The sequence below is a fragment of the Algoriphagus iocasae genome (genome assembly GCF_014206875.1).
Lineage (GTDB): Bacteria > Bacteroidota > Bacteroidia > Cytophagales > Cyclobacteriaceae > Algoriphagus > Algoriphagus iocasae.
In genome coordinates, this window is record NZ_JACIJO010000002.1 from 922,743 (window position 1) to 980,413 (window position 57,671).

Here is a 57,671-nt window from a genome sequence, read left to right on the forward strand (position 1 = left end):
AATCCTCCGTTTTGGCCTTGTTCCAATTTAATATTTTGGCCAAAAGTCAAATTTGATAAGAGTACTAAAAGTAAGATTAACCCTTTGTCGATAGGTAGGAACTTTTGCATATAGGCATTTTAAGTTTAAAGAATTAAATTTTAATTAGGTATGATGTAGTTTTCTATAGAGTCTAAAATCAAACATTAAGTATTGAAAACTACTTTATTCTGCGTTTGGAGGTAGAATACTTCTAATAAAATGTATTTCAAATTATGAAAAATATGTTTTCCAAAATATTTAAAATCAAATCTTTATAATTGATTTTAAATTAAAAAAATGCAATTGTTAAAAAGAAAAATATAATTGTTAATTAAGAATTTTAATTTTTCAATCCAATTTTAAACGGTATATGATTATTGTATTAAAAAAAAGTAAAAATTCATGTTCAAACTATAATATAAATATTTTACTATTTTTTTTCGATTTTTGATTAATAAAGCTTTAATGTCCTAGATAATTATCCCTCAGTCTATTTTTTGGAGATATTCAGACTCTCTAATCCCTTTAGTTTTCATGGAATTCTTTCATCAAAAGAATTGGGGAAGTAGGTTTAACATGATAAATTATATGATCAAAATCCAGAACCAGATATGATTTTTGGATTTTTTCTCATTTTTAAATTCTGAACTCACTAAAAAGGTAAGTGCATTATAATTGTAGATCCATCTCCCTCAGATGATTCCACTTTCAGTTCTCCCCCGTGAGCTTTCACTATATCATAAGATAGTGATAATCCAAGTCCCGTTCCTTGCCCTGTTGGCTTAGTGGTAAACAAGGGCTGGAAGATCTTTTCTCTGATGTGTTCGGGGATGCCGTTGCCGTTATCTTTAACAGAAAGCTCTACCGCTAAACCCCCTGAAAAGAGCCTTGCTACCGTTGTTTTTACCTTTACTAGAGGCCTGTAAACTTCTCCCCCCTCAGCGCCTGTCCCGATGTTTCGGGAGGGTAGGGAGGAAGATTTCGCTTTTTCATCGACTGCATAAAAAGCATTGTTGACCAAGTTCAAAATTACTCGACCTATATCTGAAGCAACGACATTGACTTTTGGTAGATCAGGATCCAGTTCTAACTTGAAGTCTGAATTGAACGACTTATCCTTTGCTCTAAGCCCATGAAAGGAAAGTCGCACAAACTCATCCACTAAGGCATTCTAATCAGTAGGAGCTTTTTCACCTTTGTTTGCCCGGCTATGCTCTAACATTCCTTTCACATTAGCATCCGCCCGCTTGCCATGAAGGTTGATTTTAGCTAGGTTGTCTTTCAGATCCGAAGCGATGAACTTGACTTCTTCCATGTCTCCTTTTTCGATCTCCTCATACATCTCATCTACCAATTCATCGCTCACTTCTGAGAAGTTATTTACAAAATTCAATGGGTTCTGAATCTCATGGGCAATGCCAGCCGTGAGCTCACCAAGCGAAGCCATTTTCTCGGATTGGATGAGTTGGGCTTGGGTGGATTTGAGTTCGGTGAGGGTGTGTTCGATCTGCGATTTAGCATCTTCAAGCTGTTTGAAGTCCTCATATCTGGCATAGGCTACGGAGAAAGCATCTGCTAAATTCTGAACCAGATCGATTTGAGCAGGGGATAAGTCCTCAGCACTTCCTACATACAACATTCCTTGGGGAAAAGGAATAAACTGAAGCGTCAGTAACTCCGGCGGCTCTTCTCCTCCTTGATAAGTTGTGGCATTTTGGATTTGCTGCTGAGCTACCATGGTTTTTGTGAAAGCAAGAAATTCCTCTCTATTCCAATGGGCTATGTAAGGCTGTTGTTTTCTCCAGTGTTTTACCCCGTTGGAACTGATGTCATTGCTTTCAAAATCCAGATGAAGAGCAGCTAGAGGACTGCCATCTGGGGTTGATAGATAAAATCGGACCTTTTGTTCTTTATCATCCACAATCATCAATCCACAGCGAAAAAAAGGAACACCTAAAGTCAGCAGTTCTCTCCAAATCAGGGGAGTAATTCTTTGGAGGTCTTCCGTATTTCTCATCGAGGCGATTTCTGCCCTGACACGATCCAGAGCGGATTGTCTGATAGCTTCTTTTTCTCGAATTTCAGCTTGTTTGATATCTTTGAAGCGGGTGTAAGATTGATCGAACACCTTTCCAAAGCGTTCTAGGATCGTAAATTTTTCATCTGATAAGGGTTCCAAGCAGGAAATAAACAGAACTCCAAAATCATTAAATGTATTGTACAAATAGACTCTTTCGGGCTCCCGCATTGCGGCCTGGACTTCTTTGGGTAATCTTCCTAATTCCATTTCATAGAATAATACATCACACCAACTCACCATATTATCGCCCTCAAGAATATAGAGGTACTTCGTTCTTCTTTCTTCCCATAATTTCCAATATTCAAGATATACAGGATGATTCTGGTTGGTAATCAGGAAACTGTCCGTTCCGCTTTCAGCTTCGGGATTGGCAGCCCACCAACGGACAGATCTATTTTCAGGATAATAAATCCAGATCACCGCACGCTCCATCTGAAGTTCCAGATTTTTTAATTCCTCAAAAACTTTAGCCAGTATGATATTCAATTCGCTGGAATACTGCATTGCCATAGATCGGCTTCGCACCCTTTCTAAGGCTGCTTCGATCTGCGCCTCTCTTGCCTGTTTTTCGGCTTTTTGAAGATCGAGAAATCGGGTGTATGCCTGCTCGAATACCGTGGCGAAACGAAACAGAATCTTCTGGTGATCAATTTGTATTTGGCTATTTCCAATAACATAGAGACAACCTTTTGAAAAATTAGCAAGGCAGAAATAGGCAGGATCTGGAAAATTGAAATCAGATCCTTTTCATTCTTTACGTTTTCAGGTGCCCCAAGTCTTAGATGCTTATTAAGTGCAATGCCTTGCAGTTCCTGCAAGAATATTGCTTTTCTACTTTTCCATGCCTCATAGCGCTCTTTAAGAGTATTATCCCCTTTTAGTGGCATTTGAAAATGCGACAACTGCCCTTGGTTGAAATCATGGTTCCAGACATTTAGCACCTGCTCCTCTTCAAGAATAATTTCAAAACCGCATGAAATAAACTGAAAGCCTAGTTTTATCAGTTCCTCATAAAGAACCATCGAGACTTCATTTAATTCACTCGTCTGATGCATGGCCATAGCCCGAGCACGCACTCGCTCAAGCGCAGCTTCAATCTGTGCCTCTCTTGCTTGTGCCTCTGCTTTTAAGAGGTCTAGAAATCTGGTATAGGTTTGCTCAAAGACATTAGAAAAACGTTGGAGTAGGACCTTAGAGTCTTCAGGCAAAGGTTTGGGAGTGGACACTAATAACATCCCGTGGCTATAGCAGCAAGCAAAATGAACGCGCCTATCTCTTTGAAATTTTTTGTCAAAGGGTAAGCCGAGTTCTTTCTGCAAATAAGAAATCCATTCTTTTAATTCCTGACCACTTAGGTCTATTTCTATAGATTTCTTTCCAGCTTTCCATCCGGAAAAAACTTTTGAAATGGTAGTGGGCTCATCTATAGTTCCTTTAAAAAGATGGTCTATTTGTTTACCTCCTTGTTCGGTGGACCACCACTCAATAATCCTTTCCGCTTCCCGCACTATCCCAATGTTCAGCCGCTCGGGTGTAGCTCCTAATGCTTCAAATTGGTCAAAAAGAACTGCCGCAACTTCTCCTAGTTCCTCACTTTTATGCATCGCCATAGTCCGGGCTCTTACTCTTTCTAAAGCCGCTTCAATCTGGGCTTCTCTTGCCTGAGCTTCTGCTTTTTGCAGATCGAGGTAGCGGGTATAGGTTTGATTAAATAGCGCCGAGAACCTTTGAAAAATTTGCAATTGCTCTTCTGGCAAAGGAGCATCTGTAAAAGAAAAGAGAATGCCGTGATTGAACACAAAATCATAATGATACACCCTTTCTGTCAAGTGTTGCTTATTGACTTGAGCGTGATAATTAGGAGAAGAATTGATGGCTGTAAAATATCTTTTGACATCATCTCCCTCCAGAATGTATTGATGGAATGGGGTTTTAGATTTCCACGATTTTCTGGCTTCCACCAACAAGGGATGTAAGGTCATATCCAGTATTCCAATGTCTATTTTGAACTCATCCTTCTGGTTTCTGGAAGCGGTCCAAACCTCCATGTTTTCGTTTTCCTGGTTGAAAATGCCAATCCCGGTTCTGGCATTTTTGCTCAAGCCAAGAGCAGTGAGTTCATCAAACATCCTAACAATGCATTTTCCAACATCTTCACTGGTATGCATGGCCATCGTGAGTGATCTGACTCTTTCCAAAGCCGATTCTATCTGTGCCTCTCTGGCTTGTACTTCTGCTTTCTGAAGGTCGAGGAAGCGAGTGTAAGCCTGATCAAAAACTTTGGCGAATCGCTGAAGTATCGCAAATGATTCTTTTGAGAGTGAACTTTTTGAATCATAAAATGAAATCAAACCACATTTCATAGGAGTAAATGAGGCAAACGAATTAGGCTTGGATCTGATGAATTGAATAACTTGCTCAGGAATTTGACTTAGTTCAGTTTTCGAAAAGACATAGTCATCATAATCCTTCTTTTTGGGGCCAATCAAATCAATAAATTGGTTACTCTTCTTTTTAGTCCAGATATCCCAAAGTTTTATAATTAGATCATGGTCTTGCCCAAAAATTTTATATCTCCGAGGTTGAATCTTTTCGGGATGCACTGATATCCAAAGCTCTAAGTAATTTTCTTCTTTATTGAATATGGAGATTCCACAGCCCCATCCAGCAAACTCCAAAAGACTTGTTTGTTCATAAAGCACGGCAATTACCTCGCTGAGCTCCTCACTCTTATGCATAGCCATTGCCCTTTCTCTGACCTTTTCAAGCGCCGCCTCAATCTCCAGTTCTCGATTCTTGGATTCCAATTCCGCCGCTTGCTTTTCCAAGGTGCGGTGTAATTGTTCAATTTCAGCTTTTGATTGGGCCTCGCTTTTCATCGCTTATTTTGGGTCAAAGGGTAATACAATCGTCATTTTACTTCCTTCATTTACTTTACTAGTAACCAATAAGCTTCCGCCATGTGCTTTGATGATGTCATGGGTAATGGAGAGCCCTAGTCCAGTGCCTTCTGTTCCTTTTTTGGTGGTGAAAAATGGCTGTAGGATCTTTCCAAGAATCTCTTCGGGAATTCCGGGTCCGTTGTCTATAAATTCGAGCATCACTTTGCCATTGGAGAGATAAGTATTCACGGTCAATTTTGCTTCGTAATTCCCGCTTCCCAGCACATTCATTTTATCCCGCATGGCATCGAAGGCATTGTTGCAGAGGTTTAAAATCACTCTGGAAAAATCTTCCGAGATAATTTTCAGCTCACCAACTTCCTCTTTCAGCTGCAGGTCAATGGTTACATTGATTGGGTTTTTGGCAGCTCTCATACCATGAAAAGCCAGATTGACAAATTCTTTGATGATGGGATTGATGGCTTTGGATTCCATCTTGTTATTGGAAGCCCGGCTGTGTTGCAGCATGGACTTTACAATTCCGTCGGCTCGGGTACCATGTTCATGGACTTTCGCCAGATTACTTTTTACATCCTCGAGAATGGCGATAATCTCCTCCTTGGTTTCAGATGATTCCAGATTTTCCAATTCTTCGAAAACCTCTTCGATCAATTCACGACTTAGATCGGAGAAATTATTTACAAAATTCAGCGGGTTTTTGATCTCATGGGCAATGCCTGCAGTAAGTTGGCCAAGACTGGCAAGTTTTTCCTGCTGTACCAATTGTTCCTGAGCAGCTTTAAGTTCTTGAAGGGCTTTTTCAGCCCTGGCTTTCGCTTTCTTGAGCTTCTTTAAATCTTCTCTGGCTTGGGAGAGATCCTTGAATCGCGAATAAGCCAAAGAGAACACCAATGAAGCTCGAGCCAGCAGATCCCAGCTTTCGGCGGAAATCTCTCCTGGGGTTGCAGCTCCGATAGCACCATTAGAAAATTTGGTCAAATGATAGGTGCGTTCCGGAATTTCGATGCCGTAATAGCCATTGAGTTTGGGAGATTGCTTTGCACAGTAATTAATCCATTCTTTTCGATTCTCTCCTTTCATCACGATGGAGGTTTTCGTCTCTTCGCTCTGATAGAAGTCCAACATTTCTCTACCAACCCAGGTATCTTGATAATTTAGATCAAAATGGTCTGCTACATAGGTTTTGGTCCCATCTCGGATGTCTTTGATGGAATACCAGCATTCCGCCAACCCTTCATTAGTTTTATTGATATAGATCGAGCTAGTTTCGAGCTCTTCCACTCCCACTAGACCCATCTCCTCACGCATGACTTGCGCTACTTCTATCAGTTCTTCCGGTTCTTGCATTGCCAAAGCCCGAGCTCTTACCCGCTCCAATGCAAGCTCAATTTTCGCTTTTCTGTTTTGCTTTTCAGCAGTGAGCAAGTCTTCAAATCGTCGATAAGCCAAGTCAAAAACCCCAGCAAAGCGAATCAATGTGTCGGTGGACTCTTGAGGAGGATTTGGCACTTGTCCGGCCAAACTAAAACCGATCTCACCATGAGTGGTACGCGCGATGACGAAGGTTAGACCTCCAATGGCCAAGATGTCCTCTTCAGATGGGGCATGAGGGTCAGCTTGTTCATACTTACTATAGGTATTCATTTTGTCAAGGTAGTTCCAGGCTTCAGGTCCGTTTAAATCCAAGGCAATGATGGGAGAATCACTCTTTTCCCATTTGGCCAGTCTTGGAATCTCATCGTGTACAAACTTGGGAACTGAGATGATCATGCCCACCCGTTCACCATCTTCGGAAGTCATGGACATTTCATAGTTTGAAGGCGTCCACTTCATATGCCAGAAGTAGTCTGCCTCATTTCCAAGGGATATAAATTCCTTTCGCATAGAAACCACAATGTCGAAGAGTTCATCGGAATGAGTCATAGACGTAACTTGAGCTCTAATTCGTTGGAGAGAAAGTTCCAGCTTGGCCTCTTTGGCTTGTGCCTCAGCCTTAGTAAGATCAAGAAAACGGGTGTAGGTCAGATCAAAAACCTGAGCAAAACGCTTAAAGATGTCTTCCTCTGCACAGGGTACTTCCGTAATAATGACCAAGTAACCTGTCTTGAAGTAGGCGGCATGAAGTCGCTGCCATTTAGGACGAGGAATTCCTGAATCTTCCATTTCTTCAAAAATTTGCTTGGCAACAGGAAGATTCATTAGCCATTCATAGTGCTCTTGAAGTTGTTTGTTTTCTAATGTGACGGTTCGATAGGATTCGCCTTTTTCCCATCCTTCATACAAGGTTTTGTGTGCAAAATCGCCTTCATTTGGAAGAGAAAACGGCTGAATCAATCCATTGTCCAGACTGAGCCACCATTCATCTTCTTTACTGTCTTTTTCGCAAAGCACAAATCCGCAAGTCCAAAGATTCTCCACCAGTGTGTTTAACTCACCGAACAAAACTGTGGCGACGTCGCCCAATTCCTCTGCTTTTTGCATTCCCAGCGTACGGGATCTCACACGCTCCAAAGCTGCTTCAATCTGTGCTTCCCTTGCCTGTGCTTCAGCCTTTTGAAGATCTAAAAAGCGGGTATAGGTTTGTTGGAAAACCTTCCCAAATCGCATCACTATTTTGTTCTCTGCTTCTGTATAGGGAATCCCCGAAAAGTTCTCGATATACAAACTAACATCTGCTGATAATGCTGTGGTAATAGCCAAGCCGGGACAGCTAAAATAAAATGCTTTGACTTCCTCAGGTAATCCAGGGACGTGGCTTAAAAGCTCTTTGTAAAATTTATTCTTTTCTTCAAAATCTAGATTGGTAACAAAGAAATCAGTCCTATTCTCTTTGGCTTCATTGAACTGAGTTGCCCATATAGATTCGAAATAGGGATGTGTTATTTTCGATGGAATATTCTGCTCATCTGCGATCCAAAAATGCCAATCTCCTTTAGGAGAATAGTCCACCACAAATCCAGCGTGGTCAAGATTGATTTTTAACTGAATGAGTTGCTGGTAAACCAGTTTGATGACTTCCTGAAGTTCGTCACTTTTTTGCATCCCCATACTTCTGCTTCGGACACGCTCAAGCGCAAGTTCAATTTCAGTTTCTTTGGTACGATATTCTGCATTTTTCAGATCCTCAAATCGCTTATAGGCCAAGTCAAAGACTTTCGCAAAGCGGGCTAAGGTATCCATTGCATCTTGAGGTGGATTTGGTACAGATCCTGGAAGACTATAACCTATTTCACCGTGCGTAGTGCGAGCCATGACAAATGTTAAGCCTCCAATATGTCGGATGTCATCGAGCGTTGGAGCATGCGGATCCACTTGCTCAAAATCGCCCCAAGTGATCATTTTATGAACATAGTCAACCGCTACTTCTGCATCCATTGCAAGTACAAAAAGAGGATCTGTTCCTTTTTCCCAATCAGCAACCGCTTTTATATCGCCATGAATTCGTCTTGGCAAACTCATCACCATACCAATCTGAGTACCATCACCTGAGGTCATGGCTTTTTCATAGCTGTCAGGATGCCAACGCATATGCCAGAAATAATGGGCCTCATTTCCCAAGTCGACAAATTCCTTTCGCATGGATACCATAATCTCAAGTAGTTCTGTAGATTCCCTCATGGAAGCTACCTGACCTCTGATGCGCTCCAGCGCTGATTCAATTCTTGCTTCCTTAGCCTGTGCCTCCGCTTTTTGGAGATCAAGGAATCTAGTGTAAGCTTGATTGAAGACTTTGGCAAAGCGAATGAAAATATCATGAGCTTCTGGAATTGGCTTATAGGTAATGAACAATAAATGTCCATGGTTAAAAAATGCCACGTGGTCAATTTGACTTTCGGGAAGCGGAACTCCAGAATTGTGTAATTCGGTTAGGGCCTCACCTAAAACCGGCAAAGTTTTGAGGTAATCGTAATGTTGTTTGATGACTTCTGGACCAAACTCTTGGATATAAAGCGGCTTACCTTTTTTACTCTCTTCATAATATTTAAGGAAAATATTTTCTCTGGGAGTTTTATAAAATGGAAGAAAACCAGCTGAGGAAGTGAACCACTCTAAATCCCAAGCTTTGCCACTTGTAGTTTCTTCATCGTAAATGTGAAAAGCACATCCCCAATTCTCAATACCCAGTTTTCTAACTTCTTCTTCTAAAAGGATAGATGCTTCTGCTAACTCCTCACTTTTTTGCATAACAAGAGACCTTGATCTTAGCCGTTCCAATGCTGCCTCGATCTGAGCTTCCCTTGCCTGATTTTCTGCTTTTTGAATATCCCGAAATCGCTGATAGGAAAGAGAAAAAACCTGATGAAATCGCTTGAAAATAGTAAGGCTTTGTTCATCCAGAGATTTGTATAGGGTTAATCCTAAACCTCCTTCACCAATAGAAAGAAAACAGTATCCCAAATTATCTGATTCCTCCAAAAGAGGATCTTTGAAGTGATTTTCCTGCTTGCGATGACTTATGAATTCTTGAAGTTCCTTTCCAGTCAATTCCCCCAAAAAATGACTGTCTTTTGCGGCAAGCATTTGATTGACCATTTGCTGCTCCACAGGATTTTTCTTGTATTCCGTGCGCTCGATAATGTCTCGATCGTAGCTAGGGAAATATTGATAGCATAGATAAATCTCTGCTTGAGATTCAATAATTGCAGTTTGAACATTGCGGATTTGATCTAAGCCTATGACTTCTAATTGCTGAGCGATCACTCGGCAAACCTGGAGCATATCATTCGGGGTATTCATCCCCATGGCCGCGGTTCGCACTTTTTCGAGAGCTGCCTCGATTTCCAACTCCCGGTTTTTCAAAAGAAGTTCGGAAGTTCGCTGATCGACTGCTTCTTGAAGACGTTTGTTTTCGGCTTTGAGTGCATCCGCAGCAAAGGCCTCTCCTTCACTGGCTTTCATGTCTGGGTAGGATCCGTGTTGATGCAATGCGATCCAGCCAGTATCCGTTTTTGACAAAAGGGAGGACATTCTAAAAGGCGCGTAGAAAGTCCATTCTCCTTCTATTTTCACATAGAGATCGGTGAATTCATTGACCATCACATAGTCTCCATAAGGGAGTACTTCTATTTCTCGGTTTCGGAATTCAGCCTGACCGACCATCTGATCTTGTAAGGCATAGCTGTACTCCAAAATTTCCTGTTTACTATGCCAGATCTCTTCTTTAGTCCCACCGATATTATAGTAATCATCCGTAACAAATGTGGCCCAAAGCTCATAGTCACCTTTGATGTAGGTTGTCCAATAGGTTTCGAGCCAATTTGCCAACTCGGTTTTAAGTGCTTTGGTAATTTTCATTTGTTTTCTATTTGATAGGTAAAAAAATGATCATTTCTGTACCTTCTCCTTCTATACTTTTTACTCTCAGGTCACCGCCATGCGCTTTGATTATATCGTAGCTCAAGGATAGTCCAAGCCCGGTTCCGCTACCAGTCGGTTTCGTGGTAAAGAATGGTTGGAAAATCTTATCTTTGATTGCTTTTGGAATTCCTCCTCCGTTGTCTTTGATACAAATTTCTGCACCTCCTGTATTTCCCGGTAGATCAATCAATCGAGTCATGACGGAAACTTTTGGTTGGTAGCTTGAGGTATCTCCCTCTGTTGATTTTTCGTCTTTGGCTTTTTGTGCGACAGCGTAAAAGGCATTATTTATCAAATTCAAAATCACTCTGCCTATGTCTTGGGCGACTACTTCGGCAAGAGGTAAATTTGGATCCAGATCGGTATCAAAATCAGAACTAAAACTCTTGTCTTTTGCCCGCAATCCATGATAGCTCAGTCTTAGGAATTCATCAGCCAAGGCATTGATATTGGTAGGGATTTTATCAGTGGCATTTTTTCGACTATGCTCAAGCATACCTTTGACGATAGAGTCAGCTCGATTTCCATGATGACTAATCTTAGTCAGGTTTTCTTTTAGATCATCAGAAATCTCTATGGCTACCTGAATATTACCTTGGGCCAATTCCTCCCGCATCTCCTCGATCAATTCGACGCTGACTTCGGAGAAATTATTGACAAAATTCAAAGGATTCTGAATCTCATGGGCGATACCGGCGGTAAGCTCTCCCAGTGAGGCCATTTTTTCTGATTGAATCAGTTGTGCTTGGGTGGCTTTGAGTTCTTTGTAAGCTTTTTCCATTTCTTTGGCTTGGGCAAGTTCTCGTTCCTGATTTTTGATTTTTTCACTAGCCAGGATACGATTTGTTTGAAATTTAACCAATCCATACACTAGCACTGCAAAGCCAAGAAAGTAGAGTATAAAGGCCCACCAAGTGGCATACCAGGGAGGAATTACTATGAAATTGAAGGCGATTTCTTCTGAAAGTGTATTGAATGTGTTTTTGGCCCTGACCTTGAATGTGTAGCTGCCGAAAGGAAGATTGGTGAATTCACGACTGACTTTTTCCTCCCAATTCCCCCATTCTTCGTCATAACCCTCTAAAAAAGTCTGGTACTGAATTTTGTTTTCCCGAACAAAAAAAGGAGAGATATATTCAAATGAAAATTCGTTCCCTTTAAAAGGAATTTCTGGTACTAAACCAGCTAGGTACTTGGGTAAGGCTAATCGTTTTTCTCCTGCCGAAATAGCGCTAAAATGTAGAGGAACCGGATGGTCTACTTTATACTCTTTATTTGGGTCAAGTCTCATTAAGCCCTCATCAGTTCCAATCCAAATTACTCCATCTTGCTGGGTATAGCCTGAAGTCACACCACTTGCAGTAATTAGATTGACTGGGTAGCTCTTCAAAAGGTAACTACTGTCTGGCTGTTTTATGGCATATCTTTTCTCACCTTTAAAATCCAAATAAACATTCCCTGTTTCCCCGACTCCTAAACCGTAAGTATCGAGATTAATATCTGCCACTTCATCAGAAAAACTAAATACTGGATCTTTCTCAAATTCATTCGTGCTTGTATTGAAAAAATAAAAACCTTCGATTCCTGAGGTGTACACTTTGCCATCAATTGGACCCTCTGCTAAACCTGAAAGACCCCGGATTCCTTCATTTTCACCGTATTCTTCTACTCTGGCATTAGGCACATCCAGATTTCCTGAGGCAGTTTGGGGGAAAATAATTCGGTATAATATTCCCGCTTGCGTTCCTCCCCAAAGTTCTCCTTCTTGATTTTCTGCTAAAGAATAAACCGAGCGGGCTACCCCAGAGATAGGACCAATATCCTCATACTGATATCCGCCATTACTTTTAAGTTCTCTTTTGAAAACCTCTATGCCATAATTTCCACTAAGAAACACATACCCCTCATGTCTTTTCGATATCAAAACCCTCAAACTCTGAAAACTTTCAGTTTCCGGAATGATTTTCGATTGGCCTCCCTTGATTTCATAAAGTCCAACGCCCGTACTTAAAACGCTATTGGTGTCTTCTACTAAATCAAATACTTGTGTATTGGGGATTCCTTCTACTTTCTTAATTACCCCGTCATTTTTGTCCAGATAAAGCACATTCGTGGATGTTCCGATATAAAGTGTATTATCAAAAGCTGACAATGAAAGTGCATTACCGATTTCGTAAGTATCAGAATAATATCGAGTGAGAGGGGAGAATATTTCGATTTTTGAAAGCCCGCTATTTGTTCCAACCCATAAATTTTGCGTGTTGTCCAAGTGAAAAGCATAGACACTTTGATCGGGAATAGAATTTTTAGTATTGAAATGTGAGACCACCTTACCTTCTTGATCAATAATAAAGAATCCGCTTCCAAGAACACTTAGGGCATAAGTATTGTCAGGCAATGCCAATGCTTTATACAAACTTCTTCCCTGAAGTAAATCATCTATTTCGGTAGGGAAGGGATTGAAATTTTCTCCATCATAATGAAATAGGCCACCAGAGAATGCACCAACTAAAAACTCTCCTTCCGTTTTATATGGTAGCAGTACTTGAACTCGATCCCGACCCAGAAATTCACTTCCTGGGATAAGCTCAAGCGTGCCTTCCTCCTCCTTAAATAAACCCAAATTCATTTGGTGGGTATAATAATCATCATACAAGCTGAAACCGTACATAAACTCTGTGTCGGGTTTCCAAATTTTAAGATTGCTTGCTTGATTATTTTCTGCGGGGGTATAGACAAAAATGGCTTCTCTTGCCTGGAAATAAATTTTGCCTTGCCTTTCACGAATGGACCAGACATCGTTGAAAATAAAATCAGCTGGATACCCTTCTAATAGTGATTTTTCAAGTGTTTTGCCAGTGGAGTCCTCTGTGACCAACCCGAAATCACCTAAAGATCCATAGTAAAGAGTGCCATCAGAAGCTAGCAAGGTAGACCGGACATTGGTATTGAATTCGGTACTGGGTGAAGCTAAAAGCTCCCAGTTTTTTCCATCGAATTTTTGTAATCCTGTGCTTGTGCCCACAAAAAGGTAACCGTCCAAGTTTTGGTTGACATTCCATATCTGTTGTCCTGCTGTACCCAAATCTCCAACAACATAATTGGTGAAGCTAGGTACGCCTTTGGAGGCATTGATTTGACCCAAAGAATCGAAAGTGAATAAGCTTAACACAAGAATGCTTACAACTGAGAAATGTTTCAAAAAGTGGATTTTCATTGTGTTTTGATTTTAATTAAGACTGGGATTTGGAATTCTTGATTTTGGAGGTACTCAAAAACTGGAATAGGTTATTAGGGCGACTTTTGACAATGGGCTTTAATTTGGCCTTAAGCCTGCCATGGTACAATTCAAGCAGTGCTGCTTGTTTGGGTTTTTCCAGTTGCATTGATGTAGAAATAAAATCTATGAAAACCTTCCACTTTCAAATGGTATGTTTTCAACACTCGATAAAAATCAGCTTAAGCCAAAAAACTGATGGAAAGCCGGTAATGGAATTTATCCACTAATGAAGTGGGCTAATAAAATAGTTGGCGATACTCTGTTTGGTAAAAACAAAATACAAAATCAAATCATGAACTAGACTAGAAAAGCTCTGATTTTTAATGAATTAAAAAGATAAAACCCAAAAAAGCCCTTGTAAAAAGTATTTTGAAGGTTAAAAAATGATTTTTAGGAAGACTATAATCCTATTTTTCCGTCTCCATCAATATCCTTCCCGGATTGTTCTTCTAAAATTTTCAGAGCCTTGAGAAGGATTTCCCTTGTTTGAAATAATTCCCTTTCTAAGTTTCTAACTCTGATTTCTAATGTTTCAGCTTTTGACTTTTGGTCCTGAATTTGACCTTGTTGGATGAGGTCCCAAAATAATCCCATGATTTAATTATTTGTTGTAAGATTAATGTAGTACTAAATAATAAAAAATTTGATTTGGAGAGTTTTTTGGAATGTAGGCATTGTCGGATTTTCTAAAAAATGTGATCAAAAAGATTTCTATTCATGTCAATTTTCAGTTTGAATTAATTCCTGTAATCATATAGCATCTCTCTGAAAGTTTTTTCTGCTTTGGCTTCCCATTTTCTTCTTTCCTATTGAAGGGGTAAAGTCACGAACAACTGAGACTGAATCAGCCAGACTCCAGATTTTTTAGTCCATTGAGCTGAATAATTTCCTCCCACTACTGGATTGTCAGAATCCTCAAAATACCCTTTCCAGGTTCCTGTTTCCCAAGCTAGATTTGTTTCTGGATTGACTTTGATCTCTTCTGGAGTTCGAATCCAATACATCTTTGGACCTTCAATACTTTTGATATACTTCATCAATTCATCCTTTCCTGAAAGTAGAGTCCCTCCTCCTGTGGTGATCAGAACATCATCCGTTAGGAAACTGCTGTTTAGTTCTTCATCAAAGTTTCGAAGTGCGGCATTGGAAGCCTCCCGTTGTGCTTTAATTTGGTCGATATCGGCCTCTTGCCCAAATAAATCCAAGGGTGTCCAAAATAGGAACCCTTGGAATAGTAAAAACAATAATACTTTTGAGATCTTCATCGCTGTCATTTAAAGGGCAAATAATAAAAAGCCTTTTTTCATCAGGTCTGTGGTAGCAGTAAATCTTGAAACTGCCATTTCTACTCCAGGATAGATCATGCTAGGCTCTAAGTTTTGCTTCATCATTGATTGCCCACAGACGATAATTCTTATTCCATTTTTCTTGAACTCCTCTAATATTTCAGCATTTGGGTTGGTTACACCAAATCGCTTTTTGTATTCTTCATTGCTTAGAGCAATTGGAGTTGAACCCGAAAAAACCACAAATACGAACGCTAGATTTTCCTTTGGTACACCAGCATAAATATGCAAATTGTACATCCTCGCTGCATAATCTAAATCATCAGACACCTTTTTTTTGTCTTCGATCCTATTGCCAAATTCTACTACGAATTTGTAATGCTGACTAGGATCCGGTTTGATGGTTTCAAATGGGACTTCCTCAACACCTCCATACCCTTGAATAGCCGGGTAGACCATGCCTTGTGCTTGCGTCATTGCTATGAAAGCAACTAAGCAAATCAATGTTAATAGGTACTTTTTCATAGCAAATGGATTAAAGTGATTTTATTTTTTGTCTCTGTAGTGATTAAACCAACTTAAAATCGAAGCAGATTTACTCATAAGCATGCTTGGTCTGTTGACTAAACCATGGGATGCATTAGGAATTCGAACCATTGCTGTTTCTACTTCCAGTAATTTCAGCGCGGCATAGAATTGCTCGGATTCAGCGATGGGAGTTCGGTAATCCTTTTCTCCAGTCAGTAGCATGGTCGGAGTTTTTACATTACCTACAAAAGTAATCGGAGACCGCTTTGCGTAATTCTCAGGCTCTTCCCATGGATTACCTGGAAACCAATATTTCGTAAAAAATGCAGGGTTATCCGCATACAAGACATGAGTGGACCAATTGATCACGGGCTTCGCTACAACGGCAGCTTTAAATCGATCGGTCTTCCCTACGATCCAGGCAGTTAATAAACCTCCGCCACTTCCACCGGTAACAAATAGATTCTCAGTGTCCACATAGCCTTTCTCGATCACTGCATCCACCCCTGACATCAGGTCTGCATAGTCATGATTTGGATAGTCATGATGAATGGAGTTTCCAAATTCCTGCCCATAGCCGGTACTTCCTCTTGGATTGGAATAGAGCACGACATAGCCTGCAGCAGCATATTGTTGGATTTCATAAGAGAAAGCAGGTCCATACATGGCAAATGGGCCGCCATGGATTTCAAGAATAAAAGGATACTTTTTGCTTGGATCAAAATTAGGTGGAGTCACAATCCATCCTTGGATTTTTAACCCATCAAAGGATGATTCCCACCAGATTTCTTCCACTTTCCCCAAATTCCTAAAGGAGAAAATATCATCATTTAATGCTGTGATTCTTTTGACTTCTCCATCAGACCAAACTGCCAAATCAGCTGGATGATCTGTCCCGCCTAGGGTATAAGCAAACTTGGAATTATTTGAAACTGAATAATCCCCGGCATTGTAAGGTCTTCCAAGATCCAAACCTCCCAATCCCTCGACTACAGTTCTGATTTTTCCAGTCAAAGCCACATGCCCGATTTTGGTATCACCAAATTCATCGTATTGAAAGTAAATTCCCTTTCCATTACTTTCCCATTGTGGATTTCCTGCATCCCGGTCCAAGTCAGCAGTCAAGTTTTTGATACTGGAACCATCCACATTCATGACATACAAATTTGTCACTTGGTAGCCTTGAAATGTGTCGTCAAAACCTGTGTATGCAATCTGAGTTCCGTCAGGAGAAAGCACTGGTCCTCCATCAGGACCAAATCTAGAGGTCAATGCCTTGATAGCACCAGATGCCAAATCCATTTGATAGATATCTGAATTGGCTGGCTCTAAATCATGGTTTTCATGAAGATTCGCAGAGAAAATCAGGCTTTTTCCATCCTTACTCCAAATTGGAGTTCCATAATCATTATCGTCAAAAGTCCATTGTCTTGCCGTGCCTCCAGCAAGTCCTATAGTGAAGATTTGCTGGTTTCCTGATTTGTAATATCCTGCTCCATCCCCACGATAATTCATTTCATCGATGTAGATCGGAGCATCATTCCAGGTAGCACCTTCAGGCTTAGCAGGTATATTCAAAAGTGACTTTTTTGCCTTTGGTACAAACTGGGTAAATGCCAACTGTTGATCGTCAAATGACCAGGAAACAGATCCCGGAGGATTGGCAGAATTAGTCAGAGCAACAGATTCTTTTGTATCTAGATAGAGTACAAAAAGCTTCATTTTCTCGTCCTGTTGATTGGATCGGTAAGCGATTTTGGTACCATCGTGAGACCAGACTGGGCTGACATCGTTGTGATTTCCTTGCGTCAACGGACGATTTTGGGTCCCATCTATATTCGTTATCCAAAGATTGGAATAATCCCTATCCGTCATGATGTCTTTGAAATTCCTAACATATACCACTTTGGTACCATCTGGTGAGATGGAGGGATTGGTAACATATTCCAGATTGAAAATATCTGTCAGTTCCAAATTGGTTTTTTGTTGTGCATTTAGGACTGGAAATACTCCAATCAGCAGGAAAAAAAGGATGGATAATTTTTTCATAGTTCTCAATTTGAAAGATGATACATATGGTTTTATGATTTTGATTTTTTATCCCTAATGGTTTTTACAAGGAAGTAAATGACCGTCAGAGCAACAAAGAATACTGTAAGACCAGTTTTTTCGTACCCGGTCAAGTTGGATAGGAAGAAAAGGATGATACCGGCTGATAAAATCGGAACTGTAGGCCCAAAAGGAATTTTGAAGTCACCGGGCTTGGAGGCTTGTTTTTTTCGAAGCCAAATGACAGAAAGGCAAACACCAAAATAAGCAAGTAGCATACTAGCAGATGCGATCACTGCCAACTGTCGAAAACCGCCTAAAGCAGCTAGTGTGAATCCGATTCCGGCATATAGTAAAATTGCGAGATATGGAGTTTTAAATCTTGGGTGAATGGATGCCAGTTTTTCTAATGGAATCACCCGGTCACTCGCCAATCCAAAAATCACTCTTGGAAGATTGAGTATTTCCCCACTAAGCATTCCAAACATAGAGATCCCTGCCCCGACCAATAAAACGGTGTATCCTATAGGCCCGAAAACAACATTTGCTACTGCCGCCAAAGGTGCTTCTTTGAATTCCGGCAACTGATCTCCCATGACTCCCTGCGCTACAGTTTGGATCAAAACATAGAGGATCAGAACAAAGAGAATTCCGATAAAAATTGCCTTTGGAACAGTTTTTTGAGGGTTTTTTATTTCTCCTCCAACTGTAAGTCCGGCATCACCACCTTGGAAGGCAAAGAATAAAATCAAACAAGCCTGCCCAAATTGGTTGAAAGAAGGGGCAGATTCCCAGTACAGATTTGAGAAGGATACATCTTTCCAGCTAAAGAATATCAAGAGTAGAATAGGGGTGAGTTTAGCAACCGTATTGATTTTGACTAATCCAATTCCCTGCTTCACTCCAATTACGTTGAGGAAAGCCAAACTTGAGAAAATCACAAATAGAAGGAGAAATCTGTTGACCGGATCAGTGAAAACTGGAAAGGCAAGTCCAATCAATTCTACCAAGGCATTGGAAACAGCTGCATCAGAAAAAACACTTCCCGTGACAATAAAGATGGCTGCCAAAAATCCGGCATAAGGGCCAAAAGCAGTTTCCACATAGGCATAGCCACCTCCTGATCTTGTGATTTTACTTCCCGCTTCTGCGAAGCAAAGCATGACGAGTGCAATCAGAAATCCGCAAAACAGGTATACGATGATTCCAGAGGAACCCATGATTTCCGCCACAATGGCTGGCAAAACAAAGATTCCCGCTCCAACGATGATGTTGACAATGTTTGCCGAGAGCCCCCAGACCCCAATTTCCCTTTTTAAACCCGTTTCTTTTTCCACTCCTTTGTTGATGTTTAATTACTTCTTAAATATGTAATTCCTGACCATTGCCAGCATTTTTTTGCTTTCTGCCTTCAGCTTTCATAATTCTTTTGCCATTGCCAACTTCCGTCTTCTGTCTCCCGTCTTTTTAGCTTTCTCACTTCAGCTTTCAGACTTTCCCAATGCTACTTCAATAATTTCGTTTATCCTTACAAGATTGCCACGTCGTCGTACCTCCTCCTCGCAATGACGTTTCCAAAATATAAATCTTCTCCAAGGGGGATTGGGTACGTTTCCAACTTCCGTCTTCTGTCTCCCGTCTTTTTAGCTTTCTCACTTCAGCTTTCAGCCTTTCCCACTGACCTAATATCCTCTCGCCCCTCCATCTTCACTGGATGAATCCGCCGCTCCGACCCAGATTCCTAATTCCGAATCATAGGTTATCCCCATCAAAACACCAAGGTTGTTTGTAGGCCGTAATTTATGTCCCATTTCTTCCAAAGCCTTTCTGGTATCCGGAGAAAGTAGATGTCTTTCATAAAGAATCTGATCAGGAAGCCACTGATGATGGATTTTCATCGCTTCGATCGCCCGGTCTATGCGCATTTCATAAACCAAAACATTTAATACCGTCTGAAAAACCGTGTTGATAATGGTTCTTCCACCCGGACTTCCGATCACCAAATAGGGTTTTCCATCTTTTGCCACAATCGTCGGAGTCATGCTGGAAAGCATCCGTTTTTCAGGTGCCACGAGATTTGGATCGGAGCCGATTAATCCCGTGGAAGTGGTGACTCCCGGTATCGGATTAAAATCTCCCATCTCATTGTTGAAAATGAATCCCAGCTTTTCAGAACCCATTTTTACCCCGTAAGAATTTTCTAAAGTGTAAGTCAGGGAAACTGCATTGCCATCTTTGTCAGTTACAGAAAAATGCGTGGTATGATCTCCTCCATAGAGTTGGCCAAATTTTGAAGAGTCACTTTTTGAAGCATGATTTAGATCCAGGTTTTCAAACCTTCCTTTCGCAAATTCTTTCGAAATCAATTTGTCAACAGGCATCTTAGGATTGAAATCCGGATCTCCTAAAAATTCTGCCCGATCCGCAAATGCCCTTCTCATTGCTTCCGCAACCAAGTGCACATAAGCGGTGGAGTTAAATTCTACCTCTTTGATAGAAGCGGCTTCCAATAAATTCATCATTTCTATCAAGGCAACTCCTCCTGAACTAGGTGGAGGCATTGAAAAAATCTCGTATCCATCGAATGTCGTGCTTACTGGTTTTCTTTCAACAGCCTCATATTTGGCAAGGTCTTCCTGAGTGATGATTCCTCCATTAGCTTTCATGTAAGCTTCGATTTCTGCAGCCACTTTCCCTTTATAAAAACCATCTCTGCCATGGTTTTTAATCTCCGTTAAGGTTTCTGCCAAAGCCTCCTGCTTCCAAAGTTCACCCGGTGCCACAATCTCTCCCTCGGAATTTCTAAAGTAGTTTTTCATGATGTCCCATGATTCGTCGGCATCAGAAATTCTAGTAGCTACCCGATACAATCCCCAAGACATCGGAAATCCCTTTTTCGCCAATTGGATTGCTGGTTCCACCAAGTCTTTCCAAGGAAGTTTCCCATATTTCTGATGTGCCTGATAAAGCCCTGCCACTGTTCCAGGAACACCAACTGATAGCAAACCACGGTGATTGGAATTGTCTTTGATTTCACCGTTTTCATCTAAAAACATGGTCGGGCTGGCTTCCAAAGGAGCTTTTTCCCGGAAGTCAAAAGTGGTCACATCGCCATCGGACTTCATGAAGACGATAAATCCACCACCTCCGATATTTCCAGCTTCCGGATGAGTTACTGCCAAAGCAAAAGCTGTGGCAACGGCAGCATCAATGGCATTTCCACCTTTTTTCAGGATTTCAACTCCCACCTCAGAGGCTAAATAATGATCGGAAACTACCATTCCGTTTTTGCCAAAAGTTTGACTCTTGACTGGATTTGTAAAGGCTAAAAAACCTAAGAGGAAAATGAGGAAGTAATGGGTACGCTTCATAAAATTTTATTGGAAAATTAATTTGATTTTGGTGTGGGAATGATCACTCCCACATTTTCAGAATATTGATCCCAGTCAGTGAGGAGTTCTTCATATTTTACAGGAAACTCATTTTTTAGATTATGCTGCTCAGCAAGGTCATTTGAGAGATTGTATAATTCAAAATTCCCTCTTTCAAAGGGTTGTATGTGATTCACCAGTTTCCAATCCCCTTTTCTGATCATCGCATATCCTCGATGTTCCAAACCAAAGACATAGTTGGGTTCATGAATTAAATCTGTTTTTCCAGAAAGGAATGGAATGAGTGAATTTCCTAATTGTGGTTTTACTGGATTTTCATTCCATTTTTCCGGGTAAGATATTCCCGCAACTTCAAGGAAAGTTGGGGCTAAATCCATTACTGTTAGAAATGAGGCGTTAATTTCTGGTGATTTTTCCACTCCTTTTCCAGCAATAATCAGTGGAGTAGTAATTCCTCCTTCTGTAGTAAATCCTTTGAAATATCGAAATGGAGCTGATCCTGCTTCCGCCCATTGAGGACCATATGAAATGAAGCTTTTTTCGGTTCCCATTTCCTCATAGGCATCTGTGTAATGCTCTTGAATGTAAGGACCATAAAATGAGCTGTAATAAAAATCATTTCCAGCGGCACCATTGTCTGACATAAAAATGATCAGCGTGTTTTCGTACAACCCTTTGCTTTTCAAGTAATCAAGAATTTTCCCAATATTCTCATCTAAGTTATCTACCATTCCCGCATAGATCTCCATCTTTCGCGACTCTTTGGCTTTTTCCTCAGAGCTTAAACTTTCCCAAGGTTTGATGGAAGGATGGATGGCTGGCAAACTTGCATTTTGAGGGATCAAGCCAGATTTTTTCAGACTTTCGAGTCGCTTTTCCTGAAGGATTTCATAACCTTCATCGTACCTACCTTGATATTTTTTCCAATACTTTCCTGGAACCTGTAGTGGCCAATGAGGAGAGGTGTATGCAGCATAGCCAAAAAATGGTTTTCCTGTTTCGAGGTTGGATTCAATATAGGATATCAATTTTTCAGTGTAGAAATCTGTGGAATAAGCGCCTTCAGGCCAATCGGATTTTTCTCCATTTTCTGTATATAAAGATTTGTCACCATAAGTTAATTCGGGACTATCAGGAAAAAGAAGTCTATTACTGAAGTGATTGGCTCCACCTTCCAGCGTCACAAAAGATTTTTCAAATCCTTTTCTCGCTGGATTATCTTCGGGTCTTAAACCTAAATGCCATTTCCCAGCCATAAAAGTGGTATATCCTGATTGTTGAAGGAGTTCGGGAAAAGGGATTATTCTATCTGTCAGGTGGCCTTCATATCCTTTAACATCAGTTACCAGATCTTGTGAGCCCATACCGGCTACATGATTGTTATTTCCTGAAAGCATCATGGCTCGGGTCACGGCGCAAACCGGGGCAGTATGGAATCTGCTAAATCGAATTCCGCTAGCTGCCAAAGCATCCAGGTTTGGGGTGGCAATATCTCCGCCAAATGCGCCAATATCTGCATATCCAAGATCATCAGCTACGATAAGAAGGATGTTTGGTCTATTTTCAAAGGTTTCCTCCACTTTTGGACTGCAGAATGAGAAAATGAAGATCATTCCAAAAATCGGGAGAAAAGGAAATTTCATATAAAAAACGAAAGTTTGGTATTCAAAATTTACTATTAATATCTCGAGGATGACCTATCTAACAAGAAACTATTTTAATTGTGGTCATGATCCATTCGATGCTTTCGCAGAATGTCTTCACCAAAATCTCCATCTTTCTTTCTTAGGATGGAATGAATATGGTTGGCATTATCCAAGAAGCCAACGTTGTCATATTCAATAAGGAAATCAGGACTATGGATCAGGTAATAATGGGCTTTCATCGGTTCTAAGCTTCCGATCCAGGAAAAGTAAACTTGGTCTAATCCTCTTTCATGAAGGATAGCCATATATTCTTCAGCTTTTTGGGTTTCTAAATTTCCAATGTATTCCTCAATGAGGTAGTGTAATATTTTTTGCTGCTCAGGATTCAGTTCAGAGCCTTTGATTCCACGATATTCAGAAATCCACTGAGGTCGATCGGGGCTGGTTATGATGTCTCCTGGTACTTTGTCTTCGAAAACAGCTTTGGCTTTTTGTTCCTCATTTAAGAGGTTTACAAACCAAAAGCCGTAATCCTCTTCTTTACTCAATGGTCGAATTCCGGCATATTGTGTGGTCTCAACTACTGCTGGATCGGAACCGAAAAACAGAGGTGTTAAGGAATATTCTGAATTCACCATGGTCAAGTTGATAGAAACATGGTGTCCTTCAAATTTCAACCCCCAAGTGCCTTCTTCTTTGGGTTCACCCCAAACGGCGGCAAAATAATTTCCATAATCCCAGTTCAATCCACGGATCATATTGATCGTTCCCTCATTTATTTCCCCATTCTGAAATTTGATTTCAAAAATCTCATGAAGAATGTCATCCACCTGCATGATGCTGAAGGTCTTGAGATAGCCTTGAGAACTGAAAATTGCACTCAGGATTTTATGAAACTGAATTTTAGATTCTTCTGAAAAGTCTCCATACCTCAGGCCCGCTCTTGGAGCTAAACCCAGAGGTAAATTGGTCCATTTACTTCTCATGCTGTCTTCCATCGAAAGCATCACTTTGGATTTTTGTTCCGAATTCAGTGTGTTGAGAAAATCCTGGGTAGTATGAATCAGTTTGTCAGCTGTTTGTGCTTGTAAATTGATTCCAGTTGTTAGTAGAAACGCTAAGAGGAAAATTAATTTTTTCATAAAATGGTAAGGTCGATTTAAGATACTTTGATATATGATTGGGATTGAATTTCTGAACCTGGTTGGAACATTTCTAATTTGAATTTGCCGCCGGGTTGGAATCTCATCCTTCGATAAGATCCATCGTGTAATCCTGGATACTCGAAAGTATTGTCTCCCAAATAATCGAAGGCGACTCCAAAGACTTCATTTTTTATCCAGAGTCTTCCTTCTTTTTGGAAGAGTTCTATTTTTCCTTCCTCTTCACCTTCAGACTTATAGATTCCGACTAATTTTTCAAGAGAAGCCTTTTCCATTCCTAATTTTTTGGAAAGTCCTACATTATAAGAAACAATATTCCCATTATTACCATCGGGAGTGACTTGCAATACTCTGTTTTTTGCGGCGTCATTGGAGGCCCAAGGGTCTTTTTTTATGTTCTCGTCTCCTGAGAAATAAAGTTGTGTTACCAAAGTCTGATATCCCTCAGCGGTGATCATCAAATGATAATGGGCAGGCCGGATCATTCCTCCTCCGGCATCATAAGGCACAGGTAAGATGGTGTCGAATGAATATTGCCCTTTAGAATCTGTCATAACAGTTCCGCGGTAATTATAAGCAGGAGTAGAATTTTCATAGACACCTTCCTCATCGCAATGCCATAATTCAACTTTAGCATTGGCATAAGGAGTGGCACAATCATCATTCATAATAATACCAGTTAGATGAATAGGCTTACCCTTTTTGCCGGCAACATTTAAGTTGCTTCTCATGGGACTATCAGGTCTGTAAAATGGGCCTAAAATATCCGTGGTGGTTTCACAGTCTCCGATGTATTTTTTCCCGTCAAACTGGATAAATCCGAATGCACTCACGGAAATCACACTGAGTGCAGAGCTTTGAATAAATTTTCTTCTTTTCATGGTTACTAGAGTTTAGTCTAAAAGGAAATTGACAAGTTTTGAAAAGGCACCTGACTGTGGCACAATTACATATAAAATCTGAAATAGGATGTAAAGAGAAAGGGAGAAGATGATTGGGTATAAATTTCTTCCCTTTTTTAAATCATAAATTAATAAGAAAATCAAGATCAGATCTATCAATAAAAAGGATACATATTCAGGACCAAAGCCGGGAAAAACGTACTTCACATCAAACCAAAAATAGAGAATGCGATCAAGTGTTGGTCCCATAAAAGTCAACACTGCAGCCACCATAAATCTTGCATGAATGGCAGGTGTTTTCTTAAAATAAATAGCAAGGGTATAAAAACTACCTAGCCAGATTAAATAAACAAAACCTATCGCCTGGTAAGAACCTAGAAGGATTAAACCTTCGTCTATGGACATGCTCTCTTGTCCATTGGAAATGTTTTCAGTTAATAATGCCAATTGACCTTGGTAACTATGACGCATCATCAAAAATGAGGTCAGGAGTACCAGGGGAATCAAGAAATAGGAGAGTTTTCCAACTTTCCTATGGAGAGAAAGTTTTCTGTATTTTATTAAAAGAGGTTGGGTGATTGCCATGCAAACCCAAACACTCATCAATGAAAAATGTAAGTGGACAATTCCTGGAAATGGGCTAGTTAATATTGAGAAATATGTAAAATAAAACCCTCCAAAAATTCCCGCAATAAATAGCATCAGCCAATAACCCATATTTGGATAAATAGCACTGATCGGTTCTTTGACCCTCATCTGAAACAAAATATTAATTGGCGATCCGTTTTTTTCGGATCAAATAAGCTAGTGGTCTAGTTTGGTCAACTAAAAATCTTTTCCGAAATCCACTTTAAAAATGATTGCGTGACTTCGAGTATTTTGTTGAATATACTAAAAAATGCAATTCACATACAAAAAATACAAATTGAAATCAGATTTGAACCGAATAATTCAAATCTGATCCCAATTATTTGAATGATTCTCATTTATAGGCGATCGCTGCGCTGGCCGGACCAGCCAATGGCATCAGGTGAAATGATTTGAAACCTACTTTCTCTCCCCATCTACAAAAATCCTTGAATGTATAATCAAAGCCTCCTTCTGTTTCGATAAGCATGTTTAAACTCATCAACAAGCCGAAAATATTATGCTTTCGCTCCTCATCGATGATGTTTTCAATCGCTACAAAAATTCCCGATTCAGGTAGTGAATCGTAAGCATTTTGCATCAACTTGATTTTTTCTTCCTCATTCCAATCATGTAAAATGTTACCCATTACTATTAAATCAGCACTTGGAATAGGCTCGGTAAAAAAGTTTCCACTTTTACTTTTAACACGATCTTCTAAATGAAATTTTTTGATGGTCGCAGTGGCTATTGGATCTATTGGAGGCAAATCAAAACTGACACAGTTCATATGAGGGTTTTCCTTTGCCACCATCAAGGATAAATATCCCGCTGATCCACCCGCATCCGTTAGGGTATTGATGCTTGAAAAATCAAATTGCTTTGCAAAGGCCATGAAATTTCCGATTTGTACGCCAGTCATGCCGTTGACGAAGGTCTCCAGAATTTCAGGATCCTTATAAATTTCCTCAAAGATATTTACCCCGTTTTTAGCTTCATTTTGTGGAGTTCCAGTTTTTAAGCCTTCTTCTAAATTATCCCAGAAACCATAAAGTCTGCTATCCATCATTTCCAAAATTCCACCGATGTAGGGTGGTTTTTTCTTATCCAGAAAAACCTCTGTATCCAGAGAGTTGGAATATTGAGCAGTTTCCATAATTCCCGTTCGGGTCAGAAATCCCAATCCGTGTAAGGCATCCATAAAATCATAAAAATGTCTGTCGGTGCAATTCAGATCAAGTTGCTTTTTCAATGCCATTGCCGTTTGATCGGGATGAGCAGAAAGTTTGGTGAACAGGTCAAATTTAACAGCCGTCAAGAGTGCTTTACAGGCCATAAATCCAGAACCAATTTTAAGAATGTTTTCTGGTGTTGGGTGTGGGGATGTCGTGTCCAATTGAATGATATTAGAATGTTGAGAAAAGTATTTTTCAGCCTACAGAACTGAATTCATCAACCAATATTTATGCAGCGAAAAAAAACAGAGCTAAACAAAATTCTAGTTAAATGCTTTAAAAGTTACCTAATATTATTAGAAAAGTTAAATATTATGCTAAATATATTTCAATTGAAAGGTTGGAATAGAATTTTGGTAAGGAATAAAATTTTATCGATCCTTAACCCTAAACATAAATTTCAACCCGCTCCATTGCTCATCAATTGCGGCGACTTTTACATCGACCAAACCTTTTTCTAGTCCATAGGATCGGATAGGAAATTTATCTACCTCAGTAGGGATTCCTGAGGTTTTCTTAGGCCAGCTGATCCAGAGAGAACCAGACTTTCTAAGGTGCTTTGATGCATGTTTAAAACCAATTTCCAGTTCTTCTTCACTTTGCACAAATAGGTGTATCAAATCGGCTTGCTTAGAATATTCCGGTTTGATTTCCAAATGAACATCGGACGGGAAATCACTGAAAAAGGATAAATAGGCTTTAGGACAAAACAATACTTGGACCACCATTCCGGATTTGATTCCTAGTTTTTTTGCCAAAGGTGTTCCTGAATATCCCGCCGGATCATCCATAGCTAGTTCTTATTTTTTATCCACTCAAGTACTTGGTCGGTTGGTAATTTTTCTACCACTCTTCCCTCTTTTCCTTCCATCGTTTCTGCTGCGAAAAGTGAATTGATAATAGCTTCTTCGGTGGCTTCAATTACTGCCAAAAACAAGGACGTCATGTCATCATTTTGAAGAAATTCGGCCTTCTCTAGCTCAAGGTTAGGCTTCACATAGGGAATTCTCAAATTTTCTGCAGTGCTAAAAGCAATGACATAATCCCCTGAGCCGTTAGAAGCAATTCCCCCGGTTTTAGCTAATCCCATCATAGCTCGTTTAGCCATTCTTTCCAGGTTTCTGTCCAATACCGGAGCATCAGTAGCTATGACAATCATGCAGCTTCCATCAGATTTCTCTAAGGCATCTTTGAAAGGATTTTTACCCAGTTTCTCCCCGACAGGAACTCCTCCAATTTGGAGATTTCCTCCAAAATTAGTCTGTACCAATACACCGACAGTATATCCCCCTAGGCTTTCAGGAAGCTTTCTGGAGGAAGTACCAATCCCACCTTTCCAACCAAAACAAACTGTACCAGTTCCAGCTCCGACATTCCCCTCGTCCACTGGCCCAGTTGCCGCCGATTGGATAGCTTTTATGACTTCATCCGAACTGATGTGCATCCCTCGGATATCATTGAGATAACCATCATTTGTTTCTCCTACTACTGCATTCACAGATTGTATGGTTTCGTTGCCGGTCTGTGCTAAGCTGTATTTTACTACTCCTTCAATACCTGCAGCAACACTGAGCGTATTGGTCAAAATGATGGGAGTTTCGATGTTTCCAAGTTCCATGACTTGAGTAGTCCCTGCTAATTTTCCAAATCCATTTCCAACATAAACAGCGCCTGGGACTTTCTGCTGAAAAATATTACCCCCATGAGGTAGTATAGCAGTCACTCCTGTACGGATGTTGCTTCCTTGGATTTTTGTAAAGTGCCCCGCTTTCACTCCCGGTACATCAGTGATGGCATTCAAAGACCCTGTGGGCAATATTCCAAAGTGGACTCCAGCCTCTCTTGGTCTGATTTGAGCCATGGATACAGTCATTGCAAATAGTATTAGGAGAAAAGTGATAGTTGCGTTTTTCATAATAGGAATTGTAATTTATGGATTGGATCCTTTCCATTTAAACGAAACTTAAGTTTTCCAACCAAAAAAAGAAAGGCCCTGCATCCGAAGGCCTTTCTGAATTAAACGAAACTAATCTCTGATTTGCTGTAAAATCACTCTTTTGTCATATCAACAAAGTTGGATATTCCGCTATCTATTAAATCCTTCATCGCTCCTGATGCAGCATTGACATAGGCATCATGATCGCATTCTGCATAATGGGAAGCAACAGTTTTTTGATCTCCGGAAGTCATCACTAATTGTGAATAACCGGTTTTTGAAAACATATCTGACTGGGCTTGGGTAGTTTCTGTGATCTTTTTGTCTTTGAAAACACCTTCAAAAGAAAAGGCTTTTTTCGGTTCAACTTTGGCATCAAAAAGAGGGTTGTTTCCAATATCTAGTCCAGAAACAAATCGTACCTGCGAAAGTAAATTTGGACCACTGCCTGCAAGAGACTTTTTGTTTTCACTTGGATCAACCATCGGATCAATTCTGTAATCGATTTTTGCTTTTACAGAAGTAGAATTGGTCCAAGTGGAAGCATCCGCATCCAAAGTGACAAAGGGAAATACGAAATTTACTTCGGCAATGAAAACTTCATCCAGTGATTTGGATAATTTAGGTAATGGATCTAAAAAGCTTCCACCGGATTTTTGTTTCCCGCTGTTAGTTACTGTTTTTACCAAATAATCAAACCCTGTTGGAGTAACCATTACATAACCCGGAGCTTGGGCATCTGATGAAGCTCCACCTTTGATCTTGGTCCATCCTTCGAAATATTCATACTTGCTTGCTTCATCAGCAGACATGATTTCAAAACCCTGGCTTTTCAACTGTTCCAAGAATGAAGCGTAAGCCTCATCGATCATTTTTTGGAAATCATCTACGTCTACGCCAGAAATTTGGACTCCCATGCTGGTTGATGTTCCCGACGTAAATGTGGTACGGTCAGCACGCTCTTTTTTGGAACCTGAAGTTTTAGCAGAGGCCTCTTCAAATACTTCAAAAAGTGCATTGAAGCTACGGATAAAGACTTTTTTTGGAGCCTTGGAACCTTGCTTCTTTTTTACATAACTGGTGACTTTGATGTCTTTTTCTGTTAAGACGGAGTTTGGAACAAACTCTACAAAAAGGAGGAGAAATACGAGTAGTAAACTTTTCATGATTTTAAAGATTAAGTACCCAAATTTGAAATGAGTGGGTCTTAGTTCAAATAAGGCATTTGCCTTATTTAACTAAAAGAGCTTACATCTGACTCGAATTTTCAACCTAATAAAAAACTGTAAATCAGATAGTTGAATTAATTAGAAGGAGGTATCTGATGAGAATAATGTTGGTAATTCAAATAGGGCAAACACAATTTTTTCTATTTGAATAGGTAATATATTTGCATTTGATATGGCAATTCAATTTGAATTTACTTTTTAGTCTTTCCTATTTTGAGCTCCGTTGGGTCTAGTGCTAAGCTTTCAAAAAAATCCACCTAATATTTCAATTTTCATGTTTCAAATTTTTCATTTTAACTATCTTCAAAGCCCAAAGTCATCTTGAAACCATGCTGAAAAAAGAACGATACGAAGCTTTCATTCACCACTTTTCTGAAAATATGCCTGTGGCAGAAACAGAGCTTCATTATGAAAATCCATTTCAGTTGCTCGTAGCTGTGGTTTTATCCGCTCAATGCACAGATAAACGGATAAATTTGGTGACTCCGGCGCTGTTCAGAGATTTTCCCAGGCCGGAATTTTTAGCAGCTTCCAATTTCGATGAGCTTTTTCCATACATCAAAACTGTATCCTATCCGAATAACAAAACCAAACATCTTCTGGGATTGGGAAAGATGCTGATGGAGGATTTTGGTGGAGAAGTTCCAGAGACAGTCGCGGATTTGGTGAAACTTCCTGGCGTTGGCCGCAAAACCGCAAATGTCATTACTTCTGTGGTTTGGAATCAGCCGAATATGGCTGTTGATACCCATGTATTCAGAGTTTCAAAGCGTCTTGGACTAGTCTCTCAGACAGCAAAGACTCCTTTGGAAGTAGAAAAACAACTCATCAGGCATATTCCAAAAGAATATGTGCATGTAGCCCATCATTGGTTGATTCTTCATGGGAGATATACCTGTTTGGCCAGGAAGCCTAAATGCGAAGAATGCACGATCACTCACTTTTGCCGCTATTTTGAGAAAAATTATGGCAAGATGACTAAAGTGGAAAAATAATGTGCGGCATTCATTTGATTTGGGGGAAAAGCGCAAACAAAGAGGCAGTGCGTTCCCTAATGTCTCAAAGTCATTATAGAGGTCCAGATCAGGAAGCAGCAATGAGTCCTTGGCCGGGACTGTGGGTAGGAGTGAATAGACTTAAAATTCTACATCCAGGACCTGATGCTGACCAGCCATTTTGGTCAGTAGATGGGAAATCCATGTTGATCTGGAACGGTGAAATTTATAATTATAAATCACTCCGAAATCTCCTTAAAAAGATGGGAGTGGATTTTATAACGGATTGTGATACCGAAGTTTTGATGCATTGGATCCGATTATTTGGGGCCAAAGGGCTGGAAAAACTGGAAGGAATGTTTGCTTTGATCTATGTGGATCTTAAGGATAATTCTATTTTGGTTGCTAGGGATCCAAGCGGTGAAAAGCCTCTTTATTATTCCCAAAATCAGGATAGATTAATTATTTCTTCCGAAGCTAAAGCAATAGCAAATTTGACCAATGCCAAATTTGATAAAAGCCAGATTGAAAATTACTCTTTCCTGCGTGCTCCTCTTTTAGGAAAAACATTTTTTAAAAGCATCAAGGAATGGAAACCTTCCAGGTATAGCCTGATTTTACAGCATTCCACATTTAGATGGGATAATATTCAGCCTCAAAAAACCAAAATTCGGAAATTCGATAAAGAGGAATTCAAAGGTTTATTGAAGGAAGCTGTCTCGACTCAATTTCATGCGGATGTCCCGGTGGGAATGATGCTAAGTGGCGGGATGGATAGTAGTCTTTTATACAAAACCTGGTATGAAAATACCGGGACTTCACTTCCTGCCTACACCATTGAAGTAGAGAAAAAATATCAAAAGAAATATGCCGATGCGGCTGCAGCAAAGGATTTTGTAAGAAAAGTTCCGGCAGATCATCGCCTGATTCAAGTGGATCAAAATATCTTTTGGGCGAACTGGGAAAATTATCTGAACTCAATTGATTTTCCTGTGGGTGATTCTGCGGGTTTTCTCACTTGGCTGATTGGAAATGAAGCTAAAAAAGAGGTGAAAGTCTTGATTTCAGGTGCCGGAGCAGATGAATTGTGGGGAGGTTATAATAGACATGCTGCTTTTTCCTCCTATCTCGAATATCAAAAACTGGTTTTGGCTATTAAGCCTTTTTGTCAAAAATTGCCTTTCGGTACCAGTTTCAAAAAGTTTTTTGACTCCATTGAAAATAACGCTGAAAAAACCTTTTTGAATTTTACGGCTTTGGCACCTGTCAGTGAAGATCTTGCCTCAGATTACGAGCGGATTTTTCATCCAAAATTGCCGCATTATAAAAAAGCTCTGGATTTTGATCGGCAGGTTTATTTGGTTCAGGATGTTTTAAAAATCCATGATCAAGCATTAATGGCACACAGCATCGAAGGGCGATCTCCTTATCTGGCAACCAACATGCTTGCCTTTTGGAAAGAAATCCAGGATGAGAACCTCTTAAAAGGTAAATTCTGGATCAAAGAAATTTTGGCAGAATCAGGACTTCATGAAATCACAAAGAGGAAAAAATTTGGTTTTGGCTTACCTTTATTAGAATGGTTTTCCGAAAAGGGAGAGTTCTCAAAAAGGGTTTATGGAAGGCTTCAGGAATTTGAAAAATCGATGGGAAATTCTTTACCAGAGGAAATAAGAGAAATTCTCAAAAATCCTGAATCTAGTCATCAGACTCATTATTTGATGCTATACAATTTCTTTTTATTGGCAGAGTGGATCGATTTGAAAAAGTTATGAGGATCATTTACGTACATCAGTATTTCCAAACTCCGGCAGAAGGTGGGGCCGTCCGATCCTACCATCTCGCGAAAGGAATGGTCGATGCTGGAATGGAAGTGGAAATGATCACCAGCGGCAATCAAAAGGAATATGATATTCGTTGGATCGATGGCATCAAAGTCCATTATTTACCCGTCTCATACGATCAGAAATTTGGGTTTTTTAAAAGGATCAAAGCATTTTTCGAGTTCAGTGTTCAGGCCAAAAAACTGCTTCGCAAAATTTCTCGACCCGATTTACTTTATATCACATCCACTCCTTTGACCACTGGATGGATCGGACTATGGGCAAAAAGAAAATTGGCCATTCCCTACATTTTTGAAGTCCGGGATTTATGGCCGCAAGCTCCGATTGAGGTGGGAGCAATCAAAAATAAATTTGCGATTCAATATCTAAAAAAACTGGAAAAGAGGATTTACCAAAATGCTTTGAGCTTGGTGGGGTTGTCTCCTGGTATTGCAAACCATCTTCGTCAAGTTAGCCCGAATTCAGAGGTTCATTTGATTCCCAATTTTTCTGATACACAGGTTTTTGTTCCTCAAAAGAAAAATGAGTCGCTACTCAAAAAGTATGAGCTAGAATCTGAACTGACAATTGCTTACACGGGTGCTTTGGGGCAGGTAAATGCAGTAGCTGAACTGTTAGGATTAGCCCATTTAGCACAACAAAGAGGAAAGAATTGGCAGTTTTTGATCATGGGAAAAGGGAAAGAAGAGGAAAACCTCAAAAGAATTGCGAAGAAGAAATGTCTGAAAAACCTGAAGTTTATCCCCTTTGGTTCCAAAAGCCAAGTCAATGAAATTCTTTCTTTAGCGGATTTTGCCTGGATATCATTTGCCCATTTACCGGTTTTAAAAACCAACAGTCCCAACAAGTTTTTTGATGCTTTGGCGGCCGGGAAAGCCATTTTGGTCAACCATAAAGGTTGGGTGTATCAACTGACCAAAAAGAATGGACTTGGACTTTCTTTTCTTCCCGGCAAATTGGAAGAAAGCTTTTCCAATCTTGAGAACTTGGAGTCCGACCCGGTGCGATTACAGCAAATGAAACAAAATTCCCGAAAACTGGCCGAGCAATTTTTTGCAAAGGAGCATGCCGTCGCCAGATTGCTGCGGGTGATCGATCCTAAGAAGTTTCCTGCGATTACTGAGGACGAGGTCTATATCCTGACTGCCTAAAAATCTGCTCAGCATCAGGATTTGCCATCAATTCCTGTAAACTCACATCCTGATTAAACTGAAAATCATCCACAATATTCCACCCCAACCATCTTCCTAGTCTTCCTGGAGCTTTGGTGCTGATTGCATCAGTAAATGGCGCTTCCCCGATGTATTTGGTGATGTCAAAAGGATTTGTTTCATATAGCAACTCATTTTCTACAAAATGTGCCCAGATGTATTCTTCATTGGCATAGCATTCTGCAATCTCATCTTCGGTGTAGCCGATAATGTATTGGTCTGAAGTACATGGCAAAATAGCTTTGGTAAAATGATACGCTTTGCCGTAATAAATCATCTCGGCAAGCATGGTGTTATCCTGCGGGTTGATTTCATTAAACTGAGAGGAAATCGCAGTGACGATCATCGGAACAATGTAAGGTTCTGCATATCGCTCTGCCATATAGCGTGGGAGATCCGGCTGAAAAGTATGAGTTGTCGGCAAATAATAATCCAAGCCGATCACAATCATATCCTCTGTAAGAATCAAATCAGAATTAAAACCACTTAGGAAAGTGTAGACTTTGGGTACTTTAAATTCCGGATAGTAAAACTTGATGTATTTGAAAGCATTCTCCAAATCCTTTTCCACTTTTGAAATATCCTGAAACTCGACCTTGACAGAGTCAAAGAGTACGTTCATCGCGGAATCCTGATGGATGGCCACCAACTCAGAAATCAACGAATCTCTGGTGGCATAGAGGCTTTGGCCAAGGTAGCCTTCAGCAAAGTCCGGATATTTTTCTAGTAAATAAGCAAAATCCTCCTTGGTTTCAGCATTGAAAAACTCATCCTCCAATCTCGTGATTTTCAAATCCAGATTCTGATTTAAAATATCTTGATCCAAACTGCATTCCTCTGTTTTCTTTTGGCAGGAAAAGGCTAGAAGAAGGATAATCGAGTAGAATGAAAATTTATAAAGCTTCATGGATTCGCGTTTTGCTTTTCAAAAGTAATTAAACGAAGCGAAGTACATTTTATTAATTCCAATAAATCCGCTTTGTCACGCCAAAGCATTTGATTTACTTGCTTGGGTGAAAAATCAATGGATCACTGCAAAGGCATTTATCAGTTACCTGACTTTACAGAAAGTCTGGAACTATCTATTGCTTCAGTTATCCTTCCAGCTATCTAGATGGTTTCAGAAACCTTTGATTTGGGGAAAAGCGACGACTTTGTCCATTGAACCGACTACGAGCTGTAACCTTCGCTGTCCTGAATGTCCTTCTGGGCTGAGGTCCTTTACCCGACCTACGGGGATGCTTCAGGAGCAATTGTTTGAGAAAGTCATTTTGCAGACCAAATCCCATCTTAGCTGGCTTCATCTTTATTTTCAGGGCGAACCATTTTTGAATCCTAGATTTCTGGAAATGGTCCGGTTTGCCGATCAAAACAAGATTTTCACTTCCACCTCCACTAATGCCCATTATCTGGATGAGAAAAAAGTAAAGGCCATAATAACTTCTGGCCTCAAGCAATTGATTGTTTCCATGGACGGAATTACCCAGGAAATCTACGAGCAATACAGGATAGGAGGCAATTTGGAGAAAGTGCAGGAGGGGATAAAAATATTCATTTCTGAGCGGGAGAAAAGTAAAAGTCAATTTCCCAGAGTAGTGCTTCAGTTTCTGGTTACTGGACAAAACGAGCAGCAGATTCCAGCTTTGAAGCAATGGGCGAAGGAAATGAAAGTCGACGAACTTCAATTAAAGACCACTCAGATTTATGATTTTGAAAATGGTTCTGATTTAATTCCATCCGATTTGGGTTACTCCCGATATGCGCCTGCAGGTAATGGGAAATGGAAATTGAAAAAGAAACTGGAAAATAAGTGTTGGAGAATGTGGCAGGGAGCTGTGGTGACTTGGGACGGAAAAGTCGTTCCTTGCTGTTTTGATAAAAATGCGGAACATGTGATGGGAGAATTATCCACACAACCATTTAGGGATATCTGGAAATCAAATTCCTATCAACTGTTTAGAAATCAGCTTCTTTTGGATCGGTCTCAGATTGAAATCTGTAAAAATTGTACAGAATAGACCGGATTTGGGGTTTCGGGAAAACAGGTTTTTGGAACTATATTTGGTAGAAATAAGAAATTGACGGATTTTTAGTGTCCATATTTGTTCGACGTACACCCGGGTTGATCAGTTTACCAAGCCAATAACATGATTTTAAAGAAAAGATTCTGGTACTTTTTTACCTTATTAGCCTTCCTTGGATTGGCGATTCCACAAGCCATTGCGCAGCAAACGACCGATCTGACAAAGATCCAGGTGGATGAAATGAGCGATACCGAAGTTCAGGAATTGCTTAACCGGTCTGCTGAAGCAGGACTTTCTATTGAGGAGTTTTTACGAATGGCGGAGATGCAAGGAATGCCGGCTTCGGAAGTTTCCAAGTTAAAAGCCAGAATTTCAACATTGGATTTGGGACAATCCGGCACCAAACGTTCTGGAGAAGCTTCCAAAAGAGATCCGAGAAAGCAGGCAGATTTTGACCTGATTATGGATGGGATCTATCAACCACAGGCAAATTTTGAAGAAGTTGATACTGAAAACCAAATTTTTGGAACCTCTTTATTTTATCAGAGAAACAGAAGGTTAAGCTTTGAGCCGAGTCTAAATCAAGCAACTCCAGACAGTTATATTATTGGCCCTGGAGATATGCTTTATGTGGATATCTATGGCCAGTCTGAGCAATATTATGAAGCAACCGTCAATCCGGATGGATTTGTCCTTTTGGATAATATTGGACCTGTTTCTGTTTCCGGAAAAAGCATTGAAGAAGCCACTGGAATCATTAAAAACCGGGTTGGAAGATATTACACTGGGTTGAATGGAAGTAATCCTACTACTTTCCTGAAAGTGACACTCGGAAACGTCCGAACGATCAAAGTTCATATCCTTGGGGAAGTGAGATTGCCGGGAACCTTTACTTTGAGTGCATTTTCGACAGTTTTTAACGCGCTTTATGCCGCTGGTGGTCCAAATGCCAATGGTACCATGAGAGCCATCAAGTTGGTAAGAAATAACAAAACTATCGCTGAGATAGATGTTTACGAGTTACTGATCAAAGGAACAGCAGACTTGGAAATGCAATTGCAGGATCAGGATGTGATTTTGGTTTCGCCATTTTTGGCCCGAGCCAAAATCAAAGGCGAAATAAAGCGTCCAATGACATTTGAAATTGCTCCAGAAGATACTTTTGAGGATTTATTGGAATATGCAGGTGGATTTACTGACGAGGCTTTCAAAGACCGCGTCGCGATTTCCAGAATCACCGGAAACCAGCGTTCTGTCTCTGATGTTTACCAAAATCAATTCAATTTATTCTTGTTAAAAGGAGGCGATGAAATTACTGTTCAGCGCATCTTGAATCGTTATTCAAACCGAGTTCAGATCAAAGGAGCAGTTTACCGTGAAGGCACTTTTGCTTTGTCCGAAGGACTGACATTATCACAATTAGTGAAAAATGCCGAAGGTTTGAGAGGCGATGCGTACACTTCTCAGGCAAGTATTTTGAGAACCAAAGAGGACCTGAGTACAGAAATGATTCAGGTGGACCTGAAGTCAATTCTAGACGGAACGGCGCAAGATATTCCATTGCAAAGAGAGGATGTGGTCAGAATTGCCAGCATTTATGACATCAACAATGAGAAATATGTGCAGATCCTAGGTGAGGTAAAAAGACCTGGGGTTTATCCTTATTCCCGAACCATGAAAGTGGAGGAACTGATCATCATGGCGGGAGGCCTTCAGGAATCAGCCAATACGCAGGACATCGAAATTGCCAGAAGATTGGAAGATGCAGATTTGGGAACTCTCTCAGAAATTATCCCAGCGCAGGTAAATGCCGACCTTTCTTTCAACCCTGATGGGAAAGTTCTTCAGCCTTATGATCAGGTGATCGTCAGAAAGAGAGCTAATTTCAACATGCAAAAATTAGTGGCTGTTGAAGGTCAAGTGAATTCTCCGGGGATTTTTGCGATCCAAACCAGCCAGGAACGGATTTCTGATCTAGTTAATAGAGCAGGTGGATTGAACCAATTTGCTTATTCAAAAGGAGCGACTTTGATCCGTAGAACTGAATTTTTCAATACCGAATCGGAGCAATTGCGAAGACAGAGAAATCTGGAGGAATTGCGCATGAAGCTAATGGAAGATCCTAATAATTCTGAAGCGCAGGAGGAATTGCTGAATAGACTATTTAAAGACCTTCCAAAAGAAAAAAACTCTCCAGTAGACACTCAACTGGCACAATCCAAAAAGGAATCGCTTGATCAGATTGCTTCAGAAACGCCAGGTTTTGCTGTGAAAATCAAAGAAACGGAAGCAGTAGCTATTGATTTGGAAGCAATCATCAAAAATCCTGGATCTGAGGATGACTTATTATTAGAAGAAGGAGATATTCTTTCGGTGCCGAAGCTGTTGCAAACAGTAAGAATGCGTGGCGATGTAGTTTATCCAACGACGCTAAGACATGAATCCAACAGAGGCTTGAAGCATTATATCAATGGAGCTGGAGGTTTTGAAAGAAGAGCGAACCGTAAGCAAACTTACGTGGTCTATGCCAATGGGGCAGTAAAGCGTACCAAAGGATTTTTGGGCATTCGAAATTATCCTCCGGTAGAACCAGGAGCTGAGGTAATTGTGCCGACCAAAGGACCTCGAGTTCCACTTCGTCTCGGTGAGATTGTGGGCATCACGACAGGTTTGGCAACATTAGGACTGGTTATTTCTCAAATCAACTGGTAATGGCAGCAGGAAAGCATTTTTCGGATAATCAATTTACGTTTAAAGAGGTCTTTCAGAACTTTTCTGAGTGGGTCTCCTATTATATTTCCCAGTGGAAAATCCTGATTCTGGCAGGCATTATAGGGATGGCTTTGGGAGCCTTGGTTTCGATTTTCAAAAAACCGGTCTATAACGCAAATACATCTTTTGTACTGGAAGAAGGAGATGGTGGAGGAGTTGGGCAAATGTCTGGTTTGGCTTCTTTGGTAGGAGTAAATCTGGGTTCATTGGGAAGTACCAGCGGCTTGTTTCAGGGTGATAACATCATGGAGCTCTACAAATCGGATCGTATGCTCGATGAGGCTTTGCTAAGCCCATTCGATGAAAATCAGCTTTTGATCGATCGATTTATAGCTTTCGAGGAAATTGATAAAAAATGGGCATCGAAAGTGGATATTCCAGCAATGGATTTTTCCATTCCGAGAGAAAAATTCACGATTGCGCAGGATTCAGTGGTCAAAGAAGTGGCTAAACTGGTAAGAGATTATCAGTTGAGTGTGACCAAACCGGATCGAAAGCTTAGCATTATTCAGGTTACCGTTTCTTCAAAAGATCAGCTTTACGCCAAAGTATTTAATGAACGCTTGGTAGAAAACGTCAACGAGTTTTATAAAGAGACAAAGACTAAAAAGACCAGCGAAAACCTGACGATATTACAAACACAGGCTGATAGTGTTCGTGCTATTTTGGATCAAAGTATTGGTGCTTATGCCTCTGCTACTGATCGCGTGCCAAATGCAAACCCATTACTTTCTGCAGCTACGATTGAAGCCAAAAAACGGCAGATTGACGTTCAGGCGACAGCTGCTGTTTACGAAGAAATCGTCAAGAATCTGGAAATAGCTAAAGTCAATCATCGAAACAATTCACCTTTGATTCAGATCATTGATTCTCCAAGACTACCGCTAAACCGCTCCGAAATCCGCTTGGTGAAAGGGATGGTTTTTGGCTGTGCTATCGTGGGATTACTGACATTATTGTTTGTTTACTTCCGTCGCTTGTATCTAAAACATGTGCAGGAAAGCTAAAATTAAGCTGCCATGTTAGAAAAACTTTCACTTCTTCCTATCGGAAACTTCATCCGAAATAAGTCCATTCAGAATTTTCTCTTTCTGGCAATAATCCAATCATCCAATGTGCTGATTTCGATTATTTCCATGCCTTTGCTAATCCAGAATATTGGAGTAGACCAATTTGGTTTGGTGAACTTAGCTTTGGCAGTGATTATTCTTTTGAATATTCTGGTTGGTTTTGGCTATAACTTAAGTGCACCTAGAGAAGTGGCTATCAATCAAAAAGACAAGACGGCACTTTCGCATCTGGTTTCCAATGTATTTTCTGCAAAGATCTTATTGGCTTCCAGTGCAGCCTTGATTATTCTCATTGCGGTCTTTGGACTTAACTTATTCAAGGAATATCAGATCATCTTGGTGTTTTCCATTTTGATGCTTTTTTCCGAGGCAACATTACCACTTTGGTTTTTTCAGGGAATGGAAAAAATGAAGCTGATCAGCATTGCAAATATTTTTTCTAAATTACTCTTCTTGATGGGAATCGTATTATTTATTCATAGCCCAGAGCAAAGCAAGTGGGTGAATTTTATGATGGGATTTTTTGGCTTTGGGATCAACTTATTATTGCTGGTTTATATTCATACCTATTTGGGAATCAGAGTTTATAGACCAGAGTTTTCGGCGATTTGGAAGAGTCTCAAGGAAAATATTCTTCTTTTTTTCAGCAATTTAGCAAGCCATATTTCGATCAATGGGGGCTTGATTATTTTGAGTTTTTTCTCGGTGGCAGAGACTTTAGGAATGTACAGTTTGGCGGAGCGTGTGGTGATGGTTTTGCGGATGTTTCCTGCGATGATCATTCAGGCGATTTATCCCAATGCTTCGAAGTTGTATCAAAGTGATGAGAAAGCATTCTTTCGCTTTTTGAGAAATGTCTATTTCCGGGTTGTTGCATTTGGAGTGTTTATCGCATTGATGACTTATCTGACTGCGCCATGGACAATCCGGATTTTGGCTAGAACTGAATTGCAGGAATCAGTGACCTATCTCCAGATTTTATCTTTGGTGCCGCTTTTGGCTTGCCTTAATATTGCAAATGTCGTGATGATGCTGGTGGTAGATTTGAAAAATTTACTGTTTAAAGCTTCTTGGATGATGTGTCTGTATATGGTGATAGTTGCATCTATTTTAACTTCTTTGTGGGGTGGGATAGGAATTTGTATCGCGATTATTTCCACTGAGATTGCTGTTTTTCTGATTTGCCTGGTTTTGTTGTTTAGAAATAACCGAAAACTTTTTTATGGCTTTTACACCTGATCCTTCGGTTGCAATTATACTGGTAAACTGGAATGGGTTTGACTTTACAGCTGCCTGTCTGGAATCCCTTCGGAAAGTAGAATTTCCGGACTTCAAAATCATTTTAGTGGATAATGCCTCTGAAAACTCAGAGGGAAAAAAGCTGTTATCCACATTTCCAGAAATAATATTAATTGAGAATAAGGAAAATTTAGGTTTTGCCGGAGGCAATAATGTTGGGATAGTAAAAGCATTGGAAGACGGTTATTCACATATTATGTTGCTGAATAATGATACTGAAGTAGAACCTGATTTCTTGGGAGAAATGATGAGAAAGTTTCAATCAGGAGGAAATTTGGGAGTAGTTCAGCCTTTGATTACTTTTTTGAATGACAAGGATAAAATATGGTCTGCTGGAGGGAAATGGAATTCACTTTTGGGGAGAGCAATTACCTTAGGAGATAGAAAACAATTGGATGAATACCTTCCTGAAGATGTTCCATTAGATTGGGCGACAGGTTGCTGCATGTTGATCAGTCGAGAGGCTTTGCTGGCGGCGGGTCTGCTCAACGAAAGTTATTTTGCCTATTTTGAAGATGTGGATTGGTCCCAGAGATTTCGGCAAAAAGGATTTGAAATTGCTTTGGCTGCAAAGGCTTTGGTATACCATGAAGCTGGGGCTTCATCTAAAAAGAAACATGCAGAAGGAACACTTAGCCCAAGAGTGTTTTATTTTCATGTCAGAAATCAGTTCTATCTCATCCGAGGAAGCCAAAAGGGGATTTCCTTCCTTTTTTCTGTAGGCTATCATTGCATCCGGTTTTCACTTTGGATGGCTTATTTTTGTTTGAGAGGAAGATTTCAAAAGCTAAAATCAGTCGCAAAAGGATTGAGAGATGGCTTGACTAATCCATTAGAAAAAGCTCCTATATGGCCTTGATATTTTTCATAATGATCGTTTTCGTGGTTGCTGCCGGTTTATTTTGGGCAGTCCAGGAAATGGTATTTAAGGGAAATTGGAAGTATTTCATCTTCTTTTTGATTGGGTTTTTGCCTTTTTACATCACCACTCTAAGTCTTGTATATCTAGCTACTGGATCCAGTGCTTTGGTGGGCATCTTTCAGGTCATCAAAGAAATGGTTGTCCTCATGGCTCTGTTTTCATTTTTGCTTTATCAGCGAAAGATTTTTGACTACCCATTTCGATTCCAGGCCACGGATTGGTTCTTCTTTGGATTTCTATGCTTGGCGGCAGTTTATCTGATTTTACCTCTTGGGCAAGCATCTTTCCTAAACAAAGCCTTGTATTTCAAAGGGATTTTGATTCCTGGAATCGTCTATTTTCTAGGGAGAAATAGTCGTTTTAGCATGAGTGAAATCCGTGGATTATTCCAGATGATATTCTTGATTGCAATCGGAGCTTTTCTGGTCAACTTATTCGAAAACTATTTGCTCCAAGCGCATTTACAACAGTTTACAGGTTATGCGCTGTACAATCATGCCATCAATGATATTGATCCAACAGGAAATTTTGGATTGACTTGGACATTCGAAACCCAAGCCGTCACCAAACGATTGGCAAGTTTCTTTTCCGATCCATTGGAAATGGCCAGTTCGGTTTTGATGGGTTTTGCAGCAGGGCTGATTTGGTTTTTGACCAGCAAGAAAGAGTACAATTGGTTTTATGTGTTGGTGATGATGTGCTCAATGGGGAGTTTGGTTTTTTCTGCTTCTAGGGCTGCTTTTGGAGCATTCTTCCTGATGATTTTCTTTCTGGCATTAGTGTTTGGCCTATATAAATTAATCGCTGCTGGATTTTTGAGCCTTTTGGCTTTTGCAGTATATGTGGTGTTTTTCGCTTCGGATGACTTCTACTTTTTTGTGGTGGATACCATTACGTTTGAAAACACTTCCAGTGTGGGACATGTGGTGGAATGGCTTTTGGCCTTGGATTCTATGGTTGGAAATCCCCTTGGAATCGGACTAGCGATGAGTGGAAATGCTGGAAGCGTATCTGATGATTTGAGAGTGGGTGGAGAAAATCAGTTTTTGATCTACGGGGTCCAGTTGGGCTGGCTAGGCATGATTTTGTATGTATTGACCTTGGCTTCGGCAGTAATTATAAGTTTGCGGGTGTTTTATAGAACAGAAAATTTAATGGAGGCCCGAATTGCTTTTGTCGCGGCTGCAGTAAAAGTAGGATTGCTGCTTCCTTTATTTACCGCAAATGCTGAAATGTATACCTATGTTGCCTGGACCACCTGGTGGATGGCAGGATATTCTGTTCATGCATACAGTAGATTGAAAACTCATGAAGAATTAAGCGTAGCATGAAAGTACTTTTAGACCTTCAATATTTGAATGTGGCCACCACAGGGATCAAAACCTATATGATGGAATTGGCTAAAGCTGCAAAGACTTATCCACATCCTGATATTGAATGGATTTTCACTCATGATCCGATAGAACAGGCTGCTGATCATACTTTTAAGAACCCATCTTCAAAATTCCAACGCTTGAATTACCATTTGGATTACTTCCGTTGGAAAGAGTTTCAGCTACCTGATTTGGTCAAAAAGCACCAGCCAGATGTGTTGATATGTCCGGATTTTGTTTCTCCGGCTGCTTCACTTTCCTGCCGCAGAATGACGGTTTTACACGATGCTTTTTTCTGGCAAATGCCTCAAAATTATCCTCGCTGGTGGAGAAAGTATTTTCTTAATTTGATCCGAAAGGGGCTAAAGGAAAAAACGGAAATCATCACTACAACTTCCTATTCAAAGAAGGCACTTCAGAAGCATTTGGGTGAGGAACTGCCGATACATGTTGTGTATCAAAGCCCCAAAAGCCTGACTTCCAGAATGGATAAGGGAATCATCACAAGAAATAATTTGGATCAATCTCCTTATTTCTTCCATTTGGGCACTTTCGACAAGCGGAAGAATCTACCTGTTTTGGTTCAAGCTTTTAAGACCTTTCTGGAAAAAGAAAACAAAGATTTTAAGTTGGTTTTGGCCGGAGGCCCAGGTCAAAGTAATCAGATGAATGATTTTCCCATTGTGGAAAAACTAGTTTCAGATTTGGGATTGCAAGACCGGGTGATTTTGCCGGGTTATGTAAAAGATGAGGAAATTATCGCCTTGTATCAGCATGCATTTGGGTACGTATTTCCCTCAGAAAATGAAGGTTTTGGAATTCCGATTTTAGAGGCAATGGGTTTTGGAATTCCGGTGATTCATTCCGATCAAGCCGCATTAATTGAGGTTTCCGATGGAGCCGGTCTCATCGCCAAAACTGGAGATGCCTCTGATTTGGCAGAAAAAATGATACTTTTGGGCCGGGATAAATCGTTGCGAGAGGATTTGATTCAAAAAGGACTTTTCCGAAGAGATTATTTTTCCCCTCAAAAATTTCTACAAGATTTTCAGCAGCTGATTTTAGATGCTGCTCCTACATTATGAGGCAAATTGTTTGTCCGGTCTGTCATTCAACCCCAACCTTTCCGAATCCGGAAGAATTTACAATGGTTAGTTGCACGCAATGTCGGGTAAAATGGACCTATATTTCTTCTGATCTAGATTCAGATTCTTTGTACGAGGATGAGGTTTATGCTGTGGTGGATAACCGCGAGTCTATTTTCGAGAAAATCATTTTTAGAGAGGCTGAAAAGGTCCTAAAAAAAGCAAAGCGTATTTACCCAGATTTAAAGAGTTTGCTGGATTTTGGCTGTGGAAAAGGTCAGTTTTTGCATGTTGCAAAACGATTGGGTTTATCCACATTTGGAATAGAAACAGCCGAAAAAAGAGCGCAATTCGCGAGAGAAAAATACCTCCTTGAAGTAAAGAATGAGTTTTACCGAAAGGGAAAAATTGAATCGGGGAATTTTGATTTTATAACCTTAAATCACGTATTGGAGCATCTTCCAGATCCCATGGGTTTATTGGAGGAGCTATTGGATCAAAATTTATCCCAAGACGGATTGGCTTATATTGAAGTGCCAAGAGCCGATTCCTGGCAAGCAGGGATTGCGGGAAAAGACTGGATGCATTGGGATATTCCAAAGCATTTGACTCATTGGGGCGAAGAAAACCTTGTTTCTGAAATGGAGAAAATTGGCTATCAAAAAGTTGGAGATAGAAGATTTTCCATTCATTTGGGAGTTTTGGGAATGCTTCAATCATTGATGTCAAAAGTTGGTTTTAAGGACCATTTGATATTAAGATTAAAGCGGAAAAAGACTATAGGGCTAATGGCACTTGTTGTCTTTTTTATGCCTTTTGCATTCCTTTTTGAAGGGCTTTCTACCATATCAAATAAGTCGGGAATTCTTGGAGTTTATTTTAAAAAGAAATGAAAAAATCCAGAAACGTACTTTTTCTTCAGAGTAGTTCTGAGCTGTATGGTTCTGGAAAAATCATTTATCAGGTTTTGAAAATCTATCGGGAGGAAGGCTTCAATCCGGTGGTTGTTTTGACTGGAGAAGGACCATTGGCAGATTTGCTGGAAGAAGAAGGTTTTGAAATCAAGATTCAGAATCTTGGTATCCTTCGCAGAAAATATGTCAATGTCAAAGGACTTATCAACAGGTTTGGTAAAAAGCTGAAAGCATATCGTTTTTTGGATAAACTTCACGAGGAGTTTCATTTTGAACTTGTCTATTCCAATACCTTGGCGGTGATTGTTGGGTCATATTGGGCGAGCAAAAACAAGCTGCCCCATATTTGGCATATCCATGAAATATTATTGGGGCCAAAGCCATTAGTGAAATTACTTCGCTCCATGCTTGATAAAGGAACTCCAATACCTATTGTGGTTTCTGAAGCAGTCAGAAGACATTGGTCAGGCATGTTGGAAGTTTCAAAACCGGAAGTTATCCACAATGGAATTCCTTATCAGGAGTATTTAAAGCAAGTTTCACAGGCAAAATCGAAAATCGGATTGCCTGTGGATAAGTTGATCGTGACTATGGTGGGAAGAATCAATCCTGGCAAGGGGCAACTGTTTTTTTTGGAAATGGCCAGAGCAATTTTGAAGACTTATCCACATTGTTATTTTGTGTTGGTTGGAGATCCATTTCCCGGCTATGAATCAATCCATGAGGAAATTAAATCCGTAATTCAGGCCGCGGACCTCTCAGGAAATGTGGTGGACTTAGGTTTTCGTACGGATATAGAGACAATATTGTCTGCGACTGATATCTTTGTCCTTCCATCGATTATGCCGGATTCATTTCCTACTGTGATTTTAGAAGCAATGGCATCTGGATTGCCGGTAATTGCCACGAAGTCTGGAGGTGCGGAGGAAATGGTGACAGAAGGTGAAACCGGATTTTTGATTCCGATCGGAAATGTAGAAAAAGGGACAGCCGCTTTGGAACGGTTAATACAAAGCGAAACCCTTCGAATAAAGATGGGAGAAGCAGGTAGAGAAAAAGTTTTACGTGAGTATAGTTTTGAACAGTTTAGCAACAAAATCAAAAACCACTTATGGCGACAAATAAAAGGAAACTGAAAGTTGCCATTATGGGTGCCAAAGGCTATCCCTATGTCTATGGTGGATATGATACCATGGTCAAAGAGCTAGGAGAGCGGTTGGTTGCAAAAGGTGTTCATGTGCGCGTTTACAACCATAAATCACTTTTCAAAGAGAAACCCCGCTATGTCAATGGCATCGAATGTATTTACATGGGAGCGGTGGAATCAAAAATAGGAACGCAGCTTTCCCATACTTTTTTCTCAATGATCCACGCTTGCTTTTCAGATGTGGATGTGATTTTTGTAGTAAACAGTGGAAATGGTCCGATTGGATGGGTTTCGAGGTTTTTCAGAAAAAAATCTGTGATCAATGTAGATGGTTTGGAATGGTTGCGGCCAAAATGGAAAGGCATCGGATCCAAATATTTCTTTTGGGCATCTCGTTTGGCCACCAAATATTTTGATAGAATCATCAACGATTCTGACGAAATGCAGCGTGTTTACAAAGAATTATTCAATGCCGAATCTCAGGTAATTGCCTATGGAGCTGCTGTCAAAGAGGATGTAGAACTTGACCCTATTGCAAAATGGAACATAGATCCTTTGGATTATTTTCTTATTGTAGGAAGGCTTGTGCCTGACAATAATGCAGATCTAATCATCAAAGGCTTTCTAAAATCAGACTCGAAAAAGAAGTTGGTCGTAGTTGGGGATGTTCCTTTTATGGATGAATATGCAACAGTATTGAAGGATCTGGAGGATGATCGATTGCTATTTTTAGGTTATGTGACGGATCCTCATGAACTTGGTGCTTGGTATTCTCATTGCTATGCTTATTTCCATGGTCATGAATATGGAGGGACAAACCCAGCGATGTTGAAAGCTTTGGGATATGGCTGTGCAATTTTGGCTTTGGACACTCCGTTTAATCAGGAGATGCTTCAAAATGGAAAGCATGGCTGGTATTTTCAGAAGAATGTGGATTCCGTGAAAGATATTGTGGAGACTGCTGAGGCTAGCCAAGAGAGAATGGACTATTTTCGAAAAACCGCTCGGGAAGGATTGATTCAGAAGTACAATTGGGATTACGTCACTGAGCAATATTTAGCTGTTTTTGAGGAATTGGCTGGTTTTAAAGCCGAAAATCCAACGGGTCAAAAAGCCAAATTGATCTCAGCGGAATCTTAATTTAAAAGCGATTCGTACGAACTAAAGAGATTGATTTTTGTTTAATAGACATAACTTTTAACCATAAAAATTTCAACAATGATCAGAAAAGCAACCGCCGTATGGCAAGGAACTGGTAAAGAAGGAAAAGGACACCTAAGTACACCTAGTACTGTTTTAGATAAAACCCAATATTCTTTTAAATCAAGATTTGAAGATGGTGTGGGAACTAACCCAGAAGAACTTGTAGCTGCTGCACATGCAGGATGTTTTGCAATGAAACTGAGCTTTAACCTACAGGAAGCTGGTTTTGAGGCAAAAGAATTGGATGTGACTGCTAATATTACTTTCGAAGATGGTACACTTAAAAAATCGCATTTGGTGCTAAAGGCTCAAGTTGACGGAATCGAGCAGGAAAAATTTGATGAATTGGTAAAAGATGCTGAAGCAAATTGCCCAATTTCAAGAGCATTGAAAATGGATATTTCTGTGGAGAGTACTTTGAATGCTTGATTCTTTTAGAAACTAGAATCAAAATTTTAGAACCAAGAAACAAGAATTTAGATTAAAAAACGGCAATTGAATAAGATCAATTGCCGTTTTTATTTTTGAGATTGTCAATATCAAATTTCAAATTTTATTCCCACCGTCTTTTTCTCCAACCTTCCTGCTTTTCAGGATTCAAGAAAGTCCAAGCCAAAATTCTACTTTTCTTATTGCCATGCGTCATCTGGATGATTTTTCGATCGGCAACTCTGGCTTTTTTAAGGGCTAAGATCAGCTCCTTAAGATGCTCTTCTTTGCTTACCAAAGTGGTAAACCAAAAACAATTGTATTTGTAGACCATGCTTTCTTTGATCATCTTCTGGATGAAAGCAAGTTCTCCTCCTTCGCACCAAAGTTCATGGCTTTGTCCTCCAAAATTCAATGGTACTTTCTTTCCTACTTTGCCTTTTAAATTTTTCACTTTGCGAATGCTCCCTGCTTCTGCCTCTTCTTGAGACCCATGAAATGGTGGGTTGCAAATAGTTAGGTCAAAAATATCGTCATATCGGATAATTTTCTCCAAAATATGAGAGGGGTCTTCCTGAATTCTCAAAATGATTTTTCCTCTGAATTGTGGATTGGCATATAAGTTTGCCTGGGCAGCATCCAAAGCTTTTGGATCAATTTCAGTCCCTACAAACGACCAATTGTATATTGAATTTCCCAACAAGGGATAAATACAGTTAGCTCCGGTTCCAAGGTCAAGAACACGGATTTTTTCAGGATTAGGGAGTTTTCCTCCATTACTTTGACTGAGCAAGTCGGCCATATGGTGAATGTAGTCTGCCCTGCCAGGAATGGGTGGACAGAGATATCCTGCCGGTATATCCCAATTGCTTATCTGATAAAAATGCTTGAGTAATGCTCGATTAAGTGTTTTTACAGCTTCTGGATTTGCAAAATCAATGCTTAGGTCTCCGTATTTATTTTCGGCAACGAATGGTTTTAGGCTTGGATCGGTCTGGATCAAAGCCGGGAAATCGTATCGATCTCGATGTATGTTTCTGGGATGAAGTCCAGATTTTAAGTTTTTGTTCTTTTCCAAATTAGTCTACTTCAAAAACCAACTTCATGGTGATGGAAGCGGTTTTGTTTTTGTCTGCGGTGTTAAAGGTACCACCCCAAGAGTAATCTTCCCCCGAATTTTGACCAGTAATCTGAAATATTCCCATATTAGCAGAAATCAAGTCTCCTAAATCCCCTTTGGAGTTTTCTGCAATTCGCTCGGCTCTTATTCTGGCATCTTCTGTGGCTTTGGCTATCATTTCCAATTTCAGAGATTCCAGTTCTGTGTAATAGTATCGCGGAGCTTGAGAATAAAATGCAATTCCCTGATTTAATAATTCTGTGATTTCACGGCTGATTTTCTCGACTTTTTCTACCTCGGTAGATTCGATTTTCAAGGATTGATTTAAAGAATATCCGTCAAAAGTCTGTCCTAAATACCTTCCGTCGTTGGAATAGTTTTGCTGGTATTTCGGATTGGTGTTGACAGCATTGAAGATGAGTTTTTCTGCAGGAATTCCTTTGGATATCAAATACTCGGAAACCAACTTTTTGTCTTTCTCCAGATCTGCGTAGGCAGATTTCAGGTCAAAACTTTCTCTCGTAAAGTTCCCTTCCCAAACGACTAAGTTTGATGTGAAATTGCTTTCTCCCAAGCCTGTGACATTGATAGTCCCTTGGGGTCGGTTTCTATTGATGACTGCATTTCCTAAAACAACTGATGCGATGATGATCGCCAAAGCAAATAATATGGGGGAAAGATTCTTGGTCATGATTTCTAAAAGTTTGATTAAAATATCGATGTATTTCATCATAGTACCAAAAAACCCGCCAAGAAGCGGGTTTTTGAATGTCTGAAACAAGTTTTAACACTTAGTATATTCGATTGACAAATAGCTGCTCTTTTGGCTGATCTAGATTGATCAAATAACCATTCACAACAGCATATTTTAAATCTCCATCTTTTGCCAAATAGAAATTGGGACTGGAACTGGTCGTCCATCCAGAAGGAAAAGAATCTTGTTCTTTCAATACTAAAATTGGAAGGTTGTGCACCTCTTTGGTTTCACCTTCTTTTACTTTCACTGCTAAGAATCCTTCTCTTAAAAGCTCCATAGCTTTTTCAGTTGTGATCGATGCCACATTTTCGAATGCTTCTTCATAAACCGCTCCTTCCGTAAATTCTAATCCGGTCGCATCCAGTTTTTCTGGAGCAAAATAAACTTGCATATCCCCTAGATCATCGATCGATCCAGTGACATAATAGCCACCTGGAACTTCGGATTCCCTTCTTTTGATCGCCAAATCAATCGGGTATTTCTTATCCTTCACTGTTACCAGCATTTCATTGATGATTAAGTCTTGCAACTTTGAATCATTATCAGGAATCGAGAAATATTGGTCTGTTGTGTACTGCTCATACCCCTTGTTGGCAATTTCGTAAAGGGCATTTAGAATAATCATAAAGTTGAGTTGACGGATATATTGCTTTTCAGGATCTCCCCAATAGCCTCCTGACTCGATGAGGATGGTGCTTGTACCCCACTTTTGGATGTTGTCCCCAAATGCTCTCGGTTCAAAAGCATCATCATATTTACCCACCTGACCTGGCACCACTTGTTGTAAAATGTTATTCATGCCTACAATGGTCTGCATGGCTCTTTTTCTCACGTCATTGATATCTGTGGCTTCATTATAAGCCGGTGCCAGAACAGAAATTGTTGCTTGTTTCGGTGTTCCAGTCGCATTGTAGTAAACTTGCTGATCGTGGAGATTGAAGCCGAATTCCGGTTCAAAATCATCTCTCGCTTTTTTCAGAATGATAGCTTCTGGTGAAACTTGGGCTATGGCATCTCGATTCAAGTCAATATCCAAACTGTTCCTTCTTTTGAAAACCTCGGCACCATCTGGGTTGATCATCGGGATAAATTTGATGTTCAGATTGCTCTTGAGATTATTTCTGATTTCGTCAAACTCATCACCCGATCCCTCCAGAAAATTGAATAAATCAAATAATGCCATTGTCGCAGTACTTTCATTGCCATGCATCTGGGACCAAAGCATCACTTTGGTAGTACCATCACCCCAGTCCAAACTGGAAATGCTTCTTCCATCGATGGAATTTCCCAAGGAAGTGACTTGGAAATTGGAAGTATGCTTTTGAATCAAAGGTTGCAGATCTTCGTGCTTAAATCTGCGATGGGTGATGGCTGATTCTTTAAATTTTTGGTACGCAGCTTCTAAAGTTTCGATAGAAATTGGATTGGGAGTATTTTTATTTGCAGTTTTACACCCAATAAGGGAAATCAAAAACAGCAAAAAAATGCTTGACCAAATACCCTTGTTTTTATTCATCTTTTGGTGGTTTTTCTTGTGGATATCCAGTAAAACTAGCCATTGAAAATGAAATTCTTCAGGATCATTGCCAAAAATTTAAGAAACAAATGAAGCTTACTTATTTCGTTGAAGATCTACCGCTGAAACATACTTTTACGATTGCTCATCAAAGCAGAGATATACAAGATACCTTGATAGTCAAATTGGAAGGCGATGGCTTTATTGGATTTGGGGAGTCTACTACCAATCCATTTTATGGGATGACGGTGGAAAACATGACTGCAACCTTAGATAAATTCAAGTCTGTAGTGGAGGCTGGAGAATGGGAAAGCCCGGAACAATTATGGGAGCTTGGAAGATCAAACTTTCAGACGAATCCTTTTTCCCAATGTGCTTTGGATATGGCAGCTTGGGATTGGTTTTCAAAGAAAAAAGGCAAAAAACTGTATGAATTTCTAAGTCTGGATCCTGCAACGATTCCTACAACCAATTTTACGATCGGGATTGATACCGTGGCTAAAATGGTGGAGAAAATGAAAGAAGTTCACTGGCCTATTTACAAGATTAAGTTGGGCACTTCAGATGATCTTGCTATTGTTCGCGAATTGAGAAAGCATACAGATGCTATTTTTAGAATTGACGCCAATTGTGCCTGGACTGCCGATCAGGCAATAGAATATTCAGGAGAACTGAAAAAATTGGGAGTCGAGTTTATGGAGCAGCCACTAGGAAAGGATGATTTGGAAGGAATGAAAGAGGTTTTTAAATACTCCCAACTTCCAGTCATTGCAGATGAAAGCTGTATTGTCGAGTCTGATGTAAAAAAATGTCATGGATTATTTCATGGGATCAATGTGAAATTGGTGAAAGCAGGTGGGATTACTCCGGGATTGCGAATGATTCACGAAGCAAAATCTCTGGGAATGAAAACCATGGTAGGATGCATGACAGAATCTTCCATTGGTATCACAGCAATTGCTCATATAGCTCCCTTGCTAGATTATGTGGATATGGATGGGGCGATGTTGCTTTCGAAAGATCCTGCAAAAGGTGTCACCATAACCCCTGAAAAAGTAACGTTCCCTGAAGGAAATGGAATAGGAGCCGAAATGATTGGATGATTTTTTTGAGAATCTAGTAGCTAGAATCAAGTATCAAGAGCCAAGAATCAAGGGGCAAGAACCTAGAATTAAGAGTGAATATATTTTAAAAATAAAAGGAGGCTGTCACTTAAGTCTAAATTTGTCAGTCTGAGTCTTAAATACACTTCGAACATTCAAAAGGAATTGGTCTTAAAAACGGGGTTTCGGTCACCCTGAGCGGAGTCGAAGGGTCCTGGACTCCGCTCGGACTGACTCGCATATCGTGCAATTAAATCAATCTGTAATTGGTAGCATTGGAGCGACAAAAGTCGCGAATATCGAAGACCTTTTAAAGCTAAATAACCGACATTTCGACATTGTTCAATGTGACAAAAACCAATTATGAGACAGCCTCTGTTTGCTTTTTAATAGAAATTTAAATTCTTCAAGAATCGGAAATCGTATATCTGAGATCCGATATGTCAAGTCAAAAATCCTTTTATTCCTCGCTGACGATTAGTTTAAATCCTTCACCGTGAACAGTAATGATTTGAACTTTTGGATCGTCTTTTAGCAATTTTCTGATTTTGCTAAGGTAGACATCCATGCTTCTAGCGTTGAAGTAACTGTCATCTCCCCAGATTTGCTTTAAAGCATGGCTTCTGTTTACAAGCTTATTGATTTCTGAAGCCAGCAATCTGATCAATTCATTTTCTTTAGAGGTAAGCTTATGCTTTCCTTTTGGTCCTTCCAGATACTGTTCATCATAATGAAGGACAAAGCCACCGAATTCATAGACCTTTAAAGGAGTGATTTCAGTGCTTTTTTGAGTTCTTCGGAGAATGGCCGTTACTCTCAATAGCAATTCTTCCATGCTAAACGGCTTAGTGATGTAATCATCCGCACCGATTTTTAATCCTTCGATGATATCATCTTTTTGGTTTTTTGCAGTCAAAAATAAAACCGGAAGATCTTCTTGAACCTTCTTGATTTCTTTGGCCAGGGTAAAACCATCTTTTTTAGGCATCATAATGTCCAAAAGGCAAAGGTCGAATTTGTCCTTTTTGAATTTATTCCAGCCCTCTTCTCCATCTCTGCAAAGAGTGGGTTCGTAGCCTTTCATTTCTAGATATTCCTGTAGAATATCTCCTAAGTTCGGGTCATCTTCGACGACTAGTAGTTTCGCTTTGCTCATTGCTTTTTGGGTAAGTTAATGGTGAACGTTGTTCCCTTTCCAACTTCACTTTCTACTTGAATGCCTCCTTGATGCGCTTCAAGCATGGTTTTTACATAAGAAAGTCCAAGACCGAAGCCTTTTACATCGTGTACGTTTCCGGTAGGAACTCTGTAAAATTTATCGAAAATTTTCTTTTGTGCATCCTTAGACATGCCTATTCCATTATCTGAGATCTTCACTATAAATGAATCTTCAGTTTCCAAAGCCTCCATTCTAATGCTTGGAGTATTTGGAGTGTATTTGATGGCATTGTCCAGCAGGTTATTGAAAATATGGGTCAAATGAAATGCATCACCTTCGACCTCTGGATTTTTCAATCGGTCAGTAAATGAAAGTGTGCCTCCCTTTTTCTCAACTTGTAAACTGATATGCTGCATGGTGGATTCCAATAGTTCACTCAGGTTTAAAGTTTCGATTTTTAGTTTAAAATCATGTTTGTCCAAAGCAGCGGCCTGCAAGACTTTTTCCACCTGAGAAGTCAGTCTTTTGTTTTCATCTTTAATAATCCCCAAGTATCGTTTACGGAATTTGTCCTGAGTGGATAATTCCGGATCCTGCAATGCTTCTACAGCTAGACTTACAGTTGCTAACGGAGTTTTAAACTCATGGGTCATATTATTGATGAAATCATTTTTAGTATCCGAAAGGGCTTTTTGACGGATAATAACTTTGATCGCATAGATGAAGCAGAAAATGATCACTCCAATAAACAAGATGGAGCTGGAGATAGGAAGCCAGACCTGACGAATGACGTGGTAGTTTTTGCTTGGGAAAAATATATAAAGGAAATTTTCCTGGCCTAGAATATCGTTGGGGAATAATTTGGCTTTAATTCCATTCTTAATCAGATTATCTCCTTGACTTACTGGGCCTAAAGGCAAGAATTCTCCATCGTTTTTTACCAATCCCAACTCAAATTGTTCAGAAATACCTCTTTCCATCAAATGGTTTCTCAGTAATTCCCGGACTTGGAGTGTATCCAATCTTTCTAGAATGGCCTGCTGGCCGGCTGCCAATTCATTCCAAGTACGTTCCACCATGTCAATTTTGAAATTGGCACGGCGAATTTTTTCAAAAATATCGTCAGAGATGTTGATTTCAGTTGTTACCTCCGGTGAATTGGGTTTCCTTATGGCAGGAGAAGATTCCAATTTGCTCAAATAAGACAATTGTCGTTCTTTCTCTTCCAATAAAATCGCCATTTCATCTGGAGTAAACATGCTTGAAGCAAGTTCAGGAGTCATGTAAGCAAAGAACATTTCCAATTCCTTCAACAGGCTCATGTCAAAGCCTCGGGATTCAAGAATTCTTCGGAAAGTTGGGCTTACTTCAGGAGCCGGCTCGCTAAACATCGTATCCACAATGGATGGCCTTGACTTATAAATGGGCCTTTGTTGGACATCGTTAAAAGTAATTGGTTCAATTTTTTCAAAAAGAGATTCCTGTAAGACTGAATCCTTCATCAAGGAACTTAAAAGAACATCAGAGGTTTCTCCTTTTTCCAACTGCTCTACAGTGCCGGAGAGAGCCATGTAGACATTTTGATCAAATCTTTCACGATTGATTCGAACAGCATTCCTTACCCAATAGTATTGAAATCCCATCAGGCCAAAACTGGCCAGGGACATCAAAACAATAATAAGAGTAATGTTTCCTTTAGACATTTCACAAATTTAGCCTGAATCTTAGGGGTCTTATAAAGCTTAACAATATTTAACTGCCTCAAATGAGATCTCTTAAGTTTATGATAGGAACAAAATGAAGAATGATCCCGTTCTTTAGGATATGATTTCTTAATTACATTTACGATAAAGGAAAAGAGGAGGCTTATGCCTCCTTTTTTTGTTATTTACCTATCTTTGGGCGCAAATTTCAGACCATGTCCCTATCTCAAAATCCTATTTCTATCCAAGGCGTTTCTTTGGAATCTGTCGCAAATGAGTTTGGAACTCCTGTTTATGTATATGACGAAGAGAAAATCACCTCTCAAATCAAAACTTTACAGGCTGCCTTTTCCAAAGTTCCTTTGAAGATTAAATACGCTACCAAAGCATTGACCAATATCAATATCTTGAAATTGGTCAAGAAAGCAGGTGGAGAAGTAGATGCTGTGTCTGTAGAGGAGGTAAGAATTTGTTTGGAAGCTGGATATGAAGGCAAGGATGTCATGTATACTCCGAATGGAGTTAGCATGGATGAAATCAAGCAAGTCGTGGCATTAGGTGCTATGATCAACTTGGACAATATTCCTGTTCTAGAGCAGTTTGGTCAAGAGTACGGAAACTCTGTTCCAGTTTGTATCCGAATCAATCCTCATATCATGGCGGGGGGAAATGCGAAGATTTCTGTAGGGCATATTGCAAGTAAGTTTGGCATTTCCATTCATCAGCTTGATGAGATCTTGGAAGTGGTCAATAAATATGATCTTCAGATAGCCGGTTTACATTTACATACGGGATCAGATATTCTCGATGCAGAAGTATTTCTAAAAGGTGCGAATGTCCTTTTTGAAGCTGCCATGCAGTTTAAAGACCTGAAATTTCTTGATTTTGGTGGAGGATTTAAAGTTGGATACAAAGAGGGAGATGTAGTCACAGACATTATGAATGTAGGTGATAAAGTCTCGGATGCCTTTTTGGAGTTTTGCAAAAAATACGGAAGAGATTTGGAGTTGTGGCTTGAGCCGGGCAAGTTTGTGGTCAGTGAATCAGGGTATTTGATTGTTCAGGCAAATGTCGTGAAGAAGACTCCTCAGATCACATTTATTGGTGTGAATTCTGGACTGAATCATTTAATCAGGCCGATGATGTATGATGCTTATCACAGCATTTATAATTTGAGCAATCCAGAAGGGGAATTGAAAAAATACAATGTCGTAGGATATATCTGTGAGACGGATACAATTGCCTCTGATAGAGAAATTGCAGAAGTGAAAATGGGTGATTTTCTAGTCATCAAAAACGCAGGTGCATACGGTATCAGTATGGCCTCAAATTACAATTCAAGACTAAGACCTGCCGAAGTTTTAGTGTGGGAAGGGAAGGCAAAATTGATCAGGAAACGAGAGGAGTTTCAGGATCTTTTGCACAATCAGGTGATTCTGGATATTTAATCTGAATTATTTATTGGATATCAATTAATTGGTATAATTATTGATTTTCATGGTCCCAATTGACTTTGGAACACAGAATAATTGTGTTTTGTCAAGATGGTTTGGAACCCAATAAGATTGTCTGCCTCAATCATAAGCCCTAGTAGTTTCACAACCTACATTTCATGTTAAATTCACGAATTTTCGTTGCGTCTTTGGTAAATTGAACGTAGCGAAAAGTGGAGTAGATTATGTTGAGGAAAGTATTAGGCATATTTATGTTTTTTATAGCTTTTTCGAAGGCTACATTAGAATCCTATGCCCAGGATACGCAGTTTTCCCAATTTTACGCTGCCCCCTTGTATTTGAATCCCGCCCTTACAGGTTCTAGTGAATTAACCAGAATTGGTGTTAATTATAGAAATCAATGGCCTGGTTTAGATCAAAGTTTCAATTCCTATTCGGCCTATATTGACCACTACATTTTTGATTATAATTCAGGTATCGGACTGATTTTTAATGGAAGCCAAGAAAGCATGGCCCAGCTTTCTACAAATGAAATCGGACTGTCTTATGCTTATAGGCTTCAGATTAGTCAGGATTTATTTTTCAGAGTCGGCGGCCAGGTTAGCTACATGCAACGAAATGCTTTCTTTTCTGATTTGGTATTTGGTAGTCAGATTGATATTGTCAATGGTACAGTGGGAGGGATAACCGATGAATTAGATGGTGTGCCCTTAGATTCGAAGTATAGTTTTATGGACTATGCTGTAGGTGGAATGATCTATACCAATAAATATTGGCTAGGAGTATCAGCACACCATTTGTCAGAACCCAATAGGTCTTTTGTAGAAGGACAGATTTCTGTACTTCCAATGAAATTCTCAGCTCAGGGTGGAGTGAAGTTTGATTTGGGACATGGAGGAAGAGATTATTTCACTCATGCCTATTCAGAGAGGTCTG

Annotated in this window: 43 protein-coding genes (2 of these 43 cut by a window edge); 17 read left to right on the plus strand and 26 right to left on the minus strand. The window is 39.9% G+C overall.

Features of this window, described 5'->3' with window-relative positions:
* The 20 genes from FHS59_RS11385 to FHS59_RS11475 form a co-directional block, all read right to left on the minus strand.
* Positions 1-110: the 5' end (the start) of a S8 family serine peptidase gene (locus tag FHS59_RS11385; protein WP_184495264.1), read on the minus strand. 6,061 nt of this gene lie to the left of the window's left edge; 110 of the gene's 6,171 nt are visible here — the first part of the coding sequence; its start codon is at positions 108-110; its stop codon lies beyond the left edge, outside the window.
* 563 nt (positions 111-673) lie between these two features.
* Positions 674-1,183: a sensor histidine kinase gene (locus tag FHS59_RS23550; RefSeq protein ID WP_317168187.1), complete on the minus strand. Its 510-nt coding sequence runs from the start codon at positions 1,181-1,183 to the stop codon at positions 674-676.
* A 9-nt stretch (positions 1,184-1,192) separates the two neighbouring features.
* Complete coding sequence (locus tag FHS59_RS23555) at positions 1,193-2,611, minus strand: sensor histidine kinase (RefSeq protein ID WP_317168188.1); 1,419 nt, start codon at positions 2,609-2,611, stop codon at positions 1,193-1,195.
* A 20-nt stretch (positions 2,612-2,631) separates the two neighbouring features.
* Positions 2,632-4,980, minus strand: a complete 2,349-nt coding sequence (locus FHS59_RS11395; RefSeq protein WP_184495265.1) for a hypothetical protein — start codon at positions 4,978-4,980, stop codon at positions 2,632-2,634.
* Between the two features lie 3 nt (positions 4,981-4,983).
* Positions 4,984-10,299: an ATP-binding protein gene (locus FHS59_RS11400; protein ID WP_184495266.1), complete on the minus strand. Its 5,316-nt coding sequence runs from the start codon at positions 10,297-10,299 to the stop codon at positions 4,984-4,986.
* A gap of 7 nt (positions 10,300-10,306) precedes the next feature.
* Entirely contained in the window at positions 10,307-13,579 is a 3,273-nt protein-coding gene (locus tag FHS59_RS11405) for a sensor histidine kinase (protein ID WP_184495267.1), read from the minus strand.
* A gap of 462 nt (positions 13,580-14,041) precedes the next feature.
* A complete protein-coding gene (locus FHS59_RS11410; RefSeq protein WP_184495268.1) occupies positions 14,042-14,236 on the minus strand; it encodes a hypothetical protein in 195 nt (64 codons plus the stop codon).
* 212 nt (positions 14,237-14,448) lie between these two features.
* Entirely contained in the window at positions 14,449-14,907 is a 459-nt protein-coding gene (locus FHS59_RS11415; protein ID WP_221444493.1) for a nuclear transport factor 2 family protein, read from the minus strand.
* A gap of 9 nt (positions 14,908-14,916) precedes the next feature.
* Entirely contained in the window at positions 14,917-15,453 is a 537-nt protein-coding gene (locus FHS59_RS11420) for a DsrE family protein (RefSeq protein WP_184495269.1), read from the minus strand.
* Between the two features lie 21 nt (positions 15,454-15,474).
* Positions 15,475-17,505 (minus strand): S9 family peptidase, encoded by a 2,031-nt coding sequence (locus FHS59_RS11425; RefSeq protein WP_184495270.1) that lies wholly within the window; start codon positions 17,503-17,505, stop codon positions 15,475-15,477.
* A gap of 32 nt (positions 17,506-17,537) precedes the next feature.
* Positions 17,538-18,842, minus strand: coding sequence for an APC family permease (locus tag FHS59_RS11430; RefSeq protein ID WP_184495271.1), 1,305 nt, complete (start codon positions 18,840-18,842; stop codon positions 17,538-17,540).
* 345 nt (positions 18,843-19,187) lie between these two features.
* A complete protein-coding gene (gene ggt, locus FHS59_RS11435; RefSeq protein WP_184495272.1) occupies positions 19,188-20,876 on the minus strand; it encodes a gamma-glutamyltransferase in 1,689 nt (562 codons plus the stop codon).
* A 17-nt stretch (positions 20,877-20,893) separates the two neighbouring features.
* Positions 20,894-22,540: an arylsulfatase gene (locus FHS59_RS11440; RefSeq protein ID WP_184495273.1), complete on the minus strand. Its 1,647-nt coding sequence runs from the start codon at positions 22,538-22,540 to the stop codon at positions 20,894-20,896.
* A 74-nt stretch (positions 22,541-22,614) separates the two neighbouring features.
* Positions 22,615-23,685 carry a DUF3500 domain-containing protein gene (locus FHS59_RS11445; protein WP_184495274.1) on the minus strand — a complete coding sequence of 357 codons (1,071 nt, stop codon included), beginning with the start codon at positions 23,683-23,685 and terminating at the stop codon, positions 22,615-22,617.
* A gap of 17 nt (positions 23,686-23,702) precedes the next feature.
* Positions 23,703-24,587, minus strand: a complete 885-nt coding sequence (locus FHS59_RS11450) for a dioxygenase family protein (protein ID WP_184495275.1) — start codon at positions 24,585-24,587, stop codon at positions 23,703-23,705.
* A 12-nt stretch (positions 24,588-24,599) separates the two neighbouring features.
* On the minus strand, positions 24,600-25,364 hold the full coding sequence (locus FHS59_RS11455; protein ID WP_184495276.1) for a hypothetical protein: 765 nt from the start codon (positions 25,362-25,364) through the stop codon (positions 24,600-24,602).
* Positions 25,365-25,590: 226 nt separating this feature from the next.
* A complete protein-coding gene (locus tag FHS59_RS11460; RefSeq protein WP_184495277.1) occupies positions 25,591-26,631 on the minus strand; it encodes a methyltransferase in 1,041 nt (346 codons plus the stop codon).
* Between the two features lie 210 nt (positions 26,632-26,841).
* The gene (locus tag FHS59_RS11465; RefSeq protein WP_184495278.1) at positions 26,842-27,261 is read right to left on the minus strand and encodes a DUF3052 family protein; all 420 of its coding nucleotides are present in this window, start codon (positions 27,259-27,261) and stop codon (positions 26,842-26,844) included.
* A gap of 2 nt (positions 27,262-27,263) precedes the next feature.
* Entirely contained in the window at positions 27,264-28,385 is a 1,122-nt protein-coding gene (locus tag FHS59_RS11470; protein ID WP_184495279.1) for a P1 family peptidase, read from the minus strand.
* Between the two features lie 134 nt (positions 28,386-28,519).
* Positions 28,520-29,572 (minus strand): hypothetical protein, encoded by a 1,053-nt coding sequence (locus FHS59_RS11475; protein WP_184495280.1) that lies wholly within the window; start codon positions 29,570-29,572, stop codon positions 28,520-28,522.
* A 392-nt stretch (positions 29,573-29,964) separates the two neighbouring features.
* Here FHS59_RS11475 and nth point away from each other — a divergent pair, with 392 nt between their 5' ends.
* From nth to FHS59_RS11490, 3 genes are read left to right on the plus strand one after another with little or no spacing between them, the layout of a single operon-like run.
* Positions 29,965-30,630, plus strand: a complete 666-nt coding sequence (gene nth / locus FHS59_RS11480) for an endonuclease III (RefSeq protein WP_184495281.1) — start codon at positions 29,965-29,967, stop codon at positions 30,628-30,630.
* Positions 30,630-32,405: an asparagine synthase (glutamine-hydrolyzing) gene (asnB, locus tag FHS59_RS11485; protein ID WP_184495282.1), complete on the plus strand. Its 1,776-nt coding sequence runs from the start codon at positions 30,630-30,632 to the stop codon at positions 32,403-32,405. The genes nth and asnB overlap by 1 nt, the downstream gene beginning before the upstream one ends.
* On the plus strand, positions 32,402-33,625 hold the full coding sequence (locus FHS59_RS11490) for a glycosyltransferase family 4 protein (protein WP_184495283.1): 1,224 nt from the start codon (positions 32,402-32,404) through the stop codon (positions 33,623-33,625). Before asnB ends, FHS59_RS11490 begins: the two co-directional genes overlap by 4 nt.
* On the opposite strand, the gene gldB is transcribed toward FHS59_RS11490, so the two are convergent.
* Entirely contained in the window at positions 33,591-34,592 is a 1,002-nt protein-coding gene (gene gldB, locus FHS59_RS11495; RefSeq protein WP_184495284.1) for a gliding motility lipoprotein GldB, read from the minus strand. The genes FHS59_RS11490 and gldB overlap by 35 nt on opposite strands.
* Positions 34,593-34,698: 106 nt before the next feature.
* Here gldB and FHS59_RS11500 point away from each other — a divergent pair, with 106 nt between their 5' ends.
* From FHS59_RS11500 to FHS59_RS11550, 11 genes are all read left to right on the plus strand, one after another.
* A complete protein-coding gene (locus FHS59_RS11500) occupies positions 34,699-35,703 on the plus strand; it encodes a radical SAM/SPASM domain-containing protein (protein WP_184495285.1) in 1,005 nt (334 codons plus the stop codon).
* Between the two features lie 129 nt (positions 35,704-35,832).
* The gene (locus FHS59_RS11505; protein WP_184495286.1) at positions 35,833-38,421 is read left to right on the plus strand and encodes an SLBB domain-containing protein; all 2,589 of its coding nucleotides are present in this window, start codon (positions 35,833-35,835) and stop codon (positions 38,419-38,421) included.
* Entirely contained in the window at positions 38,421-39,488 is a 1,068-nt protein-coding gene (locus tag FHS59_RS11510; protein WP_184495287.1) for a GumC domain-containing protein, read from the plus strand. Before FHS59_RS11505 ends, FHS59_RS11510 begins: the two co-directional genes overlap by 1 nt.
* A 12-nt stretch (positions 39,489-39,500) precedes the next feature.
* Entirely contained in the window at positions 39,501-40,790 is a 1,290-nt protein-coding gene (locus FHS59_RS11515; protein WP_184495288.1) for an oligosaccharide flippase family protein, read from the plus strand.
* Positions 40,774-41,709: a glycosyltransferase family 2 protein gene (locus FHS59_RS11520; protein WP_184495289.1), complete on the plus strand. Its 936-nt coding sequence runs from the start codon at positions 40,774-40,776 to the stop codon at positions 41,707-41,709. Before FHS59_RS11515 ends, FHS59_RS11520 begins: the two co-directional genes overlap by 17 nt.
* Complete coding sequence (locus tag FHS59_RS11525) at positions 41,700-43,103, plus strand: O-antigen ligase domain-containing protein (protein WP_184495290.1); 1,404 nt, start codon at positions 41,700-41,702, stop codon at positions 43,101-43,103. The genes FHS59_RS11520 and FHS59_RS11525 overlap by 10 nt, the downstream gene beginning before the upstream one ends.
* A complete protein-coding gene (locus FHS59_RS11530) occupies positions 43,100-44,230 on the plus strand; it encodes a glycosyltransferase family 4 protein (protein WP_184495291.1) in 1,131 nt (376 codons plus the stop codon). Before FHS59_RS11525 ends, FHS59_RS11530 begins: the two co-directional genes overlap by 4 nt.
* A 62-nt stretch (positions 44,231-44,292) precedes the next feature.
* Positions 44,293-45,123, plus strand: a complete 831-nt coding sequence (locus tag FHS59_RS11535; protein ID WP_246388413.1) for a class I SAM-dependent methyltransferase — start codon at positions 44,293-44,295, stop codon at positions 45,121-45,123.
* Entirely contained in the window at positions 45,120-46,280 is a 1,161-nt protein-coding gene (locus tag FHS59_RS11540; protein ID WP_184495293.1) for a glycosyltransferase family 4 protein, read from the plus strand. The genes FHS59_RS11535 and FHS59_RS11540 overlap by 4 nt, the downstream gene beginning before the upstream one ends.
* Complete coding sequence (locus tag FHS59_RS11545) at positions 46,256-47,431, plus strand: DUF1972 domain-containing protein (protein WP_184495294.1); 1,176 nt, start codon at positions 46,256-46,258, stop codon at positions 47,429-47,431. The genes FHS59_RS11540 and FHS59_RS11545 overlap by 25 nt, the downstream gene beginning before the upstream one ends.
* Before the next feature lie 78 nt (positions 47,432-47,509).
* Positions 47,510-47,923, plus strand: a complete 414-nt coding sequence (locus FHS59_RS11550; protein ID WP_184495295.1) for an OsmC family protein — start codon at positions 47,510-47,512, stop codon at positions 47,921-47,923.
* 124 nt (positions 47,924-48,047) lie between these two features.
* Here FHS59_RS11550 and rlmF read toward each other — a convergent pair whose 3' ends face one another.
* From rlmF to FHS59_RS11565, 3 genes are all read right to left on the minus strand, one after another.
* On the minus strand, positions 48,048-49,001 hold the full coding sequence (rlmF, locus tag FHS59_RS11555) for a 23S rRNA (adenine(1618)-N(6))-methyltransferase RlmF (protein ID WP_184495296.1): 954 nt from the start codon (positions 48,999-49,001) through the stop codon (positions 48,048-48,050).
* 1 nt (position 49,002) lies between these two features.
* Positions 49,003-49,734 carry an SIMPL domain-containing protein gene (locus FHS59_RS11560; RefSeq protein ID WP_184496101.1) on the minus strand — a complete coding sequence of 244 codons (732 nt, stop codon included), beginning with the start codon at positions 49,732-49,734 and terminating at the stop codon, positions 49,003-49,005.
* Positions 49,735-49,834: 100 nt separating this feature from the next.
* On the minus strand, positions 49,835-51,316 hold the full coding sequence (locus tag FHS59_RS11565; protein WP_184495297.1) for a M14 family zinc carboxypeptidase: 1,482 nt from the start codon (positions 51,314-51,316) through the stop codon (positions 49,835-49,837).
* Positions 51,317-51,405: 89 nt separating this feature from the next.
* Here FHS59_RS11565 and FHS59_RS11570 point away from each other — a divergent pair, with 89 nt between their 5' ends.
* Positions 51,406-52,419 (plus strand): dipeptide epimerase, encoded by a 1,014-nt coding sequence (locus FHS59_RS11570; protein WP_184495298.1) that lies wholly within the window; start codon positions 51,406-51,408, stop codon positions 52,417-52,419.
* Between the two features lie 460 nt (positions 52,420-52,879).
* Here the strand turns inward: FHS59_RS11570 and FHS59_RS11575 are convergent, their stop codons facing one another.
* Both FHS59_RS11575 and FHS59_RS11580 read right to left on the minus strand, forming a co-directional pair.
* Entirely contained in the window at positions 52,880-53,575 is a 696-nt protein-coding gene (locus FHS59_RS11575) for a response regulator transcription factor (protein WP_184495299.1), read from the minus strand.
* Positions 53,572-55,281: a sensor histidine kinase gene (locus FHS59_RS11580; RefSeq protein ID WP_184495300.1), complete on the minus strand. Its 1,710-nt coding sequence runs from the start codon at positions 55,279-55,281 to the stop codon at positions 53,572-53,574. Before FHS59_RS11580 ends, FHS59_RS11575 begins: the two co-directional genes overlap by 4 nt.
* A 215-nt stretch (positions 55,282-55,496) precedes the next feature.
* Here FHS59_RS11580 and lysA point away from each other — a divergent pair, with 215 nt between their 5' ends.
* Together lysA and FHS59_RS11590 are read left to right on the plus strand one after the other, a co-directional pair.
* Positions 55,497-56,729 (plus strand): diaminopimelate decarboxylase, encoded by a 1,233-nt coding sequence (lysA, locus tag FHS59_RS11585; RefSeq protein ID WP_184495301.1) that lies wholly within the window; start codon positions 55,497-55,499, stop codon positions 56,727-56,729.
* A gap of 257 nt (positions 56,730-56,986) precedes the next feature.
* A protein-coding gene (locus tag FHS59_RS11590) for a PorP/SprF family type IX secretion system membrane protein (RefSeq protein WP_246388415.1) crosses the window boundary here: on the plus strand, positions 56,987-57,671 show its 5' portion. Its footprint extends 332 nt past the window's final position; the window shows 685 of its 1,017 coding nt (coding positions 1-685); its start codon is at positions 56,987-56,989; its stop codon lies off the right edge, out of view.

Bases quoted from the DNA above. Each gene is read 5' to 3' on its own strand.
- FHS59_RS23555 (WP_317168188.1), bottom strand. From the start codon at position 2,611: ATGGCAATGCAGTATTCCAGCGAATTGAATATCATACTGGCTAAAGTT.
- FHS59_RS11395 (WP_184495265.1), bottom strand. From the start codon at position 4,980: ATGAAAAGCGAGGCCCAATCAAAAGCTGAAATTGAACAATTACACCGC.
- FHS59_RS11400 (WP_184495266.1), bottom strand. From the start codon at position 10,299: ATGAAAATTACCAAAGCACTTAAAACCGAGTTGGCAAATTGGCTCGAA.
- FHS59_RS11405 (WP_184495267.1), bottom strand. From the start codon at position 13,579: ATGAAAATCCACTTTTTGAAACATTTCTCAGTTGTAAGCATTCTTGTG.
- FHS59_RS11410 (WP_184495268.1), bottom strand. From the start codon at position 14,236: ATGGGATTATTTTGGGACCTCATCCAACAAGGTCAAATTCAGGACCAA.
- FHS59_RS11415 (WP_221444493.1), bottom strand. From the start codon at position 14,907: ATGAAGATCTCAAAAGTATTATTGTTTTTACTATTCCAAGGGTTCCTA.
- FHS59_RS11420 (WP_184495269.1), bottom strand. From the start codon at position 15,453: ATGAAAAAGTACCTATTAACATTGATTTGCTTAGTTGCTTTCATAGCA.
- FHS59_RS11425 (WP_184495270.1), bottom strand. From the start codon at position 17,505: ATGAAAAAATTATCCATCCTTTTTTTCCTGCTGATTGGAGTATTTCCA.
- ggt (WP_184495272.1), bottom strand. From the start codon at position 20,876: ATGAAGCGTACCCATTACTTCCTCATTTTCCTCTTAGGTTTTTTAGCC.
- FHS59_RS11440 (WP_184495273.1), bottom strand. From the start codon at position 22,540: ATGAAATTTCCTTTTCTCCCGATTTTTGGAATGATCTTCATTTTCTCA.
- FHS59_RS11445 (WP_184495274.1), bottom strand. From the start codon at position 23,685: ATGAAAAAATTAATTTTCCTCTTAGCGTTTCTACTAACAACTGGAATC.
- FHS59_RS11450 (WP_184495275.1), bottom strand. From the start codon at position 24,587: ATGAAAAGAAGAAAATTTATTCAAAGCTCTGCACTCAGTGTGATTTCC.
- FHS59_RS11455 (WP_184495276.1), bottom strand. From the start codon at position 25,364: ATGAGGGTCAAAGAACCGATCAGTGCTATTTATCCAAATATGGGTTAT.
- FHS59_RS11465 (WP_184495278.1), bottom strand. From the start codon at position 27,261: ATGGATGATCCGGCGGGATATTCAGGAACACCTTTGGCAAAAAAACTA.
- FHS59_RS11470 (WP_184495279.1), bottom strand. From the start codon at position 28,385: ATGAAAAACGCAACTATCACTTTTCTCCTAATACTATTTGCAATGACT.
- FHS59_RS11475 (WP_184495280.1), bottom strand. From the start codon at position 29,572: ATGAAAAGTTTACTACTCGTATTTCTCCTCCTTTTTGTAGAGTTTGTT.
- nth (WP_184495281.1), top strand. From the start codon at position 29,965: ATGCTGAAAAAAGAACGATACGAAGCTTTCATTCACCACTTTTCTGAA.
- asnB (WP_184495282.1), top strand. From the start codon at position 30,630: ATGTGCGGCATTCATTTGATTTGGGGGAAAAGCGCAAACAAAGAGGCA.
- FHS59_RS11490 (WP_184495283.1), top strand. From the start codon at position 32,402: ATGAGGATCATTTACGTACATCAGTATTTCCAAACTCCGGCAGAAGGT.
- gldB (WP_184495284.1), bottom strand. From the start codon at position 34,592: ATGAAGCTTTATAAATTTTCATTCTACTCGATTATCCTTCTTCTAGCC.
- FHS59_RS11505 (WP_184495286.1), top strand. From the start codon at position 35,833: ATGATTTTAAAGAAAAGATTCTGGTACTTTTTTACCTTATTAGCCTTC.
- FHS59_RS11510 (WP_184495287.1), top strand. From the start codon at position 38,421: ATGGCAGCAGGAAAGCATTTTTCGGATAATCAATTTACGTTTAAAGAG.
- FHS59_RS11515 (WP_184495288.1), top strand. From the start codon at position 39,501: ATGTTAGAAAAACTTTCACTTCTTCCTATCGGAAACTTCATCCGAAAT.
- FHS59_RS11520 (WP_184495289.1), top strand. From the start codon at position 40,774: ATGGCTTTTACACCTGATCCTTCGGTTGCAATTATACTGGTAAACTGG.
- FHS59_RS11525 (WP_184495290.1), top strand. From the start codon at position 41,700: ATGGCCTTGATATTTTTCATAATGATCGTTTTCGTGGTTGCTGCCGGT.
- FHS59_RS11530 (WP_184495291.1), top strand. From the start codon at position 43,100: ATGAAAGTACTTTTAGACCTTCAATATTTGAATGTGGCCACCACAGGG.
- FHS59_RS11535 (WP_246388413.1), top strand. From the start codon at position 44,293: ATGGTTAGTTGCACGCAATGTCGGGTAAAATGGACCTATATTTCTTCT.
- FHS59_RS11540 (WP_184495293.1), top strand. From the start codon at position 45,120: ATGAAAAAATCCAGAAACGTACTTTTTCTTCAGAGTAGTTCTGAGCTG.
- FHS59_RS11545 (WP_184495294.1), top strand. From the start codon at position 46,256: ATGGCGACAAATAAAAGGAAACTGAAAGTTGCCATTATGGGTGCCAAA.
- FHS59_RS11550 (WP_184495295.1), top strand. From the start codon at position 47,510: ATGATCAGAAAAGCAACCGCCGTATGGCAAGGAACTGGTAAAGAAGGA.
- FHS59_RS11560 (WP_184496101.1), bottom strand. From the start codon at position 49,734: ATGACCAAGAATCTTTCCCCCATATTATTTGCTTTGGCGATCATCATC.
- FHS59_RS11565 (WP_184495297.1), bottom strand. From the start codon at position 51,316: ATGAATAAAAACAAGGGTATTTGGTCAAGCATTTTTTTGCTGTTTTTG.
- FHS59_RS11570 (WP_184495298.1), top strand. From the start codon at position 51,406: ATGAAGCTTACTTATTTCGTTGAAGATCTACCGCTGAAACATACTTTT.
- FHS59_RS11575 (WP_184495299.1), bottom strand. From the start codon at position 53,575: ATGAGCAAAGCGAAACTACTAGTCGTCGAAGATGACCCGAACTTAGGA.
- FHS59_RS11580 (WP_184495300.1), bottom strand. From the start codon at position 55,281: ATGTCTAAAGGAAACATTACTCTTATTATTGTTTTGATGTCCCTGGCC.
- lysA (WP_184495301.1), top strand. From the start codon at position 55,497: ATGTCCCTATCTCAAAATCCTATTTCTATCCAAGGCGTTTCTTTGGAA.